The organism is Frateuria sp. sgz306004 (assembly GCF_057750885.1).
In genome coordinates this window covers 57,233-112,183 of the sequence record NZ_JBYLFE010000009.1, presented here as the reverse complement: position 1 = coordinate 112,183, position 54,951 = coordinate 57,233, and the positions used below count along the sequence as shown (strand labels likewise).

The 54,951-nt window shown below is 63.2% G+C and carries 61 protein-coding genes and 5 tRNA genes (1 of these 66 running past the window's edge); 61 read left to right on the top strand and 5 right to left on the bottom strand.

Annotation, left to right across the window (positions count from 1 at the left end):
- Positions 1-112: 112 nt before the first annotated feature.
- Both prfA and hemA read right to left on the bottom strand, forming a co-directional pair.
- Positions 113-1,192 carry a peptide chain release factor 1 gene (gene prfA, locus AC3G2C_RS18085; RefSeq protein ID WP_488386020.1) on the bottom strand — a complete coding sequence of 360 codons (1,080 nt, stop codon included), beginning with the start codon at positions 1,190-1,192 and terminating at the stop codon, positions 113-115.
- A 74-nt stretch (positions 1,193-1,266) separates the two neighbouring features.
- On the bottom strand, positions 1,267-2,541 hold the full coding sequence (gene hemA / locus AC3G2C_RS18080) for a glutamyl-tRNA reductase (RefSeq protein WP_488386019.1): 1,275 nt from the start codon (positions 2,539-2,541) through the stop codon (positions 1,267-1,269).
- Between the two features lie 162 nt (positions 2,542-2,703).
- Here hemA and AC3G2C_RS18075 point away from each other — a divergent pair, with 162 nt between their 5' ends.
- The 57 genes from AC3G2C_RS18075 to AC3G2C_RS17795 all read left to right on the top strand — a co-directional run bounded on the left by AC3G2C_RS18075 (position 2,704) and on the right by AC3G2C_RS17795 (position 48,401).
- The gene (locus AC3G2C_RS18075) at positions 2,704-4,389 is read left to right on the top strand and encodes a tetratricopeptide repeat protein (RefSeq protein WP_488386028.1); all 1,686 of its coding nucleotides are present in this window, start codon (positions 2,704-2,706) and stop codon (positions 4,387-4,389) included.
- Positions 4,386-5,015, top strand: a complete 630-nt coding sequence (lolB, locus tag AC3G2C_RS18070) for a lipoprotein insertase outer membrane protein LolB (RefSeq protein ID WP_488386018.1) — start codon at positions 4,386-4,388, stop codon at positions 5,013-5,015. Before AC3G2C_RS18075 ends, lolB begins: the two co-directional genes overlap by 4 nt.
- A gap of 54 nt (positions 5,016-5,069) precedes the next feature.
- Positions 5,070-6,464: a 4-(cytidine 5'-diphospho)-2-C-methyl-D-erythritol kinase gene (gene ispE, locus AC3G2C_RS18065; RefSeq protein ID WP_488386017.1), complete on the top strand. Its 1,395-nt coding sequence runs from the start codon at positions 5,070-5,072 to the stop codon at positions 6,462-6,464.
- A gap of 19 nt (positions 6,465-6,483) precedes the next feature.
- Positions 6,484-6,560, top strand: a tRNA-Gln gene (locus AC3G2C_RS18060).
- 54 nt (positions 6,561-6,614) lie between these two features.
- Positions 6,615-7,553 (top strand): ribose-phosphate diphosphokinase, encoded by a 939-nt coding sequence (locus AC3G2C_RS18055; protein ID WP_488386027.1) that lies wholly within the window; start codon positions 6,615-6,617, stop codon positions 7,551-7,553.
- 176 nt (positions 7,554-7,729) lie between these two features.
- Positions 7,730-8,371 carry a 50S ribosomal protein L25/general stress protein Ctc gene (locus AC3G2C_RS18050; protein WP_488386016.1) on the top strand — a complete coding sequence of 214 codons (642 nt, stop codon included), beginning with the start codon at positions 7,730-7,732 and terminating at the stop codon, positions 8,369-8,371.
- Positions 8,372-8,415: 44 nt separating this feature from the next.
- Positions 8,416-9,000 carry an aminoacyl-tRNA hydrolase gene (pth, locus tag AC3G2C_RS18045; protein ID WP_488386015.1) on the top strand — a complete coding sequence of 195 codons (585 nt, stop codon included), beginning with the start codon at positions 8,416-8,418 and terminating at the stop codon, positions 8,998-9,000.
- Between the two features lie 77 nt (positions 9,001-9,077).
- Entirely contained in the window at positions 9,078-10,169 is a 1,092-nt protein-coding gene (ychF, locus tag AC3G2C_RS18040) for a redox-regulated ATPase YchF (RefSeq protein WP_488386014.1), read from the top strand.
- A gap of 137 nt (positions 10,170-10,306) precedes the next feature.
- Entirely contained in the window at positions 10,307-10,789 is a 483-nt protein-coding gene (locus tag AC3G2C_RS18035) for a GNAT family N-acetyltransferase (RefSeq protein WP_488386013.1), read from the top strand.
- A gap of 138 nt (positions 10,790-10,927) precedes the next feature.
- Positions 10,928-11,416 carry an acyl-CoA thioesterase gene (locus tag AC3G2C_RS18030; protein WP_488386012.1) on the top strand — a complete coding sequence of 163 codons (489 nt, stop codon included), beginning with the start codon at positions 10,928-10,930 and terminating at the stop codon, positions 11,414-11,416.
- Between the two features lie 104 nt (positions 11,417-11,520).
- Positions 11,521-11,606: transfer RNA gene (locus AC3G2C_RS18025), tRNA-Tyr, on the top strand.
- Between the two features lie 30 nt (positions 11,607-11,636).
- Positions 11,637-11,710, top strand: a tRNA-Gly gene (locus AC3G2C_RS18020).
- A gap of 27 nt (positions 11,711-11,737) precedes the next feature.
- Positions 11,738-11,813, top strand: a tRNA-Thr gene (locus AC3G2C_RS18015).
- 65 nt (positions 11,814-11,878) lie between these two features.
- Positions 11,879-13,069 (top strand): elongation factor Tu, encoded by a 1,191-nt coding sequence (gene tuf, locus AC3G2C_RS18010; protein WP_488386003.1) that lies wholly within the window; start codon positions 11,879-11,881, stop codon positions 13,067-13,069.
- A gap of 106 nt (positions 13,070-13,175) precedes the next feature.
- Positions 13,176-13,251, top strand: a tRNA-Trp gene (locus tag AC3G2C_RS18005).
- A gap of 81 nt (positions 13,252-13,332) precedes the next feature.
- Positions 13,333-13,728: a preprotein translocase subunit SecE gene (gene secE, locus AC3G2C_RS18000; protein WP_488386011.1), complete on the top strand. Its 396-nt coding sequence runs from the start codon at positions 13,333-13,335 to the stop codon at positions 13,726-13,728.
- A 9-nt stretch (positions 13,729-13,737) separates the two neighbouring features.
- A complete protein-coding gene (gene nusG / locus AC3G2C_RS17995) occupies positions 13,738-14,298 on the top strand; it encodes a transcription termination/antitermination protein NusG (protein ID WP_111981395.1) in 561 nt (186 codons plus the stop codon).
- Positions 14,299-14,595: 297 nt separating this feature from the next.
- The gene (gene rplK, locus AC3G2C_RS17990) at positions 14,596-15,024 is read left to right on the top strand and encodes a 50S ribosomal protein L11 (protein WP_488386010.1); all 429 of its coding nucleotides are present in this window, start codon (positions 14,596-14,598) and stop codon (positions 15,022-15,024) included.
- Between the two features lie 3 nt (positions 15,025-15,027).
- Entirely contained in the window at positions 15,028-15,735 is a 708-nt protein-coding gene (rplA, locus tag AC3G2C_RS17985; protein ID WP_488386009.1) for a 50S ribosomal protein L1, read from the top strand.
- A gap of 342 nt (positions 15,736-16,077) precedes the next feature.
- Positions 16,078-16,602, top strand: a complete 525-nt coding sequence (rplJ, locus tag AC3G2C_RS17980; RefSeq protein WP_488386008.1) for a 50S ribosomal protein L10 — start codon at positions 16,078-16,080, stop codon at positions 16,600-16,602.
- A gap of 45 nt (positions 16,603-16,647) precedes the next feature.
- Positions 16,648-17,019, top strand: a complete 372-nt coding sequence (gene rplL / locus AC3G2C_RS17975; protein WP_488386007.1) for a 50S ribosomal protein L7/L12 — start codon at positions 16,648-16,650, stop codon at positions 17,017-17,019.
- Positions 17,020-17,251: 232 nt separating this feature from the next.
- Positions 17,252-21,409 carry a DNA-directed RNA polymerase subunit beta gene (gene rpoB, locus AC3G2C_RS17970; RefSeq protein WP_488386006.1) on the top strand — a complete coding sequence of 1,386 codons (4,158 nt, stop codon included), beginning with the start codon at positions 17,252-17,254 and terminating at the stop codon, positions 21,407-21,409.
- A gap of 137 nt (positions 21,410-21,546) precedes the next feature.
- Complete coding sequence (gene rpoC / locus AC3G2C_RS17965) at positions 21,547-25,761, top strand: DNA-directed RNA polymerase subunit beta' (protein WP_488386005.1); 4,215 nt, start codon at positions 21,547-21,549, stop codon at positions 25,759-25,761.
- Positions 25,762-25,939: 178 nt separating this feature from the next.
- A complete protein-coding gene (gene rpsL / locus AC3G2C_RS17960; protein WP_019464011.1) occupies positions 25,940-26,314 on the top strand; it encodes a 30S ribosomal protein S12 in 375 nt (124 codons plus the stop codon).
- A 16-nt stretch (positions 26,315-26,330) separates the two neighbouring features.
- On the top strand, positions 26,331-26,798 hold the full coding sequence (gene rpsG, locus AC3G2C_RS17955; RefSeq protein ID WP_102305037.1) for a 30S ribosomal protein S7: 468 nt from the start codon (positions 26,331-26,333) through the stop codon (positions 26,796-26,798).
- A 33-nt stretch (positions 26,799-26,831) separates the two neighbouring features.
- Entirely contained in the window at positions 26,832-28,949 is a 2,118-nt protein-coding gene (fusA, locus tag AC3G2C_RS17950; RefSeq protein WP_488386004.1) for an elongation factor G, read from the top strand.
- A 47-nt stretch (positions 28,950-28,996) separates the two neighbouring features.
- Complete coding sequence (gene tuf, locus AC3G2C_RS17945) at positions 28,997-30,187, top strand: elongation factor Tu (RefSeq protein ID WP_488386003.1); 1,191 nt, start codon at positions 28,997-28,999, stop codon at positions 30,185-30,187.
- Positions 30,188-30,651: 464 nt separating this feature from the next.
- Positions 30,652-30,963 carry a 30S ribosomal protein S10 gene (rpsJ, locus tag AC3G2C_RS17940; RefSeq protein ID WP_014402136.1) on the top strand — a complete coding sequence of 104 codons (312 nt, stop codon included), beginning with the start codon at positions 30,652-30,654 and terminating at the stop codon, positions 30,961-30,963.
- Positions 30,964-30,983: 20 nt separating this feature from the next.
- A complete protein-coding gene (gene rplC, locus AC3G2C_RS17935) occupies positions 30,984-31,625 on the top strand; it encodes a 50S ribosomal protein L3 (protein ID WP_243039444.1) in 642 nt (213 codons plus the stop codon).
- An 11-nt stretch (positions 31,626-31,636) separates the two neighbouring features.
- Positions 31,637-32,239 (top strand): 50S ribosomal protein L4, encoded by a 603-nt coding sequence (gene rplD, locus AC3G2C_RS17930; RefSeq protein ID WP_488386002.1) that lies wholly within the window; start codon positions 31,637-31,639, stop codon positions 32,237-32,239.
- Entirely contained in the window at positions 32,236-32,529 is a 294-nt protein-coding gene (gene rplW / locus AC3G2C_RS17925) for a 50S ribosomal protein L23 (RefSeq protein WP_488386001.1), read from the top strand. The genes rplD and rplW overlap by 4 nt, the downstream gene beginning before the upstream one ends.
- 18 nt (positions 32,530-32,547) lie before the next feature.
- The gene (gene rplB / locus AC3G2C_RS17920; RefSeq protein WP_488386000.1) at positions 32,548-33,369 is read left to right on the top strand and encodes a 50S ribosomal protein L2; all 822 of its coding nucleotides are present in this window, start codon (positions 32,548-32,550) and stop codon (positions 33,367-33,369) included.
- A gap of 12 nt (positions 33,370-33,381) precedes the next feature.
- Positions 33,382-33,654: a 30S ribosomal protein S19 gene (gene rpsS, locus AC3G2C_RS17915; protein WP_017461870.1), complete on the top strand. Its 273-nt coding sequence runs from the start codon at positions 33,382-33,384 to the stop codon at positions 33,652-33,654.
- Positions 33,654-33,989, top strand: a complete 336-nt coding sequence (gene rplV, locus AC3G2C_RS17910; protein WP_488385999.1) for a 50S ribosomal protein L22 — start codon at positions 33,654-33,656, stop codon at positions 33,987-33,989. Before rpsS ends, rplV begins: the two co-directional genes overlap by 1 nt.
- Before the next feature lie 15 nt (positions 33,990-34,004).
- Positions 34,005-34,754 carry a 30S ribosomal protein S3 gene (rpsC, locus tag AC3G2C_RS17905; protein WP_488385998.1) on the top strand — a complete coding sequence of 250 codons (750 nt, stop codon included), beginning with the start codon at positions 34,005-34,007 and terminating at the stop codon, positions 34,752-34,754.
- Positions 34,755-34,765: 11 nt separating this feature from the next.
- Positions 34,766-35,179 (top strand): 50S ribosomal protein L16, encoded by a 414-nt coding sequence (rplP, locus tag AC3G2C_RS17900; protein ID WP_488385997.1) that lies wholly within the window; start codon positions 34,766-34,768, stop codon positions 35,177-35,179.
- A gap of 1 nt (position 35,180) precedes the next feature.
- Entirely contained in the window at positions 35,181-35,366 is a 186-nt protein-coding gene (gene rpmC / locus AC3G2C_RS17895; RefSeq protein WP_019464891.1) for a 50S ribosomal protein L29, read from the top strand.
- 12 nt (positions 35,367-35,378) lie between these two features.
- The gene (gene rpsQ, locus AC3G2C_RS17890) at positions 35,379-35,639 is read left to right on the top strand and encodes a 30S ribosomal protein S17 (protein WP_199100441.1); all 261 of its coding nucleotides are present in this window, start codon (positions 35,379-35,381) and stop codon (positions 35,637-35,639) included.
- A gap of 14 nt (positions 35,640-35,653) precedes the next feature.
- Positions 35,654-36,022, top strand: coding sequence for a 50S ribosomal protein L14 (rplN, locus tag AC3G2C_RS17885; protein ID WP_038620422.1), 369 nt, complete (start codon positions 35,654-35,656; stop codon positions 36,020-36,022).
- A gap of 14 nt (positions 36,023-36,036) precedes the next feature.
- On the top strand, positions 36,037-36,351 hold the full coding sequence (gene rplX / locus AC3G2C_RS17880; protein ID WP_488385996.1) for a 50S ribosomal protein L24: 315 nt from the start codon (positions 36,037-36,039) through the stop codon (positions 36,349-36,351).
- Positions 36,352-36,363: 12 nt separating this feature from the next.
- The gene (rplE, locus tag AC3G2C_RS17875; RefSeq protein WP_488385995.1) at positions 36,364-36,906 is read left to right on the top strand and encodes a 50S ribosomal protein L5; all 543 of its coding nucleotides are present in this window, start codon (positions 36,364-36,366) and stop codon (positions 36,904-36,906) included.
- A gap of 16 nt (positions 36,907-36,922) precedes the next feature.
- A complete protein-coding gene (gene rpsN, locus AC3G2C_RS17870) occupies positions 36,923-37,228 on the top strand; it encodes a 30S ribosomal protein S14 (protein WP_488385994.1) in 306 nt (101 codons plus the stop codon).
- Positions 37,229-37,452: 224 nt separating this feature from the next.
- Complete coding sequence (gene rpsH, locus AC3G2C_RS17865; protein WP_488385993.1) at positions 37,453-37,848, top strand: 30S ribosomal protein S8; 396 nt, start codon at positions 37,453-37,455, stop codon at positions 37,846-37,848.
- 10 nt (positions 37,849-37,858) lie between these two features.
- The gene (gene rplF, locus AC3G2C_RS17860) at positions 37,859-38,386 is read left to right on the top strand and encodes a 50S ribosomal protein L6 (RefSeq protein WP_488385992.1); all 528 of its coding nucleotides are present in this window, start codon (positions 37,859-37,861) and stop codon (positions 38,384-38,386) included.
- A 29-nt stretch (positions 38,387-38,415) separates the two neighbouring features.
- The gene (rplR, locus tag AC3G2C_RS17855; RefSeq protein ID WP_488385991.1) at positions 38,416-38,769 is read left to right on the top strand and encodes a 50S ribosomal protein L18; all 354 of its coding nucleotides are present in this window, start codon (positions 38,416-38,418) and stop codon (positions 38,767-38,769) included.
- 115 nt (positions 38,770-38,884) lie between these two features.
- On the top strand, positions 38,885-39,394 hold the full coding sequence (rpsE, locus tag AC3G2C_RS17850) for a 30S ribosomal protein S5 (protein WP_019464883.1): 510 nt from the start codon (positions 38,885-38,887) through the stop codon (positions 39,392-39,394).
- Positions 39,387-39,584 (top strand): 50S ribosomal protein L30, encoded by a 198-nt coding sequence (gene rpmD, locus AC3G2C_RS17845; protein ID WP_114239844.1) that lies wholly within the window; start codon positions 39,387-39,389, stop codon positions 39,582-39,584. The genes rpsE and rpmD overlap by 8 nt, the downstream gene beginning before the upstream one ends.
- A 5-nt stretch (positions 39,585-39,589) precedes the next feature.
- On the top strand, positions 39,590-40,021 hold the full coding sequence (gene rplO / locus AC3G2C_RS17840; RefSeq protein WP_488385990.1) for a 50S ribosomal protein L15: 432 nt from the start codon (positions 39,590-39,592) through the stop codon (positions 40,019-40,021).
- Between the two features lie 4 nt (positions 40,022-40,025).
- Positions 40,026-41,351: a preprotein translocase subunit SecY gene (gene secY, locus AC3G2C_RS17835; protein WP_488385989.1), complete on the top strand. Its 1,326-nt coding sequence runs from the start codon at positions 40,026-40,028 to the stop codon at positions 41,349-41,351.
- Between the two features lie 137 nt (positions 41,352-41,488).
- Positions 41,489-41,845, top strand: coding sequence for a 30S ribosomal protein S13 (rpsM, locus tag AC3G2C_RS17830; RefSeq protein ID WP_199100451.1), 357 nt, complete (start codon positions 41,489-41,491; stop codon positions 41,843-41,845).
- Positions 41,846-41,857: 12 nt separating this feature from the next.
- Positions 41,858-42,244 (top strand): 30S ribosomal protein S11, encoded by a 387-nt coding sequence (gene rpsK / locus AC3G2C_RS17825; RefSeq protein ID WP_007513384.1) that lies wholly within the window; start codon positions 41,858-41,860, stop codon positions 42,242-42,244.
- A 12-nt stretch (positions 42,245-42,256) separates the two neighbouring features.
- Positions 42,257-42,883: a 30S ribosomal protein S4 gene (rpsD, locus tag AC3G2C_RS17820; protein ID WP_488385988.1), complete on the top strand. Its 627-nt coding sequence runs from the start codon at positions 42,257-42,259 to the stop codon at positions 42,881-42,883.
- Positions 42,884-42,899: 16 nt separating this feature from the next.
- A complete protein-coding gene (locus AC3G2C_RS17815; RefSeq protein WP_488385987.1) occupies positions 42,900-43,898 on the top strand; it encodes a DNA-directed RNA polymerase subunit alpha in 999 nt (332 codons plus the stop codon).
- A gap of 201 nt (positions 43,899-44,099) precedes the next feature.
- On the top strand, positions 44,100-44,480 hold the full coding sequence (rplQ, locus tag AC3G2C_RS17810; protein WP_488385986.1) for a 50S ribosomal protein L17: 381 nt from the start codon (positions 44,100-44,102) through the stop codon (positions 44,478-44,480).
- 194 nt (positions 44,481-44,674) lie between these two features.
- On the top strand, positions 44,675-45,184 hold the full coding sequence (locus tag AC3G2C_RS17805) for a disulfide bond formation protein B (RefSeq protein ID WP_488385985.1): 510 nt from the start codon (positions 44,675-44,677) through the stop codon (positions 45,182-45,184).
- Positions 45,185-45,187: 3 nt separating this feature from the next.
- Positions 45,188-46,564, top strand: a complete 1,377-nt coding sequence (locus AC3G2C_RS17800) for a class II 3-deoxy-7-phosphoheptulonate synthase (RefSeq protein WP_488385984.1) — start codon at positions 45,188-45,190, stop codon at positions 46,562-46,564.
- 157 nt (positions 46,565-46,721) lie between these two features.
- Positions 46,722-48,401: an MASE1 domain-containing protein gene (locus AC3G2C_RS17795; protein WP_488385983.1), complete on the top strand. Its 1,680-nt coding sequence runs from the start codon at positions 46,722-46,724 to the stop codon at positions 48,399-48,401.
- 60 nt (positions 48,402-48,461) lie between these two features.
- Here AC3G2C_RS17795 and AC3G2C_RS17790 read toward each other — a convergent pair whose 3' ends face one another.
- On the bottom strand, positions 48,462-50,072 hold the full coding sequence (locus AC3G2C_RS17790; RefSeq protein ID WP_488385982.1) for an amidase: 1,611 nt from the start codon (positions 50,070-50,072) through the stop codon (positions 48,462-48,464).
- Between the two features lie 148 nt (positions 50,073-50,220).
- On the opposite strand from AC3G2C_RS17790, the gene AC3G2C_RS17785 reads away from it, so the two are divergent.
- Together AC3G2C_RS17785 and AC3G2C_RS17780 are read left to right on the top strand one after the other, a co-directional pair.
- Positions 50,221-50,973, top strand: coding sequence for a c-type cytochrome (locus AC3G2C_RS17785; protein WP_488385981.1), 753 nt, complete (start codon positions 50,221-50,223; stop codon positions 50,971-50,973).
- Positions 50,970-52,253 carry a c-type cytochrome gene (locus AC3G2C_RS17780; protein WP_488385980.1) on the top strand — a complete coding sequence of 428 codons (1,284 nt, stop codon included), beginning with the start codon at positions 50,970-50,972 and terminating at the stop codon, positions 52,251-52,253. The genes AC3G2C_RS17785 and AC3G2C_RS17780 overlap by 4 nt, the downstream gene beginning before the upstream one ends.
- Here the strand turns inward: AC3G2C_RS17780 and AC3G2C_RS17775 are convergent.
- Positions 52,225-53,208: an NAD-dependent epimerase/dehydratase family protein gene (locus tag AC3G2C_RS17775; protein ID WP_488385979.1), complete on the bottom strand. Its 984-nt coding sequence runs from the start codon at positions 53,206-53,208 to the stop codon at positions 52,225-52,227. The genes AC3G2C_RS17780 and AC3G2C_RS17775 overlap by 29 nt on opposite strands.
- 93 nt (positions 53,209-53,301) lie before the next feature.
- Here AC3G2C_RS17775 and AC3G2C_RS17770 point away from each other — a divergent pair, with 93 nt between their 5' ends.
- Positions 53,302-54,195 (top strand): LysR family transcriptional regulator, encoded by an 894-nt coding sequence (locus AC3G2C_RS17770; RefSeq protein ID WP_488385978.1) that lies wholly within the window; start codon positions 53,302-53,304, stop codon positions 54,193-54,195.
- Here AC3G2C_RS17770 and AC3G2C_RS17765 read toward each other — a convergent pair.
- Positions 54,180-54,692, bottom strand: coding sequence for a mismatch-specific DNA-glycosylase (locus AC3G2C_RS17765; RefSeq protein ID WP_488385977.1), 513 nt, complete (start codon positions 54,690-54,692; stop codon positions 54,180-54,182). The two genes, AC3G2C_RS17770 and AC3G2C_RS17765, sit on opposite strands and share 16 nt — an antisense overlap.
- Before the next feature lie 193 nt (positions 54,693-54,885).
- On the opposite strand from AC3G2C_RS17765, the gene rng reads away from it, so the two are divergent.
- Positions 54,886-54,951: the beginning of a ribonuclease G gene (rng, locus tag AC3G2C_RS17760; protein WP_488385976.1), read on the top strand. Its footprint extends 1,425 nt past the window's final position; 66 of the gene's 1,491 nt are visible here — the first part of the coding sequence; its start codon is at positions 54,886-54,888; its stop codon lies off the right edge, out of view.

Here is a 54,951-nt window from a genome sequence, read left to right as displayed (position 1 = left end):
CTTCAAGCATTTACAGGCTATGGATGACCAGCCCTTCGGCTGTTGAAAGGCGCTTCCAGCGCTTGCCCCCTTTTGGGGGTTCGCTGGGATGACGAGCAAAATCAGAGCATCCTTAGCCCGCCGTGAGCGCCTTGAGTTCGTCCGCCTGGTTCTCGCGGGTGAGGGTGTCGACCAGTTCGTCCAGGTCGCCCTGCAGCACTTCGGTGAGGCGGTACAGGGTGAGATTGACGCGGTGATCGGTGATGCGGCCCTGCGGGAAGTTGTACGTGCGAATACGCTGGCTGCGATCGCCCGAGCCTACCTGCAACCGGCGCGATTCGGCCTGCGCGGCGGCCTGCTTGCTGCGTTCGTCGTCGAGCAGGCGGGCCTTGAGCAGGCTGAGCGCGCGGGCGCGGTTCTTGTGCTGGCTGCGCTCGTCCTGGCACTCCACCACGATGCCGGTGGGCAGATGGGTGATGCGGATGGCCGAGTCGGTTTTGTTGACGTGCTGTCCGCCAGCGCCGGATGCGCGGAAGGTGTCGGTCTTGAGGTCGGCCGGGTTGATCTCGATGTCGTCGATCTCATCCATTTCCGGCAGGATCGCCACGGTCGCGGCGGAGGTATGGATGCGCCCCTGCGACTCGGTTTCCGGCACGCGCTGCACGCGGTGTGTGCCCGATTCGAACTTCAGTCGCGAATAGGCGCCCTTGCCCTCGATGCGCGCGACGATTTCCTTGTAACCGCCGTGCTCGCCGTGGTTCTCGCTGAGAATTTCCACGTGCCAGCGGCGACGCTCGGCATAGCGGGCGTACATGCGGAACAGGTCGCCCGCGAAGATGGCGGCCTCGTCGCCGCCGGTGCCGGCGCGCACTTCCAGGTACAGGTTGGCCTCGTCGCGCGGGTCTTTGGGCAGCAGCAGGATCTGCAGTTCGTCGTCCAGCACCTGCAGGCGCTGTTCGAGGCGGCCGATGTCGTCTTGCGCCATGTCGCGCAACTCGGGGTCGTCCAGCATGGCGCGCGTTTCGGCCAGCTCGCGGCCGGCCTGGTCGTGCTCGCGCAGTGCGTTGGCAAGCGGCTCCAGTTGGGCGTACTCGCGCGAGAGTTCGCGAAACCGGGTGTTGTCGGCCAGCACGTCGGGCTGGCCGAGCAGCAGGCCGATTTCTTCGTGGCGTTCGGCGAGGGATTCGAGCTTGCGGCGGATCGATGGCGTCATGAGCGGGAAGCAGGGCAAAGAGGTGGGCGGCGGTGGTGCGCAATAGCGTGTGCGCGTGTGCTGGATGACCGTCGCTACTCTTCGTTCACTTCGGGCTTCTCAGTGATGCCATACAGGCGACCAGCGGCGTGCAACAGATCCATGTCGCCGTTGAGCGCGGCTTCGCGCAGGCGGGCGCTGGGGTGATGCAGCAGTTTGTTGGTAAGTGTGTTGGCGAGGAAGGCCAGCGCCTCCTCCGGCGACTTGCCGCGCGCCAGCATGGCGCGGGCTTTGTCGAGCACCTCGTCGCGATACAGCTCAGCGTGCTGGCGCAGGTCGACCGCCGGGTTGCGCATGGTGAGCGCGCGGCGCCAGGCCATGTAGCGCTCCACCTGCAGGTCGATGATGGCGTCCGCTTCGCGGGCTGCCGCCTCGCGCGAGCGGCGGTTGTCGTCGATCACCTGGCGCAGGTCGTCGATGCCGTAGAGGAAGATGTCGTCCAGCTCGCCCACCGACGACTCGATGTCGCGCGGCACGGCGATGTCCACCATGAACATGGGTTTGCGCCGACGCGTGGCGATGGCCTTCTCGACCATGGCGCGCGTCACGATGGGCTCGCGGGCGGCGGTGGAGCTGATCACGATGTCCGCTTCGGCCAGGTGCTGCGGCAGGTCGGGCAGGGAGATCGCGTAGCCGCCGTGGCGGCTGGCCAGCTCCTGTGCGTTTTCCAGCGTGCGGTTGGCCACGATCAGCCGGCGCACCTGCTTGTCCGCGAGGTGACGCGCGGCCAGTTCAATGGTGTCGCCAGCGCCAATCAGCAGCACGCAGGCGTCGCGCAGGTCGGTGAATACCTGCTCGGCGAGGCGAACGGCGGTAAAGGCCACCGACACGGTGTGCGCGCCGATGCGGGTGTCCGTGCGTACGCGCTTGGCTACGGCAAACGTGTGTTGCAGCAGGCGCTCCATCGGGGCGCGCAGCATCTGCGCGTCGCGGGCCTGCTGGTAGGCATCCTTCACCTGACCCAGGATTTGCGGCTCGCCCAGCACCATGGAGTCGAGCCCGGTGGCGACGCGAAACATGTGACGCACAGCGGCGTCTTCATCATGCCGATACAGGAACTCGTCGAGTCTTCCCGGGGTCAGTTGATGATGACGGCTGAGCCAATCCCGCGGCACCCCTTCGGCTCCCGCTACCACGCTCACGTAGAGCTCGGTGCGGTTGCAGGTGGAGAGGATCATCGCCTCTTCGACGCCCGGCTCGCGGCTTAGGGCTTGCAACGCCGCACTAGCGGCGTCCGCATCGAACGCTACCTGTTCGCGCAGGTTGACCGGCGCGGTGAGGTGGTTGAGCCCTAGGGCGATCAGCGTCATGGTGTGTGGCGATTCGAGGCGGGAAGCATGCGGCGGCGTAAACTAGGCTTTAGCACCGGCCGTTCTAGATTGATGGCGGCCAACACAGACGGATGAGCGGAGAATAGTGTGCTGAGCAGGTGGTTCAAGTTCAAGCAACTGCGGCATTTTGCGGCGAGCGGCATGGTTCTGGTGGCCCTGGCCGGGTGCGCCACTGCGCCCGGGCGCCCTGGCGCGCAGGGCGCCAGCAGTCGCCAGCCCCTGGGGCAGCTCACCGTAGCCACCTCCGACGCCGACCACGATCTGTTGGCCCAGCTCATGGCTGGCGAGATGGCGCTGACCCATAGCGACCTCAAGGCCGCCTCGGTCGCCTACGGCCGCGCTGCCCAGCTTTCGACCGACCCGAAGGTCGCCGAGCAGGCCACCGCGCTGGCGATTGCCGTGCGCGACAACGACGCCACGCAGGCGGCCATGGCCCGCTGGCAGGCGCTTGGCGCCAAACCGGTGGCGCTGGCGCAGGCCCGGGCACAGCAGGCCTTGAGTCAGGGCGATACTGAAGAAGCTCGCAAGCAGCTCGAGATACTCGTGGGCACCGGCGATCCAGATGCTTGGCGTCTGTTCGGGCGTGCCTTGGTTGGGAGCCGTGACGCGGCCCAGGCGAGCCGTCTCCTGGAGGCGGTGGCGACGCCGCAACGGCTTCCGGCTGATCCGCAGGCCTGGCTGGCCATGAGTGAGTTGGGCGACAAGTTGGGCCGCCACGCTTATGCACTGCAGATCGCCGAGGCGGCGGCCAAGCGTTTCGGTACGGCCGAAACCTATGCCTGGCTGGGGCAGATGAAGTTTCGCGATGGCGACAAGGTTGGCGCCAAGGCATTGTTCGATAAGGCTTTGGCCAAGTCGCCCAAGAACGCTCAGTTGCGTCTTGCCTACGCCACGCTGTTGGGGCAGGGCGGCGATTACGCCGCGGCTGCGCGCTTGTTGGACAACGGCCCGCAAGATGCCGACACCTTCGCCATGCGCGCGGCCCTGGCGGCCCACAACAACGACGCCAAGGCCATTGGCCGCCTGTACGCGCAACTGCAGCACTCCCCGGAGGAGGTTCGTCAGGGCAGTGCGTATCTGCTGGGGCAGCTCGCCGAAATGCTCGACAAGAAGGAAGAGGCGTTGAAGTGGTACGACCAGGTGGCCGATGAGGACGACCACGCATTCGACGCCGACCTGCGCAGCGCCGTGCTTCTTCAGGACCTAGGACGTAGCGCCGAGGCCCACGAGCAGCTCGCCCAGATGCAGACCGATTACCTGGATCAGCCGGCCCTGCTGCGTCGTGCCTACGAGGCCGACGCCGAGCTGTATATGAATGATCAGCAGTTCGCCCAGGCCGAGCGTGCCTATAGCCGTGCGCTGCAAGTGACGCCCGACGATCCCGCGCTGCTGTACGGGCGCGGCATGGCCTATGCGAACGGCGGCCAGATCGACCTGGCCGTGGTGGATTTTCGCCGGCTGCTGGAACTCAAGCCCGACGACACCGACGCCAGCAACGCACTGGGCTACACCCTGGCCGATGCCAACCGCGACCTGCCCGAAGCCCAGCGCTTGATCGAGTCGGCGCGCGCGGCGCGTCCGGACGATCCGGCTATCCAGGATTCCTGGGGCTGGCTGCAATACCGGCTGGGCCATCTGGACCAGGCGGAGAAAACCCTGCGTGGCGCGTGGCTGGCGCATAAAGACAGCGACGTCGGCGTGCATCTGGGCGAAGTGTTGTGGAAGTTGGGTCGGCAGGAAGACGCGCGGCGCGTTTTCGACGAAGTGCGTAAGATCGACCCGCAGAGCACCAACCTCCACAACACTCTCCAGCGTCTCAATCCATGAAGCCTTCCATTCGAGTTCTTGCGGCAGCCTTGCCGCTGCTGCTAGCCGCCTGTGCCCCCAACGTAGTGGTCAAGCCGGCTCCCAAGGCCGATTACGCGGCGCTACTCGATGAGCAGCGGGCTCGCGAGCGCCTGCTGGCCCACACGGATCATTGGGTGCTCCAGGGCAAGATCGGGGTATCCGGCCAAGTCAATGGCAAGCAGGATGGCGGCAGCGGCACGCTCACCTGGACCCAGAACGGCGACAGCTACGATTTCGTGGTGCGTGGACCGATCGGCAGCAAGAGTTTCAAGCTCAGCGTGACGCCGGATGGCGCCGTGCTGGAGGGCCTGGAAGGTGGCCCGCAGCGCAACCCCAACCCCGAGGTACTGGTGCAGAACGCGTTGGGCTGGCATGTGCCGCTGCGTGATCTGCGTGCCTGGGTGCTGGGCCTGCGCGCCGACAGCGGTCCGGCGGAGTTGACCTTTGGCGCCGATGGCCTGCCGTCGGTGCTCGCCCAGGACGGCTGGAATGTCAGTTACCCCGCCTGGAACACCGCGCGCCAGCCGGCGGTGCCCAACAAAGTGTTCGCCGAAAACCCGCCGTACAAGGTGCGTCTGTCGGTGGAGTCCTGGAGCATCCAGTAAGTTGGGCAAGGTGGCGGCCTGGCGACGGCGGGCGGCACAAAGGCAGGGATCGGCATGAGTTTTCACATCGAACGGGCCCGCGGCGATCAGGTCGAGGCCTTGTGCGCCATCGAGCGGGCGGCGGTGGAGTTGTTCCGCGGCCATCGCGCATGGCCCTCGTACCGCCAGGTGTCGGTGCCGCCGGAGGTGTTGCGCGAGGCTATCGAGCGCGGCCTGGTATGGGTGGCCGTGATCGGCTCGGGCGAGCCGGTGGGTTTCGTCTGGCTTGACGCCGAGCAGGACGGCCATGCCATCGGCGTGGCCGAGATGGACGTGCTGCCCTCCCACGGGCAGCGCGGCATTGGCGCGGCCCTGTTGGAGCACGCTTGCGGCTGGGCCCGCATGGCCGGCTATCACCGGGTGGATCTGGGCACCTTGTCGGATGTGCCCTGGAACGCCCCGTTCTACGCCAAGCACGGCTTTGTCGAGGTGGACAAGCATGCGCCCGAATACGCCTTTGCCCGAGAACGAGATCGCGAAAACGGCTTTCCCGACGATCTGCGAGTATTCATGAGCCACCCTCTGGCGCCGCCGGACCCGAATGACTGGACCGTGTGGCCCGCCCCGGCCAAGGTCAATCTGTTCCTCCGCATCGTGGGGCGGCGCCCGGATGGTTACCACGAGCTGCAAACCGTGTTTCGCTTGCTCGATTGGGGCGACGAGATCCGCCTGCGCCGTCGCGCGGATGGTGAGATCCATCGATTCACCGACGTGCCCGGGGTGCCGGCTGAGAATGATCTGATTGTCCGTGCGGCTCGCCTGCTGCAGCCCCATGCGCCCGCCGGCTGCGGTGTGGATATCGAGATCGACAAGCGCATTCCCATGGGCGGAGGCCTGGGGGGCGGCAGTTCCGACGCAGCCACCGTGCTGGTAGCTCTGAATCGCTTGTGGCAAGCCGGGCTGAATGACGACGCCCTGGCCGAACTGGGGCGCCAACTGGGCGCCGACGTGCCGGTATTCGTCCGCGGCCGCTCGGCCTGGGCCGAGGGAATTGGCGAGAAACTCACCCCCCTGGAACTGCCTGAGCGCTGGTACGTCGTGCTCGAACCTCACGAGCATGTACCCACCGCGGCACTTTTTCAGGCACCCGAATTGACACGAAATGCACCTCCGGCGACAATTTCGTCCTTTACTTCGGGCGAAACGGTCGAGAACACGTTCGCGCCCGTGGTCCGCGCGCGACATCCGCGCGTGGCCGCGGCGCTGGACTGGCTCGGTGGCTTCGGTCGGGCAAGGCTTTCGGGCAGCGGTGCGTGTGTGTTCCTGGAGACGGAGTCGCCGGAACGCGCCGAGGCCATAGCGGAGCGATGTCCTGCACGGTTTACGGCCCATGTGGCCAAAGGCGTGGACACCTCACCGCTCAAGCTTGCGCTGGCGCGTCATCGATGCGCCGACGCAGGGAGCCGGTAACAAAGAAATCCAGTGATACTGGGGCGTCGCCAAGCTGGTTAAGGCACGGGATTTTGATTCCCGCATGCGTAGGTTCGAATCCTACCGCCCCAGCCATTCCACACAAATGGCTCTCAGGTTTAGAACATGACTCTCGATACGTCCGGCCCGATGCTCTTCACCGGCAACGCCCACCGCGCCCTGGCCGAGGATGTTGCCCAGCGTCTGGGCGTGCCGCTCGGCAAGGCGCTCGTCGGCACCTTCAGTGACGGCGAAGCGCAGATTGAGATCGAAGAGAACGTTCGCCGTCAGGAAGTGTTCGTGCTGCAGCCCACGGGCGCACCGAGCGCGGAGAATCTGTTCGAACTGTTGGTGCTGGTGGACGCGCTCAAGCGCGCCTCGGCCGCCAGCGTCACCGCGGTGATCCCGTATTTCGGCTATGCCCGCCAGGACCGTCGCCCGCGCTCGGCGCGCGTGCCGATCACGGCGAAGATGGTGGCCAAGATGATCGGCACCGCGGGTGTGGATCGCGTGCTCACGGTGGACCTGCACGCCGACCAGATCCAGGGCTTTTTCGATATCCCGGTGGATAACGTCTATGCCTCGCCGGTGCTGCTGGCGGACATCTGGCGCAACCACAGCATGGACGACCTGATCGTGGTCAGCCCGGACGTGGGTGGCGTGGTGCGCGCTCGCGCCATGGCCAAGCGCCTGGACGACGCCGACCTCGCCATCATCGACAAGCGTCGCCCCAAGGCGAACGTGGCCACGGTGATGAACATCATCGGCGATGTCGACGGCAAGACCTGCGTGCTGGTCGATGACATCGTCGATACCGCCGGCACCCTGTGTGCGGCTGCCGCGGCGCTCAAGGAGCGCGGCGCCCGCAAGGTGGTGGCGTACTGCGTGCACCCTGTGTTGTCGGGCGCGGCGCTGAAGAACATCGAAAACTCCCAGCTCGACCAGTTGGTGGTAACCAACACCTTGCCGCTGCGCCCGGATATCGCGGCCTGCGCCAAGATCCGTCAGCTCTCGGTCGCCGAGTTGCTGGCGGAAACGATCCGCCGCATCGCCTTTGGCGAATCGGTGAGCTCGCTGTACATCGATTGATTCAGGAGCGGGTGGGGCGTCGGGAATAGGTAGCAGGAAAAACACAGCGCGCATCGCAGTTCGCGCATCCTGTTCTCGATTCCCGACTCCCTACTCGCTTCAAACAACGACTCCTCTGGTCGCGGGGGAGTCGCCAGGCCACCGCGAGGTGGCTCACTACTGATAGGCAAAGCAACATGGCTACGACTCATGAAATCAAGGCGCAGAGCCGCAAGGACGAGGGGAAAGGTGCGAGCCGCCGCCTGCGTCGTGCGGGCTTCGTGCCGGCAGTGGTCTACGGCGCCGGCCAGGCTCCGCAGAGCATCGAAATCGAACACAACACCATCCTGCTCGCTGCCAAGCACGAGTGGTTCTTCTCCTCGGTGCTCGACTTGAACGTCGACGGCAAGGTGCAGAAGGTGCTGGTGCGCGATTGGCAGAAGCACCCGTACAAGCTGCTGATGCTCCACATGGACTTCCAGCGCGTGGACGAGAACGCGGTGCTCCGCGTGAACGTGCCGGTGCACTTCCTGAACCAGGACAAGTCGCCCGCCGCCAAGACCTCGGGCGTGGTGATCTCGCACAACCTGACGGAAGTGGAAGTGTCCTGCCTGCCGAAGGATCTGCCGGAGTTCATCGAGCTCGACCTGGCTGACCTGAAGGCTGGCGACATCGTCCACCTGTCGCAGCTCAAGCTGCCCAAGGGCGTGGAAATCGCCGCCCTGCACCTGGGTGCTGACCACGACATCGCCGTCGTCACCGCCAACACGGTGAAGGAAGAGGCCGAAGAAGCTCCCGCCGCGGCCGAAGCCCCGGCCGGCGACGCTGCCAAGAAGTGAGTCGCAGCGGCCCGCGCCCTTTCGGGTGCGGGCCGCACGATGTCATGGCGGGTCTTCGACTCATTGTCGGGCTGGGCAACCCCGGTACCGAATACCTCCGAACCCGGCACAATGCCGGGTTCTGGTTTGTTGACGCCCTGGCGTCAGGGCAGGGCGAGCGCTTCGGTTTCGATGGCAAGCTGCATGGCGAGACCTGCAAGGTCCGCATCGGCGGCCAGTCGGTATGGCTGCTCAAGCCCTCCACCTTCATGAACAAGAGCGGCATCGCCGTCGCCTCGGCGTTGCGCTACTACAAGATCGAGCCGGACGAGTGCCTGGTGGCCCACGACGAGCTGGATCTGGATGCGGGCACGGTCCGCATGAAGTTTGACGGCGGCCATGGCGGCCAGAACGGCCTGCGCGACATCATCGCGCACCTCGGGCACGCCAAGTTCCACCGCCTGCGCGTGGGCATCGGTCATCCTGGCCACAAGGACAAGGTTACCCCCTGGGTGCTCGGTCGTCCGTCGGCCAAGGACGAAGATGCGATAATCGACGGCATTGCCCGCGCGATCGACGTGTTGCCGCTGGCGGTCGACGGTCAGTTCGACAAGGCCATGCAACAGTTGCATACGGCAGTGAACCGTTAACCGGCATTCGTTCGAGCGACGCCGGCTTTGGTTCTACTATTGCCTGTTCCCCAATCTCTATTCCCGGATGAAACCCCATGGGTATCAAATGCGGCATCGTCGGCCTGCCTAACGTCGGCAAGTCCACCCTGTTCAACGCGCTGACCAAGGCGGGTATCGCCGCGGCCAACTTCCCGTTCTGCACCATCGAGCCGAACGTGGGCGTGGTGCCGGTGCCGGATCCGCGCCTGCAGGCGTTGTCGGACATCGTGAACCCGCAGAAGGTGATCCCCACGGCGGTGGAGTTCGTCGACATCGCCGGCCTGGTGGCGGGCGCTTCCAAGGGTGAAGGCCTGGGTAACAAGTTCCTGGCGCACATCCGCGAGGTGGATGCGATCGCCCATGTCGTGCGCTGCTTCGAGCACAGCGATATCGTGCATGTGGCCGGCAAGGTCGATCCCATTGCCGACATCGAAACCATCGACACCGAACTGGCGCTGGCGGATCTCGACTCGGTCGAGAAGGCGCTGAACCGCGCCGAGCGGTCGGCCAAGGCCAACGACAAGGAAGCCATCGCCAAGAAGCCGGTGCTGCAGAAGCTGGCGGCCGGCCTCAACGAGGGCAAGACGGCACGCAGCCTGGGCCTGGACGAGGAAGAGAAGGCGCTGGTGCGCGACCTGTTCCTGCTCACCCTGAAGCCGCTCATGTACATCGCCAACGTGCGCGAAGACGGTTTCGAGAACAACCCGCACTTGGACGCCGTGCGCGCCCGTGCAGTCGCCGAGGGCGCCGAAGTGGTGCCGGTGTGCGCCGCCATCGAAGAAGAGCTCTCGCAGCTGGACGACGCCGACCGCGACGAGTTCCTCAAGGACCTCGGCCTGGAAGAGCCGGGCCTCAATCGTGTGATTCGCGCCGGCTACAAGCTGCTCAACCTGCAGACCTACTTCACCGCTGGTGTGAAGGAAGTGCGCGCATGGACGATCAAGCGTGGCTTTACCGCCCCGCAGGCAGCCGGTGTGATCCACACCGATTTCGAGCGTGGCTTTATCCGTGCCGAAACGGTGAGCTATGACGATTTTATCCAGTACAAGGGTGAGGCCGGCGCGGCTTCCGCGGGTCGTCTACGCAAGGAAGGCAAGGACTACGTCGTCAAGGACGGCGATGTATTGCACTTCCTGTTCAACGTCTGAGCGAACGCGAACAGCCGTGCACGAAAAGCCGCGCTTTGCGCGGCTTTTTTTATCGCGATAGTGTCGGGGTGGATGCTGGTGGCATGCGGACTCGCGGATGTGTGTCATGCTGACCATTCGCATAAGAGGATGTACGTATGACCGCTAGGGGCGCCAAAGTGCGGATGCGCCTGGCTGTCGCCGAAGATTCAGTGCAGGTGGCGCGCCTGCTGCGTCGTGTAGCCCGGCGCTGGGTGTGGCCTGACCAGCCCGCATCGGCGATTCCGCTCATCCAGCGCGGCATGAGCGCCCTCGCGGTGCGAGGGGCGATCGCCGCCGGCAAGCGTTATCACACGGCATGGGCCGATGATCGCCTGGTGGGCGTGCTTGCCATGCGCGACGACTGTCACGTGTTTCAGTTGTTCGTCACGGCAAGCTGGCAGGGCAAGGGGGTGGCGCGACGCTTGTGGCACCGGGCCCTGAATGACGCGATACGTCGCGCTGGCACGCAGCGCTTTACGGTGAACTCGTCGCGCGTGGCAGTGTCGGTCTATCGCCGCCTGGGCTTCGTCCCCATTAGCGGCGAGGTGGCGTCACCGCTGGGTGTGCTCAGCACGCCGATGGTCTACGAACATCGCTAGCCGGTAACCAGGTGTCGCGCTTGCCGGGCTGTCCGGTCGGCGCACCGTCCGTCATGTTGCGTCGACTGAGGTCTAGGTTGCGGCTCGCGCGCAGGCGCATAATGAGTCTCTTATCACGCGCCCCGGGGCCGATCGCTCATGCCAGGCAAGCAGCACGAAGTGAATTTCCGTTTCCTCGCCCAGCCTACCGACGTCAATTTCGGCGGCAAGGTGCATGGCGGTATGGTGATGAAGTGGATCGACCAGGCGGGCTACGCATGTGCGGTTGCCTGGAGTGGCGCCTATTGCGTCACCGCTGCGGTCAGCGGCATCCAATTCGTGGCGCCCATCCTCATTGGCGACCTGGTGACGGTTCGTGCCCGCGTCATCCATACTGGGCGATCCAGCATGCACTTGGCAGTGGATGTCCTTGCGCGTGACCTGCGCAAGGACGAGCATCACCTGGCGACCAGTTGCGTCATGGTGTTTGTGGCCCTGGACGCGCCGGACGGCAAGCCGACCGCGGTGCCCAACTGGTTGCCGCGCGACGACAAAGAGCGTCAGTTGCAGGAGCAGGCGATGAAGCTGATGGAGCTCTCCAAGAGCATGGAGCAATTGGTGGACGCGCACGTCGCCGAAGGCGTCTGATGCAGCGTCACGAGCCCGTGAAAAAAATCGCCGGAAATCGTCAAAAATCGCGTAACAGGTGTTGACAGGCACCGGCCTGATCCACACAATAGCCGTTCTTTGTTGGAGGGATACCCAAGCGGCCAACGGGGGCAGACTGTAAATCTGCTGGCTTACGCCTTCGGTGGTTCGAATCCACCTCCCTCCACCAGACGATTTCCGCAAAGGCTGATTCAACCAGGCGGGAGTAGTTCAATGGTAGAACCTCAGCCTTCCAAGCTGATGGTGCGGGTTCGATTCCCGTCTCCCGCTCCATTGAAGTCGTCTGTTGGTGTTTTTTGTGCTCATGTAGCTCAGTCGGTAGAGCACTTCCTTGGTAAGGAAGAGGTCGCTGGTTCGATTCCAGTCATGAGCACCATCTCACCGCGGCCCGCGGTATCATTCCCACTTTTCATCATTTGACTCCATCGGGGTTTTAGACGTATGGCAAAGGGTAAATTCGAACGCACCAAGCCGCACGTCAACGTCGGCACGATTGGTCACGTGGACCACGGCAAGACGACGCTGACGGCAGCACTGACCAAGGTGGGTGCAGAGCGCTTCGGTGGCGAATTCAAGGCGTATGACGCGATTGACGCGGCGCCGGAAGAAAAGGCACGTGGTATCACGATTTCGACGGCTCACGTCGAATACGAATCGCCGACCCGCCACTACGCACACGTGGACTGCCCGGGCCACGCCGACTACGTGAAGAACATGATCACGGGTGCGGCGCAGATGGACGGCGCGATCCTGGTGTGCTCGGCCGCTGACGGCCCGATGCCGCAGACGCGCGAACACATCCTGCTGTCGCGCCAGGTGGGCGTGCCGTACATCGTCGTGTTCCTGAACAAGGCCGACATGGTGGACGACGCCGAGCTGCTCGAGCTGGTCGAGATGGAAGTGCGCGAGCTGCTGAGCAAGTACGACTTCCCGGGCGACGACACCCCGATCATCAAGGGTTCGGCTCTGAAGGCGCTGGAAGGCGACCAGTCGGAAATCGGCGTGCCGGCGATCATCAAGCTGGTGGACGCGCTGGACACCTACATTCCGGAGCCGGTGCGTGCGATCGACAAGCCGTTCCTGATGCCGGTGGAAGACGTGTTCTCGATCTCGGGCCGCGGCACCGTGGTGACCGGTCGTATCGAGCGCGGCATCATCAAGGTCGGTGACGAAGTGGAAGTGGTCGGTATCCGTCCGACCCAGAAGACCACCGTGACCGGCGTGGAAATGTTCCGCAAGCTGCTGGACCAGGGTCAGGCTGGCGACAACGCGGGTCTGCTGCTGCGTGGTCTGAAGCGCGACGACGTGGAGCGTGGTCAGGTGCTGGCGAAGCCGGGCACGATCACCCCGCACACCGATTTCGAGGCCGAGGTGTACGTGCTGTCGAAGGACGAAGGTGGTCGTCACACCCCGTTCTTCAAGGGCTACCGCCCGCAGTTCTACTTCCGTACGACGGACGTGACCGGTGCGGTGCAGCTGCCGGAAGGCGTCGAGATGGTGATGCCGGGTGACAACATTAAGATGGTTGTCACCCTGATCCACCCGATCGCCATGGACGAAGGCCTGCGCTTCGCGATTCGCGAAGGCGGTCGTACCGTCGGCGCCGGCGTGGTGGCTAAGGTCATCAAGTAATACTCGAGGGAATAGAGGGTAGGGAGTAGGGAATAGGAGAGCCAAAGCGTAAGCGCCGCTTTTCCTATTCACTATTCCCGATTTACTATTCCCTGTCTTTTTTCCTACGCCAGTAGCTCAATTGGCAGAGCAGCGGTCTCCAAAACCGCAGGTTGGGGGTTCGAGTCCCTCCTGGCGTGCCATCTTCCCGAGGATCCACGACGGATGGTGGATGGCATACAGGCCGTAGCCCGGTCGATGCCTCTCTCATCCGATCACGTCGCATGAATACGAAGGCAGAACAGACCAAAGGCGCCAACGGCGCCGATATCGCCAAGCTGGTGTTGGCCGTGCTGGTGCTGGCTGCCGGCATTTTTGCGTATTCGTGGTTCGGTGCTGACGGCTCAGTGCCGCAGTCGGTGCGCCTGCTGGGCGTGCTGGCGGCTCTGGCGGCCTCGCTGGCCATTGGTGCCTTTACCGGCCCCGGTCGCCGCGTACGCAACTTCCTCGGTGAATCGCAGTTCGAACTGCGCAAGGTGGTCTGGCCCGCCCGCGACGAAACGCTCAAGACCACCGGCATCATCATTGCCGTGGTCATTGTGCTTTCGCTGCTGCTGGGTCTGATCGATCTGATCCTGAAGTCGGTCGTGCTCGACTGGCTGCTCAAGCTGGGTAGGTGAGGTGAGGGCATGAGCAAGCGTTGGTATGTGGTGCACGCCTATTCGGGCTTTGAAAATCAGGTGAAGCGTTCGCTGGACGAGCGAATTCGCCGCGCCGGCATGGAAGAAAAATTCGGCGAAGTGCTGGTGCCGACCGAAGAGGTTATCGAGATGCGCAGCGGCCAGAAGCGCCGCAGCGAGCGCAAGTTCTTCCCGGGTTACGTTCTCGTGCAGATTGAGACGGACACCGAGGGCAAGGCGCCGCGCATCGACGACGAGTGCTGGCATCTCGTCAAGGAGACCCCAAAGGTCATGGGCTTCATCGGCGGCACCGCCGATCGTCCGCTGCCTATCCGCGACTCCGAGGCTGATGCCATCCTGAGTCGCGTGCGCGAAGGCGTGGAAAAGCCCAAGCCCAAGGTGCTGTTCGAGCCGGGCGAAATGGTCCGCGTCATCGACGGTCCGTTCAACGACTTCAATGGCGTGGTCGAAGAGGTCAACTACGAAAAGAGCCGCCTGCGCGTCGCGGTGCTCATTTTCGGTCGTTCGACCCCGGTCGAGCTGGAATTCGGCCAGGTGGAAAAGGCCTAAGGGTCTTTTCCGGAAATCGAGGGTGGGGCATAGGAAATGACGGTAGCGGTTGGCCTTATAGGACGCTGCGACCGGCTTTTTTCCCTTCCATAAATTGGTGATTTCCCATTCCCGGATCCCCTGGCGGCACGGGGCTTGCTTAAAACTTGATCAATCTCTAAACTACGCGGTTCACGCTGGGGTCTTTTGCCCGGCGTGTCCGTGTTTCCAGGGTCCGCGGGATGGCGGGCCTTCCTCTCTCAGGGACGACAACACTGCGAGGAGCCGCAAGGCGCCTGTACTCGCGAGGAAAATCCAATGGCAAAGAAAGTAACTGGCTATATCAAGCTGCAGGTCAAGGCCGGTCAGGCCAACCCGTCGCCGCCTGTGGGCCCAGCCCTCGGCCAGCGCGGCCTGAACATCATGGAATTCTGCAAGGCGTTCAATGCCGCCACGCAGAAGCTGGAGCCGGGTCTGCCGATCCCCGTGATCATCACGGCCTACTCCGACCGTAGCTTCACCTTTATCACCAAGACCCCGCCGGCCACCGTCCTGATCAAGAAGGTCACGGGCGTCGCCAAGGGTTCGTCCAAGCCGAACACCGATAAGGTCGGCAAGATCACTCGCAAGCAGCTGGAAGACGTTGCAAAGCAGAAGGAGCCGGATCTCACGGCTGCTGATCTTGACGCCGCTGTGCGCACCATTGCCGGTAGCGCGCGCAGCATGGGCCTGGTGGTGGAGGGCTAAGACATGGCAAAGCTTACGAAGCGTTTGAAGGCGGCTCAGGCCGCAGTGCAGCCGGGCAAGCTCTATGGCCTGGAAGAAGCCCTGAACATCGTCAAGAACAACGCCAAGGCGAAGTTCGCTGAGTCCGTGGACGTCGCCGTCCGCCTCGGCATCGATGCCAAGAAGTCCGACCAGGGCGTGCGTGGTTCCTCGCTGTTGCCGCATGGCACCGGCAAGACCGTCAAGGTCGCCGTGTTCGTGCCGGCCGGTGAAAAGGCCGAGGCCGCCAAGGCCGCTGGCGCCGACGCCGTTGGTATGGACGACCTGGCCGAGCGCATGCAGGCTGGCGACCTCGACTTCGGTCGCGTGATCGCTACGCCGGACGCCATGCGCGTGGTCGGTAAGCTCGGTCAGCTGCTGGGCCCCCGCGGCCTGATGCCGAATCCGAAGGACGGCTCGGTCACCGCCGACGTTGCCACTGCCGTGAAGAACGCCAAGGCGGGTCAGGTGAAGTTCCGTAACGACAAGGCGGGCATCATTCACGCCACCATCGGTAAGGCCAGCTTCGACGCTGCCCAGCTGGCGGACAACCTGAACGCGCTGGTCAACGACCTGCTGAAGGCCAAGCCGGCCACGGCCAAGGGTCAGTACCTGCAGAAGGTCGCCCTGTCCTCGACCATGGGCGTGGGCGTGCCGGTTGATACCTCGTCGCTGACGGTGTCGACCAAGTAATGCATTCAAGTCCAGTGCCGGCTCACCCCGGCATTGGCATGTTTTTGAAGGTAGCCATGGCCACGTGCCCTGGCCGCCGTCAAAGACCGCAGGCGCGAACAACGCGCGATGACGACGAGCAGGGAGCTCGTGTTGGCATGGAAACGCCGTCGTCGAGAGCGGGTTCGCTTAATCGGATTCCTTGGCGAATCTGGCCTGCGTAGATGGTGACGCCCCTTCTGGAATCGTTTTTCTGGAAAGGCCACCACCCGGGATCCCTGCGGATCCCCGACGTCACGGAAGGCGTCGCTCAGGACCGCAAGCGGCAGGAGCCGCAAGCGGATTTCAAAGTGGAGGAGTGATATGGCTCTGAATCTCTCTCAGAAGCAAGAAGTAGTCGCCGAACTGGCAGAAATTGCCGCGAAGGCTCACTCCTTGGTCGCTGCCGAGTACGCGGGCACCACGGTCGAACAGATGACCGCGATGCGCAAGAAGGCCCGTGAGTCGGGCGTGTTCCTCAAAGTTGTGAAGAACACGCTGGCTTCGCGCGCCGTGGCTGGCACCGAGTTCGAGGTCGTCAAGGACGCCCTGACCGGTCCGCTGCTGTACGCGTTCTCGCTCGAGGAGCCCGGCGCTGCCGGTCGCCTGATCAAGGAATTCGCCAAGGGCAACGACAAGCTGAAGGCCAAGGTCGTCTCCGTGGAAGGCAAGCTGCTGCCGGCTGCCCACGTGGATGTGCTGGCCTCGCTGCCGACCCGCGAAGAAGCGCTGGCCATGCTGGCCCGCGTGCTCGCCGAGCCCGCTGCGATGTTCGCCCGCGCCGTCAAGGCCGTGGCGGACAAGCAGGGTGGTGGCGAAGTCGCCGCGGAAGCCACGGCTGAAGCCTAAGTTCGACGCTTATCTAAATCGAATCAATTTCCAGAGGTAAATCAAATGTCCCTGACCAACGAACAGATCGTTGAAGCCGTTGCCGCCAAGTCGCTCATGGAAGTGATGGAGCTGGTGAAGGCCATCGAAGAGAAGTTTGGCGTGTCCGCCGCCGCTCCGGTCATGATGGCCGCCGGTCCGGCCGCTGCTGGCCCGGCTGCTGAAGCGCAGACCGAGTTCGACGTCATCCTGAAGAGCGCCGGCGACAAGAAGGTCGACGTGATCAAGGCTGTGCGTGCGATCACGGGCCTGGGCCTGAAGGAAGCCAAGGACCTGACCGAGGCCGGTGGCGTCGTGAAGGAGCAGGCTTCGAAGGAAGACGCCGAGAAGTTCAAGAAGGAACTCGAGGCTGCCGGCGCCACGGTCGAACTGAAGTAATCGGCGCTCTTGCGCGCCGTCAGTTTGATCTAGCGTCAAGCCAAGCCTGGGGGCGTAAGCCCCCGGGCTTTGCCTGCTTAAACAGGCAGGAATAGGGAATGGAGAATGTGGAGTCGGTAAATCTGGCCGAACTTTTCGCCGATTGACGATTCCCTATTCTCGATTCCCTGAATTTTCCATTCAGCCGGTGTGTGCACCACCGGCGTCACTGCGAACCGAGGCGGTACCCACCATGACCTACTCGTTTACCGAGAAGAAGCGCATCCGCAAGGATTTCGGCAAGCGTCCCCCTGTATTGGGCGTGCCGAACCTGCTGACCATCCAGACCGATTCCTATCGCGAGTTCCTGCAGGAGCATGTCTCCCCCAAGGCCCGCGACGAAAAGGGTCTCCACGCCGCGCTGAAGTCGGTGTTCCCGATTGCGAGCTACTCGGGCAATGCCGCGCTTGAGTATGTCGACTATCGCCTGGGCGAGCCGCCGTTCGACGAGCGCGAGTGCCGCAACCGCGGCATGACCTTCGGCGCGCCCCTGCGCGTGACCGTGCGCCTTGTCATTTATGACAAGGACAGCCCGGCTTCGAAGAAGGCCGTGAAGTACGTGAAGGAGCAGGAAGTCTACATGGGCGAAATTCCGCTCATGACCGACACCGGCACCTTCATCATCAACGGTACCGAGCGCGTCATCGTCTCCCAGCTGCATCGTTCGCCGGGCGTGTTCTTCGATCACGATCGCGGCAAGACCCACAGCTCGGGCAAACTGCTGTTCTCGGCTCGTGTGATCCCTTACCGCGGCTCGTGGCTGGACTTCGAGTTCGACCCGAAGGACGCGCTGTTCACCCGTATCGATCGTCGCCGCAAGCTGCCGGTGACGGTGCTGCTGCGTGCGCTGGGCTACAGCAACGAAGAGATGCTCGGCATCTTCTTCGAGCACAACGTGTTCCACCTGGGCAAGAAGGGCGGTACCACGCTGGAGCTCGTCGCCGAGCGCCTGCGCGGTGAAACGCTGACCTTCGACCTGACCGTGGGCGACAAGGTGCTGGTGGAAGCCGGCAAGCGCATCACGGCGCGTCACGTGCGCCAGCTCGCCGCCGAGAACATCACCGCGCTGGAAGTGCCAGACGACTATCCGGTCGGCCGCATCCTGGCGACCGACATCGTTGACCCCAAGACCGGCGAACTGCTGGCCCAGGCCAACGACGAGATCTCGGGCGACCAACTGGAAAGCTTCCGCAAGGCCGGTATCGAGACGGTGCCGACCCTGTATGTGAACGATCTGGATCGCGGCGCGTACATCTCGCACACCCTGCGCATCGACAACACCAAGACGCCTCTCGAAGCGCTGGTGGAAATCTATCGCATGATGCGCCCGGGCGAGCCGCCGACCAAGGATGCTGCCCAGAACCTGTTTTACAACCTGTTCTTCACGTTCGACCGTTACGACCTGTCGGCCGTGGGCCGCATGAAGTTCAACCGTCGCGTGGGCCGTCAGGAGATCGTCGGTCCGGGCGTGCTGTACGACCACAAGTACTTCGCCGACCGCAAGGAAGAAGAAGCACAGTCGCTGGTCGCCCAGCTGGGTCAGCAGTCGGACATCCTCGACGTGCTCAAGGTGCTCATCGACATCAAGAACGGTCACGGCACCGTCGACGATATCGACCACCTGGGCAATCGTCGCGTGCGCTCGGTCGGTGAAATGGCCGAGAACACCTTCCGCATCGGCCTGGTTCGCGTCGAGCGCGCCGTGCGCGAGCGCCTGTCGCTGGCCGAGTCCGAGGGTCTGACCCCGCAGGAACTGATCAACGCCAAGCCGGTCGCGGCCGCGGTGAAGGAGTTCTTCGGCTCCTCGCAGCTCAGCCAGTTCATGGACCAGAACAACCCGCTGTCCGAAGTGACGCACAAGCGTCGCGTCTCGGCACTGGGCCCGGGCGGTCTGACCCGCGAACGCGCAGGCTTCGAAGTGCGCGACGTGCATCCGACCCATTACGGCCGCGTCTGCACCATCGAAACGCCGGAAGGCCCGAACATCGGCCTGATCAACTCGCTCGCCGTGTACGCGCGCACCAACCAGTACGGCTTCCTCGAGACGCCGTACCGCAAGGTCGTGGGCGGCAAGGTGACCGATCAGGTGGATTACCTGTCGGCGATCGAAGAAGGCGACCATGTGATCGCGCAGGCGAACTCGCCGTTGAAGGATGGCGCTTTCGTCGAAGACTTCGTGTCCTGCCGTTTCCGCGGTGAATCGGAACTGCGTCCGGCCGCCGAAGTGGACTACATGGACGTTTCGCCCATGCAGACCGTGTCGGTCGCCGCCGCCCTGGTGCCGTTCCTGGAGCACGACGACGCGAACCGCGCACTGATGGGCGCGAACATGCAGCGTCAGGCCGTGCCGACCCTGCGTTCGCAGACCCCTCTGGTGGGTACCGGCATCGAGCGCGCCGTGGCGCGTGACTCGGGCGTCATCGTCACCGCCAAGCGCGGCGGCGTGATCGACCAGGTCGATGCCGGCCGTATCGTGGTGCGCGTGAACGAGGAAGAAGTCGGCGACAACGACGCCGGCGTCGATATCTACACGCTGACCAAGTACACCCGCTCCAACCAGAACACCAACCTCAACCAGCGCCCGCTGGTGAACGTGGGTGACGTGGTGGCCATGGGCGACACGCTGGCTGACGGTTCGTCGACCGACCTGGGCGAGCTCGCGCTCGGCCAGAACATGCTGATCGCCTTCATGCCGTGGAACGGCTACAACTTCGAAGACTCGATCCTGCTGTCCGAGCGCGTTGTGCAGGAAGACCGCTACACCTCGATCCACATCGAGGAGCTGTCCTGCATCGCGCGTGACACCAAGCTGGGCGCCGAGGAAATCACCGCCGACATCCCGAACGTGGGTGAGCAGGCGCTGGCCCGCCTCGACGAATCCGGCATCGTGTACATCGGCGCCGAAGTGAAGGCTGGCGACATCCTGGTGGGCAAGGTCACGCCGAAGGGCGAGAGCCAGCTCACGCCGGAAGAGAAGCTGCTGCGCGCGATCTTCGGCGAGAAGGCGTCCGACGTGAAGGACAGCTCGCTGCGCGTGCCGCCGGGCATGGACGGCACCGTGATCGACGTGCAGGTGTTCACCCGCGACGGTATCGAGAAGGACAAGCGTGCGCGCCAGATCGAGGAAATGGAGATCAAGCGCATCCGCAAGGACTTCGACGATCAGTTCCGCATCCTCGAAGGCGCGATCTACAACCGTATGCGCGGCCAGCTGGTCGGCAAGACCGCGATGAGCGGCCCGGCCGGCCTCAAGCGCGGCGCCGAGATCACCGACGCCTACCTGGACGGCCTGAAGAAGGACGACTGGTTCAAGATCAACGTCAAGGAAGAGGACGTCACCGAGTTCCTCGAGCGTGCCGCTGACCAGATCAAGCGTCACCGCGAAGAGTTCGACAAGCGCTTCAAGGAGAAGCAGGGCAAGATCACCCAGGGCGACGACCTTGCTCCGGGCGTGCTCAAGATGGTCAAGGTGTTCCTGGCCGTGAAGCGCCGCATCCAGCCGGGCGACAAGATGGCCGGTCGCCACGGTAACAAGGGTGTGGTGTCGAACGTGGTGCCGGTGGAGGACATGCCGTTCTCCGCGGACGGTACCTCGGTGGACATCGTGCTGAACCCGCTGGGCGTGCCTTCGCGTATGAACATCGGTCAGATTCTGGAAGTGCACCTTGGCTGGGCCGCAAAGGGCCTAGGCAAGAAGATCCAGAAGATGATGGAGGCGCAGGCCAAGGTTCTGCAGATCCGCGAGTTCCTCGACCAGATCTACAACCACCACGTCGCCGGTGCCGTGCAGCACGTCGACCTGAAGTCGCTTACCGACGAGGAAATCCTGGCCCTGGCCAAGAACCTCCAGGCGGGCGTGCCGATGGCGACCCCGGTGTTCGACGGTGCCGAGGAAACCGAGATCAAGGCGATGCTCAAGCTCGCCGATCTGCCGGAGTCGGGTCAGACCACGCTGTTCGACGGTCGTACCGGCGAGGCGTTCGATCGCCCGGTCACCGTGGGCTACATGCACTACCTGAAGCTGAACCACTTGGTCGACGACAAGATGCACGCTCGTTCGACCGGCCCGTACTCGCTCGTCACGCAGCAGCCGCTGGGTGGTAAGGCGCAGTTCGGTGGTCAGCGCTTCGGTGAAATGGAAGTCTGGGCACTGGAAGCCTACGGCGCGGCCTACACCCTGCAGGAAATGCTGACGGTGAAGTCCGATGACGTGCAGGGCCGTAACCAGATGTACAAGAACATTGTCGACGGCAACCACGAGATGGCGGCGGGCATGCCGGAATCCTTCAACGTGTTGGTGAAGGAAATCCGCTCGCTCGGTATCGATATCGATCTGGAAGAAGTGAAGTGATTGGGCTTTGAGGGAGTAGGCAATAGGGGCCAGGGCATCGCCAACGCACATAGCGCTACCGCGACCCAGGATTCCCATTCCCCGCTCTTTCCAGTTCCCGATTCTCCATTCTCTATTCCCGATCTTCGGAGACATCCATGAAAGACTTGCTCAATCTGTTCAACCAGCAGCGCACCGCGCCTGACTTCGATGCGATCAAGATCGCTCTGGCTTCGCCTGAGCTGATCCGCTCGTGGTCGTACGGCGAAGTGAAGAAGCCGGAGACGATCAACTACCGCACCTTCAAGCCCGAGCGTGACGGCCTGTTCTGCGCCGCCATCTTCGGCCCGGTGAAGGATTACGAGTGCTTGTGCGGCAAGTACAAGCGCATGAAGCACCGCGGTGTGGTGTGCGAAAAGTGCGGCACCGAAGTGACGCTGGCCAAGGTGCGCCGCGAGCGCATGGGCCACATCGAACTGGCTTCGCCGACCGCACACATCTGGTTCCTCAAGTCGCTGCCCTCGCGCATCGGCCTGATGCTGGACATGACCCTGCGCGATATCGAGCGCATCCTGTATTTCGAAGCCTTCGTGGTGATCGACCCGGGTCTGACCGCGCTTGAGCGCGGCCAGCTCCTCAGCGAAGACCAGTACCTGGAAGCCGTGGAAGAGCACGGTGACGAGTTCGACGCCCGCATGGGTGCCGAGGCCGTCTACGAGCTGCTCAAGTCCCTGGACCTGCCGGGCGAAGTCGTACGCCTGAAGGAAGAGATCGCCTCCACCAACTCCGAGACCAAGCTCAAGCGCCTCACCAAGCGCGTCAAGCTGATCGAGGCGTTCCTGGAGTCGGGCAACCGTCCGGAGTGGATGGTGCTCACCGTGCTGCCCGTGCTGCCGCCGGACCTGCGTCCGCTGGTGCCGCTGGACGGTGGCCGCTTCGCCACCTCCGACCTGAATGACCTGTATCGCCGCGTCATCAACCGCAACAACCGCCTGCGCCGCCTGCTGGAGCTGAATGCTCCGGACATCATCGTGCGCAACGAAAAGCGCATGTTGCAGGAGTCGGTGGACGCGTTGCTCGACAACGGCCGTCGCGGTCGTGCCATCACCGGCACGAACAAGCGCGCGCTGAAGTCGCTGGCCGACATGATCAAGGGCAAGCAGGGCCGCTTCCGTCAGAACCTGCTCGGCAAGCGCGTGGACTACTCCGGTCGTTCCGTGATCGTGGTGGGTCCGACCCTGCGTCTGCACCAGTGCGGCCTGCCGAAGAAGATGGCGCTTGAGCTGTTCAAGCCCTTCATCTTCGCCAAGCTGCAGGCTCGCGGCGAGGCCACCACCATCAAGGCCGCCAAGAAGCTTGTCGAGCGCGAAGAAGGCCAGGTGTGGGACATCCTCGAAGAGGTGATCCGCGAACATCCCGTGCTGCTGAACCGCGCACCGACGCTCCACCGTCTGGGCATCCAGGCGTTCGAGCCGAAGCTGATCGAAGGCAAGGCCATCCAGTTGCATCCGCTCGTCTGTACCGCGTTCAACGCGGACTTCGACGGTGACCAGATGGCCGTGCACGTGCCGCTGTCGATCGAGGCGCAGCTCGAAGCGCGTGCCCTGATGATGGCCACCAACAACATCCTGTCGCCCGCCAACGGCGAGCCGATCATCGTGCCGACCCAGGACGTGGTGTTGGGCCTGTACTACATGACCCGCGAGCTGGTGAACGCCAAGGGCAACGGCATGGTGTTCTCGGGCATCGGCGAAGTGCGTCGCGCCTATGACAACCGCGCGGTGCAGCTGCACGCCAAGATCAAGGTCCGCATCAAGCAGGTGCTGATCGACGAGGAAGGCGGTCGCACCGAGCAGACCCTGCTGGTGGATACCACCGTGGGTCGCGCGCTGCTGCTCGAAATCATGCCGGAAGGCCTGCCGTTCGCGCTGGCCAACGTCGAGCTGACCAAGAAGAACATCTCGCGCCTGATCAACCAGTGCTACCGCCGACTGGGCCTCAAGGACACGGTGATCTTCGGCGACCAGCTGATGTACACCGGTTTCCGTTTCGCGACGCGTGCGGGCATCTCCATCGGCATCGACGACATGATCATCCCGGATCAGAAGAAGCCGATCCTGGAAGAAGCCGAGAAGGAAGTGGTCGAGATCCAGGAGCAGTACCAGTCGGGTCTCGTCACCGCCGGCGAGCGCTACAACAAGGTGGTCGACATCTGGTCGCGCACCAACGAACTGGTCGCCAAGGCGATGATCGACGGTATCGGTACCGAAAAGGTGACCGATGCCGAAGGCAAGACGGTCAACCAGAAATCCATGAACTCGCTGTACATCATGGCCGACTCGGGCGCTCGTGGTTCGGTGGCCCAGATTCGTCAGCTGGCCGGTATGCGCGGCCTGATGGCTCGCCCGGACGGCTCGATCATCGAGACGCCCATTAAGGCGAACTTCCGCGAAGGCTTGAACGTTCTGCAGTACTTCAACTCCACCCACGGTGCCCGTAAGGGTCTGGCGGATACGGCGTTGAAGACGGCGAACTCCGGTTACCTGACCCGTCGTCTCGTCGACGTGGCCCAGGACGTGGTGATCACCTCCGGCGACTGCGGTACGGACGAAGGTGTGACCATGCAGCCGATCGTGGAGGGCGGCGACGTGGTCGAGCCGCTGCGCGATCGCGTGCTCGGTCGTGTGGCGCTGGAAGACGTCTACGGCCCGGGCGAGAGCGACGAGCCGATCGTCACTCGCGACACCCTGCTGGACGAAGCGCTGGTCGAGAAGCTCGACAAGGCCGGCGTGCAGTCGGTGAAGGTGCGTTCGCCCATCACCTGCGCTGCCGATCACGGCGTGTGCGCCCTGTGCTACGGCCGCGACCTGGCCCGTGGTCACCTGGTGAACATGGGTGAAGCCGTGGGCGTGGTGGCCGCGCAGTCGATCGGTGAGCCGGGTACCCAGCTGACCATGCGTACGTTCCACATCGGTGGTGCGGCGTCGCGAGCTGCTGCCGTCGACAACGTGACGGTGAAGACCACCGGCACGCTCAAGTTCAACAACCTCAAGACCGTGCAGCACGCACAGGGTCACCTGGTGGCCGTGTCGCGTTCGGGCGAAGTCAGCGTCATCGACGCCAACGGTCGCGAGCGCGAGCGCTACAAGGTGCCTTACGGCGCGACCATCGCCGTCAAGGACGGCGATGCGGTCAAGGCCGGTCAGGCCGTGGCCAACTGGGATCCGCATACCCACCCGATCGTGTCGGAAGTGGCCGGTACCGTGCGCTTCATCGACTTCATCGATGGCGTCACCGTGCAGAGCCAGACCGACGAACTGACCGGCCTGGAGTCGGCGGTGGTGACCGATCCGAAGCGCCGTGGTACGGCCGCCAAGGACCTGCGCCCCATCGTGCGCCTGGAAGACGCCAAGGGGCGCGAGCTCAAGCTGCCGGGCACCGACGTGCCGGCGCAGTACATGCTCCCGGCGGGCGCGATCGTGTCCATCCAGAACGGTGCGGAAGTGGGCGTGGGTGACGTGGTTGCCCGTATCCCGCAGGAAACCTCCAAGACCCGCGACATTACCGGTGGTCTGCCCCGCGTGGCCGACTTGTTCGAAGCGCGCAAGCCCAAGGAACCGGCGATCCTCGCCGAGCGCTCGGGCGTGATCAGCTTCGGCAAGGACACCAAGGGCAAGCAGCGTCTGATCATCAAGGACGCTGACGGTAACGAGCACGAAGAGCTGATTCCCAAGTGGCGCCAGGTCATCGTGTTCGAAGGCGAGCACGTGGAGAAGGGCGAAACCATCGTGGACGGCGAGCCCAGCCCGCACGACATCCTGCGCCTGCTGGGTGTCGAGCCGCTGGCCGCTTACCTGGTCAAGGAAATCCAGGACGTCTACCGCCTGCAGGGCGTGAAGATCAACGACAAGCACATCGAAGCGATCATTCGCCAGATGCTGCGCAAGGTTGAGATCACCGAGCCGGGCGATAGCCACTACCTGCGCGGTGAGCAGGTCGAGCGCGTCCGCATCAATGGCGAGAACGACCGTGCGTCTGCTCGTGGCGAGCGCCCGGCCGACTACCAGTCGGTGCTGTTGGGCATCACCAAGGCCTCGCTGGCCACGGAATCCTTCATCTCGGCGGCTTCCTTCCAGGAAACCACCCGAGTGCTGACGGAAGCCGCGGTCCGCGGTACGCGTGACACCTTGCGTGGCCTGAAGGAAAATGTTATTGTCGGCCGTCTCATTCCGGCAGGTACGGGTCTGGCGTATCACGCGTCGCGTCATCGCCAGGGCGGTCTTACCGCCTCGGAGCTTGAAACCCTCTCCGGTTCCGCTGCATCGGCCTCCTTCGCGGAAGCCACCACCGGTAGCGACATTGGTGTGGAGTGAGCCCTCCGCGGGCTCTACTCGCTGACATACGAAATGAGGCGCAAGGATTGCGCCTCGTGTTCGAGCCATGGGTGGCAGGGCGTCAGCTTGTCTGTGACAAGCTGCCCATGTTAAATTCCCGCTTCTTGGCAGACCGAGCCGGTTCGGTCTGCCTTTATGTTTCTCAGGAACTGCTTCAATGACGACAGTCAACCAGTTGGTTCGCAAATCCCGTAGCCCGAAGACCTATAAGAGTGCTTCGCCGGCTTTGCAGAACAGCCCGCAGCGTCGCGGCGTGTGCACGCGCGTCTACACGACCACCCCGAAGAAGCCGAACTCGGCTCTGCGCAAGGTCGCCAAGGTGCGTCTGACGAACGGCTACGAAGTGATCAGCTACATCGGTGGCGAAGGTCACAACTTGCAGGAGCACTCGGTGGTCCTGATCCGCGGCGGTCGCGTCAAGGATCTCCCCGGTGTGCGTTACCACACGGTGCGCGGCAGTCTCGACTGCGCCGGCGTCACCAAGCGCCGTCAGTCGCGCTCCAAGTACGGCGCCAAGCGCCCGAAGTCCTGATCTCTAGGAAATAACTATGTCGCGTAAAGGTTCTCATCCCGCCCGTCTGATCCTGCCGGATCCCAAGCACGGTAGCCAGCTGATCGCTCGTTTCATCAACATGGTGATGAAGAGCGGCAAGAAGTCGGTCGCTGAAAGCATCGTCTACGGCGCACTGGCCCATCTGGGCGAAAAGAACGCTGAGCCGGTTCAGCTTGTCGAGAAGGCACTGAACAACATCGCTCCGGCGGTCGAGGTGAAGTCCCGTCGTGTCGGCGGCGCCACCTACCAGGTGCCGGTCGAAGTGCGTCCGGGTCGTCGCATGGCGCTCGCTATGCGCTGGGCAATCGATTCCGCCCGCAAGCGCGGCGAGACCTCGATGCCGCGCAAGCTGGCAGCCGAGCTGCTCGAAGCGTCGGAAAATCGTGGTGGCGCGATCAAGAAGCGCGAAGAAACCCACCGCATGGCGGAGGCCAACAAGGCCTTCTCGCATTACCGCTGGTAAGCAGCACAGCTAGAACTTTCAGAGGTTAAGACCGTGGCACGCACCACTCCTATCGAGCGCTACCGCAACTTCGGCATCATGGCTCACATCGATGCCGGCAAGACCACCACCACGGAGCGCATCCTGTTCTACACCGGCGTCAGTCACAAGATTGGCGAGGTGCACGACGGTGCGGCGACGATGGACTGGATGGAGCAGGAGCAGGAGCGCGGCATCACCATTACGTCGGCGGCAACGACGGCGTTCTGGAAGGGCATGGATCGCTCCTTGCCCGAGCATCGCTTCAACATCATCGACACCCCAGGCCACGTGGACTTCACCATCGAGGTGGAGCGCTCGCTGCGCGTGCTCGACGGCGCCGTGTTCGTGCTTTGCGCCGTGGGTGGTGTGCAGCCGCAGTCTGAAACCGTCTGGCGTCAGGCCAACAAGTACAAGGTGCCGCGCCTTGCGTTCGTCAACAAGATGGACCGCACTGGCGCGAACTTCTACAAGGTGGTCGAGCAGCTGAAGGCTCGCCTGGGTGCCAACCCCGTCCCGATGCAGGTTCCGATTGGTGCTGAGGACAACTTCGAGGGCGTGGTCGACCTGCTCAAGATGAAGTCCATCATCTGGGACATGGAATCCCAGGGCATGAAGTTCGAGTATGCCGACATCCCGGCCAACCTGGCGGACAAGGCGGCTGAAGCTCGTTCGTACATGGTGGAATCGGCGGCAGAGGCTTCCGAAGAGCTGATGAACAAGTACTTGGAAGAGGGTGACCTCACCGAGGAAGAAATCATCGGCGGCCTGCGTTCGCGCACGCTGTCCAGCGAGATCATTCCGGTCTTCTGCGGTACCGCGTTCAAGAACAAGGGCGTGCAGGCAATGCTGGACGCCGTGGTGCAGCTGCTGCCGTCGCCGATCGATCGTCCGCCGGTGCAGGGTGTGGACGATGACGAGAAGGAGGCCACTCGTGCGGCTGACGACTCGGCGCCGTTCTCCGCGCTGGCGTTCAAGATCATGACCGACCCGTTTGTTGGTTCGCTCACGTTCTTCCGTGTTTACTCGGGCACGCTCAACGCGGGCGATCAGGTGTACAACCCGGTCAAGTCCAAGAAGGAGCGCATCGGCCGTATTCTGCAGATGCACGCGAACGAGCGTCAGGAGATCAAGGAAGTTCGCGCCGGCGATATCGCCGCGGCGGTCGGCCTGAAGGACGTGACGACCGGTGACACGCTTTGTTCGCAGGATCAGATCATCACTCTGGAGCGCATGACGTTCCCGGAGCCAGTGATCTCGATGGCGGTGGAGCCGAAGACCAAGTCCGACCAGGAAAAGATGGGCATCGCGCTGGGCCGTCTGGCCGCCGAAGATCCCTCCTTCCGCGTGCGTACGGACGAAGAGTCGGGGCAGACCATCATCTCGGGCATGGGTGAGCTGCACCTGGACATCCTCGTTGACCGCATGAAGCGCGAGTTCAACGTGGAAGCCAACGTCGGCAAGCCGCAAGTGGCCTACCGTGAAACGATCCGCAAGAGCGACGTCAAGTCGGACTACAAGCACGCTAAGCAGTCCGGTGGTAAGGGTCAGTACGGTCACGTGGTGATCGAGCTGTCGCCCATGAGCGAAGAAGAGCGCAAGAGCGACGGCGTCAAGGATGACTTCCTGTTCATCAATGACATCACGGGCGGCGTGATCCCGAAGGAATTCATCCCGTCGGTCGAAAAGGGTCTGCGAGAAACCATTACCAGTGGTCCGCTTGCGGGCTTCCCGGTGGTGAACGTGAAGGTCAAGTTGGTGTTCGGTTCGTACCACGACGTTGACTCGTCCGAAATGGCGTTCAAGCTCGCCGCGTCGATGGCCTTCAAGGAAGGCTTCCGCAAGGCCGATCCGGTCCTGCTCGAGCCGATCATGAAGGTTGAAGTGGTGACCCCGGAAGACTACGTCGGTGACGTCATGGGCGACCTGAGCCGCCGCCGCGGCCTGCTCCAGGGCCAGGACGACACGCCGTCGGGCAAGACCATCAATGCGATGGTTCCGCTGGGCGAGATGTTCGGTTACGCGACGACTATTCGCTCGCTGACCCAGGGTCGCGCCACCTTTACGATGGAGTTCGACCACTACGCTGAAGCGCCGAACAACATCGCTGAGCAGGTCATGAAGAAGGCCTGATAAGGCCTTCTTCCTCCACACTACCGTTCTTTTTAGAGGTTTAAGTCATGGCAAAGGGTAAATTCGAACGCACCAAGCCGCACGTCAACGTCGGCACGATTGGTCACGTGGACCACGGCAAGACGACGCTGACGGCAGCACTGACCAAGGTGGGTGCAGAGCGCTTCGGTGGCGAATTCAAGGCGTATGACGCGATTGACGCGGCGCCGGAAGAAAAGGCACGTGGTATCACGATTTCGACGGCTCACGTCGAATACGAATCGCCGACCCGCCACTACGCACACGTGGACTGCCCGGGCCACGCCGACTACGTGAAGAACATGATCACGGGTGCGGCGCAGATGGACGGCGCGATCCTGGTGTGCTCGGCCGCTGACGGCCCGATGCCGCAGACGCGCGAACACATCCTGCTGTCGCGCCAGGTGGGCGTGCCGTACATCGTCGTGTTCCTGAACAAGGCCGACATGGTGGACGACGCCGAGCTGCTCGAGCTGGTCGAGATGGAAGTGCGCGAGCTGCTGAGCAAGTACGACTTCCCGGGCGACGACACCCCGATCATCAAGGGTTCGGCTCTGAAGGCGCTGGAAGGCGACCAGTCGGAAATCGGCGTGCCGGCGATCATCAAGCTGGTGGACGCGCTGGACACCTACATTCCGGAGCCGGTGCGTGCGATCGACAAGCCGTTCCTGATGCCGGTGGAAGACGTGTTCTCGATCTCGGGCCGCGGCACCGTGGTGACCGGTCGTATCGAGCGCGGCATCATCAAGGTCGGTGACGAAGTGGAAGTGGTCGGTATCCGTCCGACCCAGAAGACCACCGTGACCGGCGTGGAAATGTTCCGCAAGCTGCTGGACCAGGGTCAGGCTGGCGACAACGCGGGTCTGCTGCTGCGTGGTCTGAAGCGCGACGACGTGGAGCGTGGTCAGGTGCTGGCGAAGCCGGGCACGATCACCCCGCACACCGATTTCGAGGCCGAGGTGTACGTGCTGTCGAAGGACGAAGGTGGTCGTCACACCCCGTTCTTCAAGGGCTACCGCCCGCAGTTCTACTTCCGTACGACGGACGTGACCGGTGCGGTGCAGCTGCCGGAAGGCGTCGAGATGGTGATGCCGGGTGACAACATTAAGATGGTTGTCACCCTGATCCACCCGATCGCCATGGACGAAGGCCTGCGCTTCGCGATCCGCGAAGGCGGTCGTACCGTCGGCGCCGGCGTGGTGGCTAAGGTCATCAAATAAGTCGCCAGGTCGCCACCCCTCGGGTGGCGACTCGCGCGGACACTGGATCGGTGATTCGCCAGGCATATTCAGCCGAGGGAAGGCTTAGGCACTTCCCTCGGGACTGATTGGAAGGTATAGTTTCACGCTTGCCTGTCGTCGGCCCGGAAAAAGGGGCGGCGACCTTACAGCGAAATGAGGCACAGGAAGTGCTTCGAGTTCGCTGGCCGGGATGGCCAATACGCAAGAAAGGGCTTGGGCGACGAAGCGTTACGCTTTGTTGACCTGGCCATTTCGCGCGTTTTATACTTTTACGTCTGGGCGGGCCCTTTTTGGAGCCTGCCTAGTCTTTTAGGGTCGATTTGGTGGCGTGTTGTCGCTTGCCGCCATCGACTTGCAGTGACACAGCGACAATGGGTTGTGCGGGCAGGCGAGAAGCCTGTCCGGTTCACAGAATTTGTTCTTTCGATAACAGGACACGGTTTATGGCGAACCAAAAGATTCGCATCCGGCTCAAGGCGTTCGATCATCGTCTGATCGACCGTTCGGCCAGCGAAATCGTCGAGACGGCCAAGCGCACCGGCGCAACGGTTCTCGGCCCGATTCCGCTCCCGACCAAGATCGAGCGCTACACCATTCTGGTGTCGCCGCACGTCGACAAAGATGCCCGCGACCAGTACGAAACCCGTACGCACAAGCGCGTGCTGGACATCGTCGACCCCAACGACAAGACCGTGGACGCGCTCATGAAGCTTGATCTCGCCGCTGGCGTTGACGTTCAGATCAAGCTCGGTTGAGCGATAGACAGGATACGAAGATGAGTATCGGACTGGTTGGCCGCAAGTGCGGCATGAGCCGACTCTTCACTGAAGACGGACGCTCGATCCCGGTGACGCTGATTGAAGCGACGCCGAATCGCGTTACGCAGTTGAAGACGGAAGATAACGATGGTTACAGCGCTGTGCAGGTCGCGGCGGGCGTCAAGCGCGCCAGCCTGCTGACCCAGCCGCTGAAGGGTCACTACGCCAAGGCCAAGGTTGAGCCGGGTCGTGGTCTGTGGGAGTTCCGCGTGTCCGCCGAGGACCTCGGCAAGTACAGCGTGGGCGCCGAGATCAAGGCTGACGACGTGTTCCAGGTGGGTCAGATTGTTGACGTCGCCGGCGTGTCGAAGGGTAAGGGCTTCCAGGGCACCATCAAGCGCCACAACTTCACCATGGGTGACGCTACCCACGGTAACTCGCTGTCGCATCGTGCGCCGGGTTCTATCGGTCAGCGTCAGACCCCGGGTCGCGTGTTCCCGGGCAAGAAGATGGCGGGCCACATGGGTGCGGTGAACCGTACGCAGCAGGGCCTGGAAGTGGTCAAGGTCGACGCCGAGCGTCATCTGATCGCGGTGAAGGGCGCGGTGCCGGGTGCTACCGGCGGCGACGTCGTCATCCGTCCGACGACCAAGGGTTGAGGAGAGACGCCATGGAATTGAATGTCATTGGCGCCAAGCCGCTCAGCGTGTCGGACGAAGTGTTCGGCGGCGAGTTCAAGCAGGCCCTGATTCACCAGGTGGTTGTGGCCTACCAGGCCGGCGGTCGCGCCGGTACCAAGGCCCAGCTGTCGCGTGGTGAGCTGTCGGGTACCACCAAAAAGTTCAAGAAGCAGAAGGGCGGCGGCGCTCGTCACGGCGACTACCGCGCTCCGATCTTCGTGGGCGGTGGTGTCACGTTCGCAGCCAAGCCGCGCAATTACGAGCAGAAGGTCAACCGCAAGGCTTACCGTGTCGCGTTGCGCTCCATTCTTTCGGAGCTGAACCGGCAGGGTCGTCTGAAGGTGGTCGAGAGCTTCGGCATCGACACCCCCAAGACCAAGGCGATGGTCGCCAAGCTGGCCGAACTGCAGGTTTCCGGCCGCGTGCTGCTGGTGTCGGAAGACGCCAACGAAGCCACCTTCCTGGCTGCGCGCAACATCCCGTACATCCACGTTGTGGACGTGCTGGCGCTGAACCCGGTCAGCCTGGTCGGTTCGGACCACATCGTCATGACCGTCGATGCGGTGAAGAAGATCGAGGAGTGGCTGGCATGAGCAACGAACGCATCCTGAATACGCTGCGCGCGCCGCACATCTCGGAGAAGGCTGCCCGCATCGCCGAGAAGAACCAGTACGTATTCGTGGTTGCCCCCGAGGCAACCAAGGCCGATGTCCGCGCGGCGGTGGAACAGATGTTCGACGTCAAGGTCGAGCAGGTGAACCTCGTTAACGCCAAGGGCAAGGTCAAGTCCTTCCGTTTCCGCGCTGGCAGCCGCCAGGGCAAGCGCAAGGCCTACGTTCGCCTCGCCGATGGTCAGACCATCGACGTGTCGTCCAAGGCCTGAGCCAGGAGTTGAATTGAGATGGCACTGATCACTCATAAGCCGACCTCCCCCGGCCGTCGCGACGCAGTCAGCGTGCGCACCGAGGGTCTGCACAAGGGCGCGCCGTACGCGGCGTTGACCGAGGCAAAGACCAAGAACGGCGGTCGCAACCATTATGGTCGCATCACTGTTCGCCACCAGGGTGGTGGTCACAAGCAGCGTTACCGCATCATCGACTTCAAGCGTGACAAGGAAGGCATTGCCGCCCGCGTCGAGCGCATCGAGTACGATCCGAACCGCACCGCGCACATCGCGCTGCTGTGCTACGCCGACGGCGAGCGCCGCTACATCATCGCGCCGAAGGGCGTGCAGGTGGGCGACCGCCTGGTGTCGGGCAGCGACGCGCCGATCAAGGCTGGCAATAGCCTGCCGCTGCGCTCGATCCCGGTCGGTTCGACCGTCCACTGCATCGAGATGAAGCCGGGCAAGGGCGCGCAGATCGCTCGCTCCGCCGGTGCCTCGGTCCAGCTGGTAGCGCGCGAGTCGGGTTACGCCACGCTTCGCCTGCGTTCGGGTGAAATGCGTCGCGTGCCGGTCGACTGCCGCGCCACCGTTGGCGAAGTCGGCAACAGCGAACACAGCCTGAAGAAGCTCGGCAAGGCCGGTGCGAAGCGCTGGCTCGGCATCCGTCCGACCGTTCGCGGTGTCGTCATGAACCCGGTCGACCATCCGCATGGCGGTGGTGAAGGCCGCACCTCCGGTGGCCGTCATCCGGTCAGCCCGTGGGGTACGCCGACCAAGGGCTACAAGACCCGCAACAACAAGCGCACGCAGCAGTTCATCGTGCGTCGTCGCAAGTAATAGGAAACGACTATGCCGCGCTCTCTAAAGAAAGGTCCGTTCGTTGACCTGCACCTCGTAAAGAAGGTGGAAGCCGCCGTTTCCGCCAACAACAAGCGCCCGATCAAGACCTGGTCGCGTCGCTCGATGATTCTCCCGGAGATGGTCGGTCTGACCATCGCCATCCACAATGGCCGTCAGCATGTCCCCGTGCTGGTCAACGAGAACATGGTCGGGCATAAGCTCGGCGAGTTCGCCGTGACCCGCACCTTCAAGGGCCATGGCGGCGACAAGAAGGGCAAGTGATGAGCACTGAAGCCAAAGCGATCCTGCGTAGCGCCCGCATTTCGGCGCAGAAGGCACGCCTGGTAGCTGACCTGGTCCGCGGTATGCCCGTGGGCCGTGCCAGCGACGTGCTCGCATTTACCAACAAGAAGGCTGCAGCCATTGTTCGCAAGGTGCTGCTGTCGGCCGTCGCCAACGCCGAGAACAACCTCGGTGCTGACGTGGACGAGCTGAAGGTCTCGCGCATCTTCGTGGACGAAGGTCCGGCGATGAAGCGCATGTACGCCCGCGCCAAGGGCCGCGGTTCCCGCATCCTGAAGCGCACGAGCCACATCACTGTGGTCGTTGGCAACTGACAGAGGACGTAGACGATGGGTCATAAAGTTCATCCCACCGGTATCCGCCTCGGCATTGCCAAGGACTGGAACTCGAAGTGGTACGCCAATAAGGGCGAATACGCCCAGTACCTTGCGGCCGACCTGAAGGTCCGTGAGATGCTGCGCAAGAAGCTGGCCCAGGCCGGCATCTCCAAGATCCTCATCGAGCGCCCGGCCAAGACCGCGCGCGTGACGATTCACACCGCCCGTCCGGGCGTGGTGATCGGCAAGAAGGGCGAGGACATCGAGAAGCTGCGCAAGGAAGTCAGTGACCTGATGGGCGTTCCGGCGCACATCAACGTCAGCGAAGTGCGCAAGCCCGAGATTGATGCGCAGCTGGTGGCCGAGTCCATCGCGCAGCAGCTCGAGCGTCGCATCATGTTCCGTCGCGCCATGAAGCGTGCTGTCGGCAACGCGATGCGCCTTGGCGCCCTGGGCATCAAGATCAATGTCTCTGGCCGTTTGAACGGCGCTGAGATTGCTCGTTCCGAATGGAGCCGTGAAGGTCGCGTGCCGCTGCACACGCTGCGCGCTGACATCGACTACGGCACCGCCGAAGCTCATACGACCTACGGCGTTATCGGCATCAAGGTGTGGATCTACAAGGGCGAGATCTTCGATCTGTCCCAGATCAACCAGGAGTCGAAGGAAGAGCAGTCCCAGCCGCGCCGTGAAGGTGGCGAGGGTCGTCGTGAATCGCGTCGCGAGGGCGGTGAAGGCCGCCGCGAGCGGACGGCGAAGTAAGGAGAGTTGCCATGCTGCAACCCAAGCGAACCAAATACCGTAAGCAGTTCAAGGGCCGCAACGACGGTCTGGCCTTCTCCTCGAACCTCGTCAGCTTTGGCGAGTTCGGCCTGAAGGCCACCACGTTCGGAGCGCTGACCGCGCGCCAGATCGAGGCCGGTCGTCGCTGCATCACCCGCTTCGTGAAGCGCGGCGGAAAGCTGTGGATCCGCGTGTACCCGGACAAGCCCATCACCAAGAAGCCCATCGAAGTTCGAATGGGTGCCGGTAAGGGTGGCGTCGAATACTGGGTCGCTCCGATCCAGCCGGGCCGCATGCTCTATGAAATCGAGGGTATCGACGAGGCTTCGGCACGCGAGGCGTTCCGCCTGGCCGCTGCCAAGCTCTCGGTCCAGACCCAATTCGTGACCCGGGCGGTGATGTGATATGGCCATCAAAGATCTGACCAACAAGACGGCCGAAGAGCTGAATAAGCACCTGCTGGACCTGCGCAAGGAGCAGTTCAACCTGCGCATGCAGAAGGGCACCGGCCAGCTCAACCAGCCGCACCAGCTGCGCCGCGTTCGGCGCGACATCGCCCGCACGAAGTTCGTGCTCGGCGGCAAGAAGTAAGGGACGGCCGATATGAGCGACAATCAAAAGCAGACGCGCACCCTCGAGGGCCGCGTCATCAGTAATAAGATGGACAAGACCGTGACGGTCCTGATCGAACGCCAGGAACAGCATCCGCTGATCGGCAAGATCATCCGCCGCTCGACCAAGCTTCACGCGCAGGACGACCTGGGCGCGAACGAGGGTGACGTGGTCCGCATCGCGGAATGCCGTCCTCTGTCCAAGACCAAGCATCACCGCGTGGTCGAAATCGTCACGCGCGCTAACGTCTAAGGGAGGGTGCAGACATGATCCAGATGCAAAGCACGCTTTCCGCGGCCGATAACAGCGGTGCCCGTGAACTGATGTGCATCAAGGTGCTCGGCGGCTCCAAGCGCCGTTACGCCGCGATCGGTGACGTGATCAAGGTCACCGTAAAGGATGCCATCCCCCGCGGCAAGGTGAAGAAGGGCGAGGTGTACAACGCCGTGGTGGTTCGTACCGCCAAGGGTGTGCGCCGTCCCGATGGCTCGCTGATCCGTTTCGACGGCAACGCAGCGGTCCTCCTCAACAACAAGCTCGAGCCGATCGGCACCCGTATCTTCGGACCGGTCACTCGTGAGCTGCGCAGCGAGAAGTTCATGAAGATCGTCTCCCTCGCGCCCGAAGTGCTCTGAGCGGAGACAAGACCATGAACCGTATCCGCAAGGGTGATCAGGTCATCGTGATCACTGGCAAGAACAAAGGTCAGCGCGGCGACGTGCTGCGCGTTGAGGGCGACCGCGTGGTCGTCTCCAACGTGAACCTGATCAAGCGTCACACCAAGCCGAACCCGCAGGCCAACCAGGCTGGCGGCATCGTCGAGCGTGAGGCTTCGATCCATATCTCCAACGTCCAGCTGTTCAACTCCGCCACGGGCAAGGGTGAACGCGTTGGCGCCAAGACGCTCTCTGATGGGCGCAAGGTGCGCGTGTTCAAGTCCAACGGCGAAGTTGTGGACGCGTAAGGAATCAACGTTATGACGACGCGTCTCGAAACGTTTTACAAAGAGCAGGTCATCAAGAAGCTCACCGAGCGTTTTGGTTACCAGAACGTGATGCAGGTTCCCCGCATCACCAAGATCACGCTGAACATGGGCGTGGGCGAAGCCGCCGGCAACAAGAAGGTGCTCGAGAATGCCGTGGCCGACATGGCCAAGATCTCGGGCCAGAAGCCGATCCAGACCAAGGCCCGCGTGTCGGTCGCCTCGTTCAAGATCCGCGACGGTTGGCCGATCGGTTGCAAGGTCACCCTGCGCCGCGCCCAGATGTGGGAGTTCCTGGATCGCCTGATCAACATCTCGCTGCCCCGTACCCGCGACTTCCGCGGCGTGTCGGGTCGCGCCTTCGATGGCCGTGGTAACTACAACTTCGGCATCAAGGAACAGATCATCTTCCCGGAAATCGACTTCGACGCCGTCGACGCGATGCGTGGTATGGACATCTCCATCACCACCACCGCCAAGACCGACGAAGAAGCCAAGGCGCTGCTGGAAGCCTTCAGCTTCCCGTTCCGCAACTAAGAGTCGCGAGAGACACATGGCCAAGACCTCGATGGTTAACCGCGACCTCAAGCGGACCAAGCTCGCCAAGAAGTACGCCGCCAAGCGCGCCGAACTGAAAGCGATCGTGCTGAGCCCCACCGCCTCCTACGAGGAGAAGATGGACGCCCAGACCAAGCTGCAGAAGCTGCCGCGTGATGCCAGCCCGGTGCGTCAGCGCACCCGCTGCGTCCTCACCGGTCGCCCGCGTGCGGTTTACAGCAAGTTCGGCCTCGGCCGTAACAAGCTGCGCGAAGCCACCATGCGTGGCGACGTTCCTGGCCTGCGCAAGGCCAGCTGGTAAGACCCAAACAGGGCAGGGGCCGGCCATCGCCGGCCTCCGCTCGATGCGACGGTGGGCCTTAAGGTCTGCCGCCGTTGGCGCGAATACGCGCCGCTGTTCGCAAAGTCGGAAGAAAGCTGATATAGTCGTCCGTCTGCGTCTCGCAGGTCGGCAGGCTATGCCGGCTCACAACTCAAATTGATCTCCGGTTTTTCGGATATCGGTGCACTCTGAAGGAAGTTTTCATGAGCATGACTGATCCCATCGCCGATCTGTTTACGCGCATCCGCAATGCCCAGCTCACGGGCAAGCAGGCCGTAAGCATGCCGTCGTCGAAGCTGAAGGTGGCCATCGCCAACCTTCTTAAGAACGAGGGCTATATCCTCGACGCCAAGGCCTCCACTGCGGAAGGCAAGCCGGTGCTCGAGATCAAGCTCAAGTATTTCGAAGGCCGTCCGGCTATCGAAACCATTACCCGTGTCAGCCGCTCCGGCCTCCGCGTCTATCGTGGCAAGGACGAGCTGCCGAAGGTCCTTGGTGGCCTGGGTATCTCGATCATCTCGACTTCCGCCGGTCTGCTGACCGACGCGCAGGCCCGTGCTAAGGGTCTGGGCGGCGAAGTCATCGGCCAGGTCGCATAAGGAGCCGACGATGTCCCGCGTTGCCAAGAAACCCATTACCCTGCCGAAGGGCGTTGAGATTACCTCGAACGCCAATGGCATCTCCGTCAAGGGCCCGAAGGGCACCCTGGCGACCCACGCGCTGCCGGGCGCTTCCGTGTCCATCGACAACGGCGTGGCGAACATCGTGCTGGCTGACGGCGCCGACGACAAGTTCGGCGGCACTCTGCGTGCACTGCTGGCCAACATGGTCAAGGGCGTGTCCGACGGTTACGAGCGCAAGCTCGAGCTGGTCGGCGTGGGCTACCGTGCCTCCATGGCCGGCAAGTCGCTGAACATCGCCCTGGGCTTCTCGCATCCGGTCGTGTTCGAGGCGCCGGAAGGCATCACCATCGAAACCCCGACGCAGACCGAAATCCTGATCAAGGGTTCGGACAAGCAGCGCGTGGGCGAGGTGGCTGCCAAGATCCGCGGCTTCCGTCCGCCGGAACCCTATAAGGGTAAGGGCGTGCGCTACTCCGGCGAGAAGATCACCCTGAAGGAAGCCAAGAAGGCTTAATCGCCTATCCGCTTCCTGGAGAGAACACGATGAACAAGAACGAATCCCGCCTGCGCCGCGCCAAGTCCACTCGCGCCCACATCCGCAAGCTCGCCGTCGCCCGTCTGTCGGTGCATCGCACCGGCCAACATCTGTACGCTCAGGTGTTCGACGCGACCGGTCAGAGCGTCGTGGCCGCTGCCTCCACCGTGCAGAAGTCGGTGGCGGAAGGCCTCAAGGGCACCAAGAACCTGACCGCAGCTGCCGCTGTTGGTAAGGCTGTGGCTGAGCGCGCGCTGGCTGCCGGTATTGAGTCTGTGGCGTTCGATCGCTCGGGCTTCCGTTACCACGGTCGTATCAAGGCGCTGGCCGACGCGGCCCGCGAAGCCGGCCTGAAGTTCTAAGCCGGCTCGTGTCGGGTGCCGGGCTGTCCCGGCATTCGGCGCACGCAGTACCCACAACTCCAAGCGGCCCAGCCGCAAGTAAAAGTCCCGGCTCGCCGGGCATACGGAAAAGAACATGTCTTCTACCGATCGCGAAAATTCGGACGGCCTGCTCGAAAAGCTGATTGCCGTCAACCGCGTGGCCAAGACCGTTAAGGGTGGCCGCCAGATGAGCTTCACCGCGCTGACCGTTGTCGGCGACGGCGAAGGTCGCGTGGGCTTCGGCTATGGCAAGGCGCGTGAAGTGCCGGTCGCCATTTCCAAGGCCATGGACCGCGCCCGCCGCAACATGGTGAGCATCGACCTGAACAACGGCACCCTGTGGTACGCCATCAAGGCCAACCACGGTGCAGCCCGCGTGTTCATGCAGCCGGCTTCCGAGGGTACCGGCGTCATCGCCGGTGGTGCCATGCGCGCCGTGCTCGAAGTGGTGGGTGTGAAGAACGTGTTGGCCAAGGCTGTCGGTTCGCGCAACCCGATTAACTTGGTGCGCGCCACCATCAAGGGCCTGCAGGCCGTTGCCTCGCCGAAGCAGATCGCTGCTAAGCGCGGCAAGACCATTGAAGAGGTGTTGGGCAATGGCTAAGAACAACGAAACCGCCGCCACCGTGCGCGTGCGCCTGGTCAAGGGCCTGCGCGGTGTGCAGAGCCGTCATCGCCTGAGCGTGAAGGCGCTCGGCCTGAACAAGCTCAACGACGTCCGTGAACTGAAAGACAGCCCGCAGGTGCGCGGTCTGATCAACACGGTCTACTACCTGGTGCGGGTCGAGGAGTAAGCATCATGCGTCTTAATGACATCAAGCCGGCCGCCGGTGCCCGCAAGACCCGCCTTCGCGTCGGTCGCGGTATTGGTTCGGGCCTGGGCAAGACCGCTGGTCGCGGTCACAAGGGTCAGCACGCTCGCGCGGGCGGTACCCACAAGTTTGGTTTCGAGGGCGGCCAGATGCCGCTGCAGCGTCGCCTGCCGAAGGTTGGCTTTCGCTCGCTGAAGAAGGCCGAGAGCCAGGAAGTGTTCCTGTATCAGCTGGCCACCCTCAAGGCTGACGTGATCGATCCGATCGTCTTGCATCAGGCCGGTCTCATCGACAGCCGCGCCAAGAAGGTCAAGGTCGTCGCCAAGGGCGAGATCGGCCGTGCCGTGAAGCTGTCGGGTGTGTTGGCTACGGCCGGCGCCAAGGCAGCGATCGAAGCTGCCGGCGGCAGCGTGGAGTAATCACGTGGCGTCAGCCCAGGGCACATCGCTCGGATCGCTCGGCAAGCTGACGGAACTGCGTCAGCGCATCTTCTTCGTGATTGGTGCGTTGATCGTTTTCCGTCTCGGTTCCTTCATCCCGGTTCCCGGTGTCAACCCGGAAGCCATGACGAACCTCATCGAGCAGGGCGGCGGCCTGATGAACATGTTCAACATGTTCTCGGGTGGCTCGCTGGCACGCTTCTCGGTGTTCGCGCTCGGCGTGGTGCCGTACATCTCTGCATCCATCGTGGTGCAGATGATGGGCGCGGTGATCCCGAGCCTGCAGGCATTGCGCAAGGAAGGTGAGGCAGGTCGTCGCAAGATGACTACCTACACCCGCTTCGGTACGGTGGGTCTGGCTGCATTTCAGGCGTTCGGCATCGCGGTGGCCCTGCAGAAGCAGGTCTCGATGGGCGGTGCACCGGTGGTCTATACGCCGGGTATGGGCTTCATCATGGCATCGGTCGTTGGCCTCACGGCTGGCACCATGTTCCTGATGTGGCTGGGCGAGCAGATCACCGAGCGCGGCATCGGCAACGGCATTTCGCTGCTGATCTTCGCTGGTATCGTCGCTGGTTTACCGGGTGCGGTTGCGCACACGCTGACCATGGCCAGCAATGGCGAGCTCTCCGTGATCAAGATGATCATGGTGGCGGGCCTGATCCTCGCGGTGACGGCGTTTGTGGTCTTCATGGAGCGTGCACAGCGTCGCATTACCGTGAACTACGCGCGGCGTTCCGGTGGGCAACGTGCCTACATGAATCAGACCTCGCACTTGCCGCTGAAGATCAACATGGCGGGTGTCATTCCGCCGATTTTCGCGTCAAGCTTGCTGATGTTCCCGGCTACCGCGGCGACCTGGTTTAGCGCCGGTCACCAGTCGCGTTGGCTCACGGAGCTGACCCAGGCGCTGACCCCGGGCGAACCCCTGTATGACATTGTCTTCGCGGTGCTGGTGATCACGTTCGCCTTCTTCTATACGGCGATCGTGTTCAACTCCCAGGAGACCGCGGACAACCTCAAGCGCTCCGGCGCCTTGATCCCAGGTATCCGCCCAGGCCGTTCCACGGCCGATTACATCGATAACGTGATGACCCGTCTGACCGGTGTCGGCGCCCTCTACCTGGTGCTGGTCTGTTTGGTCCCATCGTTTATGCAAAAGGCTTGGCATGTCCCGTTCTACTTCGGCGGCACCTCTCTGCTGATCGTCGTGGTCGTGGTGATGGATTTCACTGCTCAGGTGCAGGCGCACTTGGTCAGTCACCAGTATGAAAGCCTGCTCAAGAAGGCCAACCTCCGCCGCAACTGATGGCTGCTGGGGCTGTGGATAGTTGGTCGAAATCGGAGGGCGGCGGCACCCCTGGTGCCGCAGGGCTTTCCTGTTGGGAAAATTACGGTTAGAATTGCGCGTTTACCGCGCACGAAACGCATCGGAGAAAGTACATCATGGCGCGCATCGCGGGTGTCAATTTGCCGGTCCAGAAGCATGTCTGGGTTGGCCTGCAGAGCATTTATGGCATCGGCCGCAGCCGGGCCAAGAAGGTCTGCGCGGACGCAGGCGTGGTTCCCACCACGCCAATCAAGTCCCTCAGTGAGGGAGAGGTGGAGAAGATCCGCCACGAAATCAGCAAGTACGTGGTTGAGGGCGACCTTCGCCGTGAAGTCGGTATCGCTATCAAGCGTCTGATGGATCTGGGTTGCTACCGCGGTCTGCGTCACCGCCGTGGCCTGCCGGTGCGCGGCCAGCGCACGCGTACCAATGCACGCACCCGTAAGGGTCCGCGTCGCGCGATCAAGAAGTAACGGACACCGAACATGGCCAAGCCTGTCAAGACCAAGAAGAAGATCAAGCGCGTTGTCACGGATGCCGTGGCCCACGTGCAAGCCTCCTTCAACAACACCATCGTCACCATCACCGATCGCCAGGGCAACGCTCTGTCGTGGGCGACTGCCGGCGGCGCGGGTTTCCGCGGTTCGCGCAAGTCGACCCCGTTCGCAGCTCAGGTTGCCGCCGAAAAGGCCGGTCGCGCTGCTGGCGATTACGGTGTGAAGACCGTGGAAGTTCGCATCAAGGGCCCGGGCCCGGGTCGCGAGTCGGCCGTGCGTTCTCTGAACGCCCTCGGCTACAAGGTCCTCAACATCATCGACGTCACGCCGATTCCGCATAACGGCTGCCGTCCCCCGAAGAAGCGTCGAGTCTAAAGGAGCATACCCATGGCCCGTTATCGTGGAGCTACCTGCAAACTCGCTCGCCGCGAGGGTGCAGATCTGAGTCTGAAGAGCCCGGCGCGCGCTATCGATTCGAAGTGCAAGCTGGAAAACAAGCCCGGCCAGCATGGCGCCAACAAGCGCATGCGTATGTCGGACTACGCGCTGCAGCTGCGTGAAAAGCAGAAGGTCAAGCGCATCTACGGCGTGCTCGAGCGTCAGTTCAGCAATTACTACACCAAGGCGTCGACCCTCAAGGGCAACACTGGTGAGAACCTGCTGCGCTTGCTCGAGAGCCGTCTGGACAACGTTGTTTACCGCATGGGCTTCGCGGTCACCCGCGCCCAGGCTCGTCAGCTGGTCAGCCACAAGGCTGTGCTGGTCAATGGCAAGAAGGTGAACATCCCGTCGTACCAGGTCCGTTCGGGCGACGTAGTTGCCCTGACCGAGCGCGCCCGCAGCCAGCTGCGCGTGCAGGAAGCCGCCACTGTGTTCGATACCATGGACTTGCGTCCGCAGTGGGTCGAGGTGGACAGCAAGAAGTTCGAAGGTACGTTCAAGGCGATGCCGGACCGCGGCGACCTGCCGACCGACATCAACGAGAGCCTGATCGTCGAGCTCTACTCGAAGTAATCAACCGGAGCCCTGCATGGCAGTTTCGTCAACTAGCGTGCTGCGGCCTCGCGGCCTCAGCGTCGAGCAGCTTGGTCCCAACCGCGCAAAGGTCGTGGTCGAGCCGCTCGAGCGTGGTTTCGGCCACACCCTGGGCAACGCGCTGCGTCGCGTGCTGCTCTCCTCGATCCCTGGCTCTGCCATCGTCGAGGTGGAAATCGATGGCGTGCTGCACGAGTACACCACTTTGGAAGGTCTGCAGGAGGACGTGATCGAAGTCCTGCTGAACCTCAAGGAAGTGGCGATTCGTCAGCACTCGGGTGACGAAGTCACCCTGACCCTGGCCAAGAAGGGCAAGGGCGTGGTCACCGCCGGCGATATCGCCGTCGATCACTCGGTGGAAATCATTAACCCCGAGCACGTGATCTGCCATCTGACCAAGGACATCGCGCTCAACATGCGCCTCAAGGTGCGTCGCGGCGTCGGCTACCAGCCGGCCAGCGCGCGCCAGCATCCGGACGACGAAGCTCGTCCGATCGGTCGCCTGCAGCTCGACGCGTCCTTCGCGCCGGTGCTGCGAGTGGCCTACGAAGTGGACGCAGCTCGCGTTGAGCAGCGTACCAACCTCGACAAGCTGGTGCTGGACATCGAAACCAACGGCACCATCGGTGCGGAAGACGCGGTTCGCAAGGCCGCCGAGATCCTCAACGACCAGCTGTCGGTGTTCGGTGACTTCTCGCGTCGCGAGAGTGCGACGGACAAGGCAGAGAAGGGCGGTTTCGATCCGCTGCTGCTGCGTCCGATCGATGATCTGGAGCTCACCGTGCGTTCGGCGAACTGCCTGAAGGCGGAGAGCATCTACTACATCGGTGACCTGGTGCAGAAGACCGAGGTTGAGCTGCTGAAGACCCCGAACCTGGGTAAGAAGTCGCTCACCGAAATCAAGGATGTGCTGGGCGGTCGTGGTCTCGCCCTTGGTATGAAGCTTGAAAACTGGCCGCCGCCGGGTCTTTCGCACGGTATGCAGCTGGGTTAAGCGTTTCGGCGATCAAATGATCGCCAGCGCTCCAAGTGTCATGGCGGGAGTGCTCAGCACTTCCGCCATGCGCTTTCAGGCGGTATCGATACCGCCCTCTAACAAGAGGCCTCGTTTCAAAGGGCCTTGCACAGCGGGTAACCGCGGGAAGTCGTCCATGTTGGCCGGCTTTTCATAACAACAGACTAGAGAGTTTTCGCCATGCGCCATCAGAAATCCGGTCGCAAGCTCAATCGCACGAGCAGCCATCGCGAAGCCATGTTCAAGAACATGGCCGCGTCGCTGATCAAGCACGAGCTGATCCGTACCACCCTGCCGAAGGCCAAGGAACTCCGTCGCGTCGCCGAGCCGCTCATCACGCTCGCCAAGACCGATGGCGTTGCCAACCGCCGCCTTGCTTTTGCGCGTCTGCGTGACAAGCAGGCTGTGGGCAAGCTGTTCGTCGAGCTGGGCCCCCGTTACCGCGAGCGTCCCGGCGGCTACCTGCGTATCCTCAAGTGCGGCTTCCGCCCGGGCGACAATGCGCCGATGGCGTATGTCGAGCTGGTCGATCGCCCACAGGGTGAGTCGGCAGCCGAGTAATTCGGTCGCTTCAAGTGTTTGCGAAACCCCGTCCGGGCAACCCGCCGGGGTTTTCGTTTTCTGGGCCTTGGCTCAGGTGCACAGGACGACGTGCTTCAAGGCACATGAGGCGTTCCGTCGTCGTCCTGGCAGGGCTGACAGGGTGCGGGCAAAGCGGGTAATGTCGCGGTCTCGCCACGTTGTCGTTGATGCTCATGAACCCTTTTCGCTGGTCGTATCGCACCGCCTATCTCACCGGTTTTGGCGTCTGTGTGGCCTTGCTGGCCTATGCGCTCTACGCGGAGCACGTGCTGGCGATGATTCCTTGCCCGCTGTGCATCTTCCAGCGGATCGCGTTCATGATCATGGGGGTCTTTTTCCTGATCGGCGGCGTCCATGCGCCGCGCGGTGGCGTACGCTGGGTGTACACGACAGGCGTCCTGCTGGGCGCGGTGGCCGGCATCATCACGGCGGGCCGCCACCTATGGTTGCAGACCCTGCCGGCGGATGAGATCCCCGCGTGCGGTCCCAATCTGGGCTACATGATGGACGCCTTTCCGTTTGCGAAGGTATTGAAGATGGTATTCACCGGCTCCGGCGAGTGCGCCAAGGTCGAGCCGGTCTTTGGCCTGCCGATGCCGGCGTGGACCTTGCTCTGGTTTGTCTTGCTGGCATGTTTCGCGGTGTGGGCGGCTGCGCGCCGGCCGGTCCGGGCGAGGCGCTGAATCATGTCCAGCAGCACATCGAAGTCGTCCATGATGTCCGCGGACTGGGCCCCGGCCAGCTGGCAGCAGCGACAGGCGTTGCAGCAGCCGTTCTACGAGGACGCCGCCGAGTTGGCGCGTGCCACCGGCCAGTTGGCTACCTTGCCTCCGCTGGTCACCTCATGGGAGGTCCTGGCGTTAAAGCAATCCCTGGCCGAGGCGCAGGAAGGCAAGCGGTTCCTGCTGCAGGGCGGTGACTGCGCGGAAAGCTTCGCCGATTGCACCAGTCCGATCATTTCGAACCGACTCAAAGTGCTGCTGCAGATGAGCCTAGTGCTGGTGCATGGCCTGCAGAAGCCGGTGTTGCGCGTGGGCCGTTTCGCTGGCCAGTACGCCAAGCCCCGCTCGGCCGATACCGAGTCCCGGGATGGCCTGACCTTGCCGAGTTTTCGCGGCGACCTGGTCAACAGCCCGGAATTCACCGAGGCGGCGCGCCGCCCGGATCCTCAACGCCTGATACAGGCGCACGCGCATTCGGCGCTCACCATGAATTTCGTGCGTGCGCTGATCGACGGCGGGTTCGCTGACCTGCATCACCCCGAGTACTGGGATCTGGCGTGGGTAGAGCACTCGCCGCTTGCCGCCGAGTATCGCCGCATGGTGGCGGCTATTGGGGACTCCCTGCGATTCATGGAAACCTTGGCGGGCCCCATTGCGGGCTTCTCCCGCGTGGATTTCTTCACCTCGCACGAAGCCTTGTTGCTGCATTACGAGGAGGCGCTTACGCGCCAGGTGCCTCGCCATCACGGCTGGTTCAACCTGTCTACGCACTTTCCGTGGATTGGTATGCGCACAGCGGCACTCGATGGTGCGCATGTTGAGTACTTCCGCGGTATCCGCAATCCCATTGCGGTCAAGGTGGGGCCTTCGGTAAAGCCGGAGCAACTGCTACCGCTGATCGATGCGCTCAATCCCGAAGACGAGCCTGGTCGCTTGACCTTGATCCATCGCATGGGCAACGCTCAGATCGGCAACGCGCTGCCACCCCTGCTGGATGCGGTCAGGCGTGATGGGCGCCGAGTGTTGTGGGTGGCTGACCCCATGCATGGCAACACGGAAACGACGTCCAACGGCTACAAGACGCGTCGTTTCGACAACATCCGCGGTGAACTCGACCAGGCTTTTGATATCCATGCGGCAGCCGGCACCCGCCTGGGCGGCGTGCATCTCGAGCTGACCGGTGAGGATGTCACCGAGTGCATGGGTGGTGCGCGCGATCTCAATGAAGCGGATTTGGATCGCGCATACAAATCGATGGTGGACCCGCGCCTGAATTATGAGCAGTCGTTGGAACTAGCGATGCTGATCGTGCGTAAGTCCGTCGGTGGTAGGCGGGCCTGAAGAGCGCCCGGTACTTTGGAACGTGCCGCTCATGCCAGGGACGCTGGTCAGCGTTAAGGGTAATTTCTTGCGACAATGTAAGCGCATGCGTTCATATTGAGTCGATGTTTTTCCGACAGAACGTCACTTAGGGGTTTCCGCAGGGGGGCGAAGCGCAATGGCTGGGGCAGCGAAGGACAAGCGAGGAGCAAAGCGGACTAGTTGGCCGAACGGTCTGCTGGGCCACGTTGCTGTGGTCGTCGCTTACATCGCTAGCTATTTCCTATTGCGGCAAGTCACCGTTTCGCACTGGAATCTGGTTACAGGGTTGCGTGTGGTGTGCATGTTGTTGGTGCCCACGCGCTACTGGCCCGCTCTGATTGTCGGTGAGCTTGTGCCTGTGGCCTATGCGGGATGGTCCAACCATGATCGTTTTGGTTGGCCCTGGGCGGCCGCGATGGCAGTACCCCCACTTTTGCTTGGCGCGCCGGTTTTCGCTTGGTGTCGGCGACATGTTTCATGGTTCCGCTCGGGGCGCGTCGATATGGCGGTCCTGTTGTCCTACGTGTTGCTCGCTGCAGTGTTGGGCGCGCTCGTCAACACAGTTGCGCTTGCGCTTGTCCAGATGCCTGATGGAAAGGCGCCCCCGGCCATTACTTCGCATATCGTCCTTAGCTATTTCCTGGGCGGATTCCTTGGAGCGCTGACGGTCGTTCCGATGTTCATGGCCGCCTGGATCTGGCGACCCCGGAGCCTGGCTGATGTTGCCACGAGTTTGCGCGGCAATTTTGCGCTTCACCTGCTCGCCGGCGTTCTACCGACGCTTTGCGTACTCGCCTGGATCGCGTTGCACATCGACAATGGGGATGTTGTCGAAGTGGCGCGGATGGCGATGTTCCTGCCCGTCGCCTGGATGACGCTACGTCATGGTTGGCAAGGTGCAGCAATGGCAGGAACGTTCGCCAGCGTGGCAGTGCAGCTTACGGAGACAGTGTTGGGCGAACCGTCCCTGATTCAGGCTCAATCGCTCATCGCTTTCGCTATATCGAGTCTGTTGATGCTCGGCTCGAAATTGGGGACGGACGTTGTTGCGAAGTTTGAAGATATCCGCCCCGACGGTGATGCCTGGCGCGGCCTGCAGCTAGCCCAGCAAGGCCTTTACCAGGAAGAGCAACGCTTGCGCCAGGTTGCTGAAACGCTGGAGCGTCTCGGGCAGAACGTGAGAGAGGGGCAGCAGCGGATGCTCGACCGGCTCAAGCCCATGCTGCCGGACATGGATCACACCTATGTGCGGCATCTGGACTTTACCCAGAGAGAGATGCATCGGCTGGCGAATGCGCTGCATCCACGCTCCTGGCGTGAGCGCGGGCTGGCCGCGACTTTCGTGGATGGTCCGCTGGCGCAGGCGGCATCGATGGTAGGGGCGCACTACCGCTGTGATCTGAGCGGCGATGGCCTGGGCCAGTTGGCGCCTGGTGTGCATATGATGCTTTACCGCCAGGCTTGCGAAGTGCTGGTGTATTTGCTGGCCCGTGAGCCGCTTCGCGGAGTGCGCTTGCAAATCCGTGGCGGCTGCACGCGTGGCCGTCGCTGGGTGGTATTGCGTGTGATGGCCGAGCGCATGGCTCCATCGCAGCGTGGTAAGTCGGTACCTGAATGGCGTCAGGTGGTGTCATTGCTGGGCACGAATGGCGAAGGCATGGCGACGATTTGCGAGCGCACGCAGATCTATGGCGGCGTTGTCCATGAGCATGAGACGTCCGAAACCCTGCGTATCTCCATGTTGCTTCATGATGCCTTGCGAGTGGAGTCATCCGAGTCATCCGGGCTCGGCTACGCTCGTCCTATGTCGGCCTAACTTCGTCTTTCCCGCCGTCACCGGGGAGCGTTAGCTAAAGCTCTGTGCGCGACTTCTTTCTTATGGACCCGCACTGACGGATGTGCCACCCACGGTGTCGAGGAACCGCGGCGCTCGCCAGACATTCGCATGCTGTTCAAAGCCATAAGCAATGGAGATCAACGTGGGTTCGCTCCAGCGTCCTGCGAACAACACGATTCCCACGGGCAAGTCGTGCGCAAAACCGGCGGGTAGCGTCAATGACGGATAGCCAGCCATGGCGGCCGGCTGCGAAGGACCGCCGACGGTGGGATCACCACTGACCACGTGATCACCCAATACAGGATCAGTGACGAAACTTGGCCCCCATGAAGGGGCCAGCAATGCGTCGAGTTGATGTGCCTTGAGCGCCGCGTCGATACCTTCCGGCCCTGACAGGCGCTTACTCTTCTCCAGTGCAGTCAAATACGCCGGGTCGCTCAGTGTGCCTTTGGCTTGCGCTTGTTCGAACAGCTCCTGACCAAACCAGGGCATCTCGCGTGTTGCCTCGCGTTGATTGAACGCGATGAGGTCCACCAGATTCTTCACCGCGAGGTTGGGACGTGTGGCAAGGTACGCATTGAGGTCGTGCTTGAACTCATACAGCAGTACCGTCAGTTCCACATCGCCGAGCTGACGCAGATTCGGCAGCTCCACCGGATCCACGATAATCGCGCCCTGCGCCTTCATCAGTGCAATGGCTGTGTCCAACACCCGATCGGCGTTGGGCTCGGCGCCGGCGAGCTGCCGCACGACGCCGATGCGCTTGCCGCGCAAGCCATCGGGATCGAGGAAGCGGGTGTAGTCGGTTGCATGGCGATCGGCGTCCGCGGTGGCTGGGTCGCGCGGGTCGGTTCCGGCGATGGCGCTGAGCACGGTGGCGGCATCGGCCACCGTGCGTGCCATCGGGCCGGCAGTGTCCTGGCTGTGGCTGATCGGCACGATGCCGCTGCGGCTCACCAAGCCGAGCGTCGGCTTGATACCCACGATGCCATTGGCGGCGGCGGGGCAAATGATCGAGCCATCGGTTTCTGTGCCAATGGCCACGGTGACCAAGCCCGCGGCAACGGCCGCGCCCGAGCCGGCGCTGGAGCCGCAGGGGTTGCGGTCCAACACATAGGGATTGCGTGTTTGTCCGCCGCGACCGCTCCAGCCGCTGCTGGCATGGTTCGAGCGGAAGTTGGCCCATTCGCTGAGATTGGTTTTGCCCAGCACCACCGCACCGCTGCGTCGCAGGCGTTCTACCAGCCCCGCGTCGCGTTTGGCAGGCGCATCCGTGAGCGCGAGCGAGCCGGCGGTAGTGAGCATGCGGTCGCCGGTGTCGATGTTGTCCTTCAGTAAGACGGGGATGCCGTGCAATGCACCCAACTTGCCTCCGCGCTTACGTTCGCGATCCAGCTGGCGCGCCAGTTCGAGCGCATCAGGATTGGTCTCGATGACCGAGCGAAGCGTGGGGCCTGCCTTATCGATGTGGCGAATGCGCTCTAGAAACTGTTGCGCCAGGTGTTCGCTGTCGAGGGCTCCCGCGTCCATGCGCTGCTGCAATGCCGCTATCGATGCGTAGGCATTGTCTGAGCCGTCGTCGTTCGCGAAGCAAGGTGACGCGGCAAACAGGCAAGTGGCGAGGGACAGCGCGAGCAGGCGAGAGGTCACGTCAACTCCTTCAGGCAAGGGTCTGCGGCATGATGTCGCAAAATCGGCCCATGGTGAGCGCCTGCGCCGTGCAAGCAGTGATAATCGCAGCTTGGCCGCCACCACGCGTGTGCGGCTCCACGCAGGGTCATGCGCAGCGGGGAACGCTATGGAAGGGTTGTCGGCGAAGTGGTTGGCGGCGGTGCTCGTCTTGGGGCTGGGCGGGTGGCTCGCGTTCAGCGGGCGCGTGATGGCGCAGGACGTACCCCATCCGACGGTGCCCGACACCTTGCAGCAGCGCATTGCCGCCTGCACTGCCTGTCATGGTGTGCTTGGTGAAGGCACGCTGGAGAGCGGTTTCTTTCCCCGCCTGGCCGGCAAGCCGGCCGGCTATCTGGCGCGTCAGCTCAGGGATTTCCAGGATGGCCTGCGCAAGTACGCCCCTATGGAATACACAGTGCGCCAGCTCAGCCCGGAGTACATGCGCGAGATCGCCGAATATTTCGCTGCGCAGGAGGTGCCCTACGCACGTTCGCCGATGCCTCGCCTGCCCGCATCGGCGCTCAAGCGTGGCGAGCAATTGGTGACGCAGGGCGATCCCGAACGCAAAATCCCACCGTGTGTGGCTTGCCATGGCAGCCAGCTGACGGGCGTGCAGCCGGATGTTCCCGGGCTGGTCGGCTTGCCGTACGACTACCTCAGTTCGCAGCTGGGATCGTGGCGCACCAAGACACGCGCGACGGTGGCGCCAGATTGCATGGCCGAGATCGCCAATCGCTTGAGCGAATCGGATATCAGTGCGGTATCGGCCTGGCTGGCCGGGCGTGCATTGCCCGCCGATATGCATGCACAGGCCGCCGGCTCGATCACGCCGCCGCTGCATTGCGGTGTGCTGGATCGCAAACCGGGAGAAGGCGCATGAAGCGCGTGCTGTTGCCGGTGTTGGTGGCCTTGCTGCTTGCCGTGGGCTGGTGGTTATGGCGTAGCGACGGGCATGCACCGGTGGCGCCCTCGGCGAGTGCGGTCAGTGCACAGTCGCTCAAGGATCCCGCGCTCATCGCGCGCGGCGAATACCTTGCCGCTGTCGGTGACTGCGCGTCTTGCCACACGCGTCAGGGCGGTCCTCGTTACGCGGGAGGGCGAGTGCTGGCGACGCCGTTCGGCAACGTGCCGGCGCCAAACATCACACCCGATCGCGAAACGGGCTTGGGCGAGTGGAGTTTTGAGGATTTCTGGCAAGCGTTGCATCGAGGCATCGGGCGGCAGGGGGCGCTGCTTTATCCGGTGTTCTCCTATACCTCGTTCACCAAGGTCACGCGTGACGATGCCCTGGCGATCTTCGCTTATCTGCAGTCATTGCCCGCCGAGCATCAGCCGTCCAAACCGACGGAACTGGCGTTTCCCTACAGCGTGCGCCATACGTTGAAGGCCTGGCGCGCGCTGTACTTCCATGAGGGCGAATACCAACCCGATCCCGCCCAATCGGCGGAATGGAATCGCGGCGCCTATCTGGTGCAGGGGCTCGGGCATTGCAACGAATGCCACGCGCCGCGCGATGCTTTGGGTGGTTCGCAAAGCGTGCCAACGCTTGCCGGTGGCCAGATTCCCGCTCAGAACTGGTACGCGCCGGACCTGAGCATGCAGGCCAATGGCGGTCTGGCGGGTTGGAGCGCGCAGGACATCGTGGATCTGCTCAAGACCGGACATTCCACACGCGGCACTGCCTTTGGTCCGATGGCCGACGTGGTGGCGCAGAGCACGCAGCACATGCACGAAGACGATCTGCGCGCGATCGCCACCTATCTGCAATCCTTGCCGCCCCGCGCAGCACCGCAGGCGAACACGTCGCCGCTGGATACCAAGCCGATCCTGGCGCGTGGCAGCCAGGTCTATGCGGAGCGCTGCGCCGATTGTCATGGCAAGAATGGCGAGGGTGTTGCAGGTATCTATCCGCCACTCAGTGGCAACTCCTCGGTAAATGAGCCCACCGGCATCAACGCCATTCGCGCGGTGCTGCTGGGCGGCTTTGCGCCCGTCACGGCGGGGAACCCGCGGCCTTACTCGATGCCGCCCTTTGCCCAGCCACTGAGCGACAGTGACGTGGCCGCTGTGGTGACCTACATTCGCCGCTCCTGGGCGAACCAGGCATCCCCGGTGCTCGAACGTGACGTAATCAAGTACCGGCATACGCCGATCGATTGATGGGAGCGAGGCAACCCAGGCCTTCCAGGGTGGCGTGCAGGGCCTCATCCAGTGGCGTGTAGGGCGCGCCGCCCAGAAACTGCACCAGCCGCTGGTCATCGAGTCGAACCGGCGCGCGCCACAGGTAACGCATCAGGCACAGCTCGCGCAGGGTTTCGTTGAACGGCGAGGCCAATTGCGCCAGCCACCAGGGGAAGCGTGCCGCACGCAGGTCGGGGTTGCCGCTTGCGCGTCGAAGGGCCGCGAGCAGCGCGTGGCCGTCGAGCCAGTAACCGCCAAAGTGAAAGGTCTGGAACGGCGCGAGTTCGTCTGTGCGATCGAGCAGGCGCGCCAGTGTGTTCGCCACATCCGGTAGATAGGCCCAGCTATGGCCTATCGCGTAGTCACCCGGGTAGGCCATCCGCTTTACTGGCGCGCCGGCGCGCAGCAAACCCTGGGCGAGCCAATTGTTGCCAGCGTGGGGGCCGAAGAAATCACCGCAGCGCAGGATCAGGCTGTGGATGCCTTGCTCACTGGCGATGCGAAGCCGGCGCTCCATCTCCGCGCGAATCTCGCCCTTGCGCGTGACGGGATGCTCCGGCGCCGTTTCGGCGACCTGGGGGAAGGCATCGGGCCCATAGTTGTATACGGTGCCGGGCAGCACGATGCGGGCTCCTGCGGCACGGGCGGCGGCTAGCGTGTTCTCCAGCATCGGCAGTACCGTGCGTTCCCAGCCCTTGTAGCCCGGCGGGTTCACCGCGTGCACGATGACCTGGACGCCGCTGGCCGCCGCCACGACGTCGCCGACCTGCATGGCGTCGCCGGTCAGCCAGGTCAGCCCGTCCTGGCCGCCTGCCTGGGGCGGGCGCCGGGCAAGGGCGCGTACCTGCCAGCCGTGCCGAAGCAGGGCAAGGGACGTTTCGTGGCCGATGCCACCGTGGGCTCCAATGACGAGTGCAGTGCGCTGGGTGTTCATGGGTGCAGTCCGTGGGAGGGTTGGACATCAGCCTGCGCCCGGTAACACCAAAAGAAAATTCCATAGATATGCAGATCTGCTATACAAATATGCATGGCTAATCCCGTCCCGGGCTGGGAGCTTTACCGATCCTTTCTGACCGTCATGCGGGAGGGCAGCCTGTCGGCGGCCGCTCGGACCCTTGGCATGACTCAGCCCAGCATCGGGCGGCATATGCGCGAATTGGAGGCGGCCCTGGGCGCGCCCTTGTTCACCCGCTCGCCGCAGGGTTTGGAACCCACCGCGCTGGCGCGGGAGCTGCTGCCCCACGCTCAAGCCATGGCGTCGGCGTCGGCGGCCTTACTACGGGCCGCTTCGGCGGGGCGGGATTCCATCGAGGGCACCGTGAGGATCAGCGCTAGCGAGGTGATGGGGGCAGAGGTGTTGCCGGCGCTGCTCACCGCCTTCCGGCGCGAGCACCCAGGCATCGTGATCGAGCTGGTGGTCTCCAACCAAACCGCGGACCTGCTGCGCCAGGATGCCGATCTCGCCATTCGCATGGTCCAGCCCAGCCAGGATGCGTTAGTCGCACGGCAAGTGGGGGCCATTCCGCTGGGCCTGTTTGCCCATCGCAGTTACCTGGCGCAGTACGGCACGCCGACCAGCCTGGATGAGCTAGGCGGGCACAGCCTGATCGGCTTCGACACGGAACCGGCCTTCGTACGTCGCATGCGACCCCACGGGCTGCCGTACACGCGCGACCGCTTCGCCTTACGCACCGACAGCGATCTGGCGGCCTTGTCTGCCATACGGGCCGGCTTCGGCATCGGTATCGCCCAGGTGCCGTTGATGCGGCGAGATAGCGCCCTGGTGCGCCTGCTGGCGGACGAGATGACCCTGCCCATGGATACCTGGGTGGTTATGCATGAAGACCTGCGCCAAAGCCTGCGCGTGCGGCGCCTGTTCGACCACCTGGTGGGCGCGTTGAGCGCTTACGTACGCGGCTGATCCAGGCTGCGCACCCGCGCGGCCAGTTCACGCCAAGGCTCGAGATCCCAGTGGCCGCGTGCCTGTCCCGAGGGCGAGGGAAGTACGAACAGCTGCGTGTCACCCATGCGCTGCGCTTGCAAGCCATAGTCGGCGGGGGCGCCCAGTCCGGCGCGGGCGGCGGCTTTGCTGGTAAAGGCCAGTAGGCGGGGTGCGTACTCCTCGATCCGCGCGCGCAGCGCTTCGGCGTCGAAGGCGTCACGGGGCAGTTCGTCGTCATTGCCCATGTGATGCTTGGCCACATCGGTAAGCCCGATGCCCAGGGTGAGAAGCGTCTGGAACTCGGCTGGCGCGAACTTGCGCGGCGTGAGTCCGGTCTCATGCAGCGCGCGCCAGAACAGGTTGCCCGGATGGGCGTAGTAGGCGCCCTCCAGGGCGGAGCGGCGTCCGGCGGCGGTGCCGCAGAACACCAGGCGAAGCCCGGGTTGCAGCAGGTCGGGAAGAATGGTGTCACGCATAGCCGGCAGCATAGCGGCGGGTCAGGAGTCGGGTGCTAAATGAAATACCGAGGGGTACAAGAAATCACGGGTTTTTCTGGATTTTCGGGCGCCCGTTGGCGTTGCCGCGCACCTGCTTCCATACATGCCGGTGGATGCATCGACAGTGTGCGCATCCTCCCGCTATAAAGACTCACTATCCAGGGAGTACCCGGTGAGCGAAGAGATCCTGATCAACGTGACCCCACGCGAGACACGCGTCGGTGTGGTAGAGAACGGC

Coding starts and splice junctions, on each gene's coding strand:
- prfA (WP_488386020.1), bottom strand. CDS start 1,192: ATGACGCCATCGATCCGCCGCAAGCTCGAATCCCTCGCCGAACGCCAC.
- hemA (WP_488386019.1), bottom strand. CDS start 2,541: ATGACGCTGATCGCCCTAGGGCTCAACCACCTCACCGCGCCGGTCAAC.
- AC3G2C_RS18075 (WP_488386028.1), top strand. CDS start 2,704: ATGGTTCTGGTGGCCCTGGCCGGGTGCGCCACTGCGCCCGGGCGCCCT.
- lolB (WP_488386018.1), top strand. CDS start 4,386: ATGAAGCCTTCCATTCGAGTTCTTGCGGCAGCCTTGCCGCTGCTGCTA.
- ispE (WP_488386017.1), top strand. CDS start 5,070: ATGAGTTTTCACATCGAACGGGCCCGCGGCGATCAGGTCGAGGCCTTG.
- AC3G2C_RS18055 (WP_488386027.1), top strand. CDS start 6,615: ATGCTCTTCACCGGCAACGCCCACCGCGCCCTGGCCGAGGATGTTGCC.
- AC3G2C_RS18050 (WP_488386016.1), top strand. CDS start 7,730: ATGGCTACGACTCATGAAATCAAGGCGCAGAGCCGCAAGGACGAGGGG.
- pth (WP_488386015.1), top strand. CDS start 8,416: ATGGCGGGTCTTCGACTCATTGTCGGGCTGGGCAACCCCGGTACCGAA.
- ychF (WP_488386014.1), top strand. CDS start 9,078: ATGGGTATCAAATGCGGCATCGTCGGCCTGCCTAACGTCGGCAAGTCC.
- AC3G2C_RS18035 (WP_488386013.1), top strand. CDS start 10,307: ATGACCGCTAGGGGCGCCAAAGTGCGGATGCGCCTGGCTGTCGCCGAA.
- AC3G2C_RS18030 (WP_488386012.1), top strand. CDS start 10,928: ATGCCAGGCAAGCAGCACGAAGTGAATTTCCGTTTCCTCGCCCAGCCT.
- tuf (WP_488386003.1), top strand. CDS start 11,879: ATGGCAAAGGGTAAATTCGAACGCACCAAGCCGCACGTCAACGTCGGC.
- secE (WP_488386011.1), top strand. CDS start 13,333: ATGAATACGAAGGCAGAACAGACCAAAGGCGCCAACGGCGCCGATATC.
- nusG (WP_111981395.1), top strand. CDS start 13,738: ATGAGCAAGCGTTGGTATGTGGTGCACGCCTATTCGGGCTTTGAAAAT.
- rplK (WP_488386010.1), top strand. CDS start 14,596: ATGGCAAAGAAAGTAACTGGCTATATCAAGCTGCAGGTCAAGGCCGGT.
- rplA (WP_488386009.1), top strand. CDS start 15,028: ATGGCAAAGCTTACGAAGCGTTTGAAGGCGGCTCAGGCCGCAGTGCAG.
- rplJ (WP_488386008.1), top strand. CDS start 16,078: ATGGCTCTGAATCTCTCTCAGAAGCAAGAAGTAGTCGCCGAACTGGCA.
- rplL (WP_488386007.1), top strand. CDS start 16,648: ATGTCCCTGACCAACGAACAGATCGTTGAAGCCGTTGCCGCCAAGTCG.
- rpoB (WP_488386006.1), top strand. CDS start 17,252: ATGACCTACTCGTTTACCGAGAAGAAGCGCATCCGCAAGGATTTCGGC.
- rpoC (WP_488386005.1), top strand. CDS start 21,547: ATGAAAGACTTGCTCAATCTGTTCAACCAGCAGCGCACCGCGCCTGAC.
- rpsL (WP_019464011.1), top strand. CDS start 25,940: ATGACGACAGTCAACCAGTTGGTTCGCAAATCCCGTAGCCCGAAGACC.
- rpsG (WP_102305037.1), top strand. CDS start 26,331: ATGTCGCGTAAAGGTTCTCATCCCGCCCGTCTGATCCTGCCGGATCCC.
- tuf (WP_488386003.1), top strand. CDS start 28,997: ATGGCAAAGGGTAAATTCGAACGCACCAAGCCGCACGTCAACGTCGGC.
- rpsJ (WP_014402136.1), top strand. CDS start 30,652: ATGGCGAACCAAAAGATTCGCATCCGGCTCAAGGCGTTCGATCATCGT.
- rplC (WP_243039444.1), top strand. CDS start 30,984: ATGAGTATCGGACTGGTTGGCCGCAAGTGCGGCATGAGCCGACTCTTC.
- rplD (WP_488386002.1), top strand. CDS start 31,637: ATGGAATTGAATGTCATTGGCGCCAAGCCGCTCAGCGTGTCGGACGAA.
- rplW (WP_488386001.1), top strand. CDS start 32,236: ATGAGCAACGAACGCATCCTGAATACGCTGCGCGCGCCGCACATCTCG.
- rplB (WP_488386000.1), top strand. CDS start 32,548: ATGGCACTGATCACTCATAAGCCGACCTCCCCCGGCCGTCGCGACGCA.
- rpsS (WP_017461870.1), top strand. CDS start 33,382: ATGCCGCGCTCTCTAAAGAAAGGTCCGTTCGTTGACCTGCACCTCGTA.
- rplV (WP_488385999.1), top strand. CDS start 33,654: ATGAGCACTGAAGCCAAAGCGATCCTGCGTAGCGCCCGCATTTCGGCG.
- rpsC (WP_488385998.1), top strand. CDS start 34,005: ATGGGTCATAAAGTTCATCCCACCGGTATCCGCCTCGGCATTGCCAAG.
- rplP (WP_488385997.1), top strand. CDS start 34,766: ATGCTGCAACCCAAGCGAACCAAATACCGTAAGCAGTTCAAGGGCCGC.
- rpmC (WP_019464891.1), top strand. CDS start 35,181: ATGGCCATCAAAGATCTGACCAACAAGACGGCCGAAGAGCTGAATAAG.
- rpsQ (WP_199100441.1), top strand. CDS start 35,379: ATGAGCGACAATCAAAAGCAGACGCGCACCCTCGAGGGCCGCGTCATC.
- rplN (WP_038620422.1), top strand. CDS start 35,654: ATGATCCAGATGCAAAGCACGCTTTCCGCGGCCGATAACAGCGGTGCC.
- rplX (WP_488385996.1), top strand. CDS start 36,037: ATGAACCGTATCCGCAAGGGTGATCAGGTCATCGTGATCACTGGCAAG.
- rplE (WP_488385995.1), top strand. CDS start 36,364: ATGACGACGCGTCTCGAAACGTTTTACAAAGAGCAGGTCATCAAGAAG.
- rpsN (WP_488385994.1), top strand. CDS start 36,923: ATGGCCAAGACCTCGATGGTTAACCGCGACCTCAAGCGGACCAAGCTC.
- rpsH (WP_488385993.1), top strand. CDS start 37,453: ATGAGCATGACTGATCCCATCGCCGATCTGTTTACGCGCATCCGCAAT.
- rplF (WP_488385992.1), top strand. CDS start 37,859: ATGTCCCGCGTTGCCAAGAAACCCATTACCCTGCCGAAGGGCGTTGAG.
- rplR (WP_488385991.1), top strand. CDS start 38,416: ATGAACAAGAACGAATCCCGCCTGCGCCGCGCCAAGTCCACTCGCGCC.
- rpsE (WP_019464883.1), top strand. CDS start 38,885: ATGTCTTCTACCGATCGCGAAAATTCGGACGGCCTGCTCGAAAAGCTG.
- rpmD (WP_114239844.1), top strand. CDS start 39,387: ATGGCTAAGAACAACGAAACCGCCGCCACCGTGCGCGTGCGCCTGGTC.
- rplO (WP_488385990.1), top strand. CDS start 39,590: ATGCGTCTTAATGACATCAAGCCGGCCGCCGGTGCCCGCAAGACCCGC.
- rpsM (WP_199100451.1), top strand. CDS start 41,489: ATGGCGCGCATCGCGGGTGTCAATTTGCCGGTCCAGAAGCATGTCTGG.
- rpsK (WP_007513384.1), top strand. CDS start 41,858: ATGGCCAAGCCTGTCAAGACCAAGAAGAAGATCAAGCGCGTTGTCACG.
- rpsD (WP_488385988.1), top strand. CDS start 42,257: ATGGCCCGTTATCGTGGAGCTACCTGCAAACTCGCTCGCCGCGAGGGT.
- AC3G2C_RS17815 (WP_488385987.1), top strand. CDS start 42,900: ATGGCAGTTTCGTCAACTAGCGTGCTGCGGCCTCGCGGCCTCAGCGTC.
- rplQ (WP_488385986.1), top strand. CDS start 44,100: ATGCGCCATCAGAAATCCGGTCGCAAGCTCAATCGCACGAGCAGCCAT.
- AC3G2C_RS17805 (WP_488385985.1), top strand. CDS start 44,675: ATGAACCCTTTTCGCTGGTCGTATCGCACCGCCTATCTCACCGGTTTT.
- AC3G2C_RS17800 (WP_488385984.1), top strand. CDS start 45,188: ATGTCCAGCAGCACATCGAAGTCGTCCATGATGTCCGCGGACTGGGCC.
- AC3G2C_RS17795 (WP_488385983.1), top strand. CDS start 46,722: ATGGCTGGGGCAGCGAAGGACAAGCGAGGAGCAAAGCGGACTAGTTGG.
- AC3G2C_RS17785 (WP_488385981.1), top strand. CDS start 50,221: ATGGAAGGGTTGTCGGCGAAGTGGTTGGCGGCGGTGCTCGTCTTGGGG.
- AC3G2C_RS17780 (WP_488385980.1), top strand. CDS start 50,970: ATGAAGCGCGTGCTGTTGCCGGTGTTGGTGGCCTTGCTGCTTGCCGTG.
- AC3G2C_RS17775 (WP_488385979.1), bottom strand. CDS start 53,208: ATGAACACCCAGCGCACTGCACTCGTCATTGGAGCCCACGGTGGCATC.
- AC3G2C_RS17770 (WP_488385978.1), top strand. CDS start 53,302: ATGGCTAATCCCGTCCCGGGCTGGGAGCTTTACCGATCCTTTCTGACC.
- AC3G2C_RS17765 (WP_488385977.1), bottom strand. CDS start 54,692: ATGCGTGACACCATTCTTCCCGACCTGCTGCAACCCGGGCTTCGCCTG.